The 57,426-nt window shown below is 77.7% G+C and carries 46 protein-coding genes (1 of these 46 only partly in view); 25 read left to right on the top strand and 21 right to left on the bottom strand.

Going from position 1 to position 57,426, the window contains the following annotated elements; translation table 11 throughout:
* The 3 genes in view from EJA20_RS05995 to EJA20_RS05985 are tightly spaced (each overlapping or abutting the next) and all read left to right on the top strand, a layout consistent with a single transcriptional unit that may run on beyond the window.
* Positions 1 to 547, top strand: partial view of an RND family efflux transporter gene (locus tag EJA20_RS05995; protein WP_205687388.1) — the end only. 1,154 nt of this gene lie to the left of the window's left edge; the window shows 547 of its 1,701 coding nt (coding positions 1,155-1,701); its start codon lies beyond the left edge, outside the window; it ends in the stop codon at positions 545 to 547.
* On the top strand, positions 544 to 1,353 hold the full coding sequence (locus tag EJA20_RS05990; protein WP_129337252.1) for an ABC transporter ATP-binding protein: 810 nt from the start codon (positions 544 to 546) through the stop codon (positions 1,351 to 1,353). The genes EJA20_RS05995 and EJA20_RS05990 overlap by 4 nt, the downstream gene beginning before the upstream one ends.
* Positions 1,350 to 2,726, top strand: a complete 1,377-nt coding sequence (locus EJA20_RS05985; protein WP_240675107.1) for an ABC transporter permease — start codon at positions 1,350 to 1,352, stop codon at positions 2,724 to 2,726. Before EJA20_RS05990 ends, EJA20_RS05985 begins: the two co-directional genes overlap by 4 nt.
* Here the strand turns inward: EJA20_RS05985 and EJA20_RS05980 are convergent.
* The 8 genes from EJA20_RS05980 to EJA20_RS18615 form a co-directional block, all read right to left on the bottom strand.
* The gene (locus EJA20_RS05980; RefSeq protein WP_129337251.1) at positions 2,723 to 3,394 is read right to left on the bottom strand and encodes a DNA-3-methyladenine glycosylase I; all 672 of its coding nucleotides are present in this window, start codon (positions 3,392 to 3,394) and stop codon (positions 2,723 to 2,725) included. The two genes, EJA20_RS05985 and EJA20_RS05980, sit on opposite strands and share 4 nt — an antisense overlap.
* A 124-nt stretch (positions 3,395 to 3,518) precedes the next feature.
* On the bottom strand, positions 3,519 to 5,669 hold the full coding sequence (locus EJA20_RS05975) for a hypothetical protein (protein ID WP_240675105.1): 2,151 nt from the start codon (positions 5,667 to 5,669) through the stop codon (positions 3,519 to 3,521).
* Between the two features lie 61 nt (positions 5,670 to 5,730).
* Positions 5,731 to 6,744, bottom strand: coding sequence for a glycoside hydrolase family 130 protein (locus EJA20_RS05970; RefSeq protein WP_129337268.1), 1,014 nt, complete (start codon positions 6,742 to 6,744; stop codon positions 5,731 to 5,733).
* A gap of 93 nt (positions 6,745 to 6,837) precedes the next feature.
* Entirely contained in the window at positions 6,838 to 7,683 is an 846-nt protein-coding gene (locus EJA20_RS05965) for a carbohydrate ABC transporter permease (protein WP_129337250.1), read from the bottom strand.
* Positions 7,683 to 8,690 (bottom strand): carbohydrate ABC transporter permease, encoded by a 1,008-nt coding sequence (locus EJA20_RS05960; RefSeq protein WP_129337249.1) that lies wholly within the window; start codon positions 8,688 to 8,690, stop codon positions 7,683 to 7,685. The genes EJA20_RS05965 and EJA20_RS05960 overlap by 1 nt, the downstream gene beginning before the upstream one ends.
* A gap of 6 nt (positions 8,691 to 8,696) precedes the next feature.
* Positions 8,697 to 9,992 (bottom strand): extracellular solute-binding protein, encoded by a 1,296-nt coding sequence (locus EJA20_RS05955; protein ID WP_205687387.1) that lies wholly within the window; start codon positions 9,990 to 9,992, stop codon positions 8,697 to 8,699.
* Positions 9,993 to 10,344: 352 nt separating this feature from the next.
* On the bottom strand, positions 10,345 to 11,361 hold the full coding sequence (locus tag EJA20_RS05950; RefSeq protein WP_129337248.1) for a LacI family DNA-binding transcriptional regulator: 1,017 nt from the start codon (positions 11,359 to 11,361) through the stop codon (positions 10,345 to 10,347).
* 139 nt (positions 11,362 to 11,500) lie between these two features.
* Positions 11,501 to 12,232, bottom strand: a complete 732-nt coding sequence (locus EJA20_RS18615) for an AfsR/SARP family transcriptional regulator (RefSeq protein WP_164983850.1) — start codon at positions 12,230 to 12,232, stop codon at positions 11,501 to 11,503.
* A 94-nt stretch (positions 12,233 to 12,326) separates the two neighbouring features.
* Here EJA20_RS18615 and EJA20_RS18610 point away from each other — a divergent pair, with 94 nt between their 5' ends.
* From EJA20_RS18610 to EJA20_RS05905, 9 genes are all read left to right on the top strand, one after another.
* Positions 12,327 to 12,599 (top strand): hypothetical protein, encoded by a 273-nt coding sequence (locus tag EJA20_RS18610; protein ID WP_164983849.1) that lies wholly within the window; start codon positions 12,327 to 12,329, stop codon positions 12,597 to 12,599.
* Between the two features lie 144 nt (positions 12,600 to 12,743).
* Positions 12,744 to 15,161, top strand: coding sequence for a hypothetical protein (locus EJA20_RS05940; protein WP_164983848.1), 2,418 nt, complete (start codon positions 12,744 to 12,746; stop codon positions 15,159 to 15,161).
* On the top strand, positions 15,154 to 16,422 hold the full coding sequence (locus EJA20_RS05935) for a hypothetical protein (RefSeq protein ID WP_129337245.1): 1,269 nt from the start codon (positions 15,154 to 15,156) through the stop codon (positions 16,420 to 16,422). The genes EJA20_RS05940 and EJA20_RS05935 overlap by 8 nt, the downstream gene beginning before the upstream one ends.
* A gap of 26 nt (positions 16,423 to 16,448) precedes the next feature.
* Entirely contained in the window at positions 16,449 to 17,141 is a 693-nt protein-coding gene (locus EJA20_RS05930; RefSeq protein WP_129337244.1) for a hypothetical protein, read from the top strand.
* Positions 17,142 to 17,156: 15 nt separating this feature from the next.
* A complete protein-coding gene (locus EJA20_RS05925) occupies positions 17,157 to 18,458 on the top strand; it encodes a hypothetical protein (RefSeq protein WP_129337243.1) in 1,302 nt (433 codons plus the stop codon).
* A 7-nt stretch (positions 18,459 to 18,465) separates the two neighbouring features.
* Positions 18,466 to 20,301: a hypothetical protein gene (locus EJA20_RS05920; RefSeq protein ID WP_129337242.1), complete on the top strand. Its 1,836-nt coding sequence runs from the start codon at positions 18,466 to 18,468 to the stop codon at positions 20,299 to 20,301.
* A 77-nt stretch (positions 20,302 to 20,378) separates the two neighbouring features.
* On the top strand, positions 20,379 to 21,488 hold the full coding sequence (locus tag EJA20_RS05915; protein ID WP_129337241.1) for an S-(hydroxymethyl)mycothiol dehydrogenase: 1,110 nt from the start codon (positions 20,379 to 20,381) through the stop codon (positions 21,486 to 21,488).
* Positions 21,485 to 22,111: an MBL fold metallo-hydrolase gene (locus EJA20_RS05910; RefSeq protein ID WP_129337240.1), complete on the top strand. Its 627-nt coding sequence runs from the start codon at positions 21,485 to 21,487 to the stop codon at positions 22,109 to 22,111. Before EJA20_RS05915 ends, EJA20_RS05910 begins: the two co-directional genes overlap by 4 nt.
* Before the next feature lie 47 nt (positions 22,112 to 22,158).
* Positions 22,159 to 22,719 (top strand): YqgE/AlgH family protein, encoded by a 561-nt coding sequence (locus tag EJA20_RS05905; RefSeq protein WP_129337239.1) that lies wholly within the window; start codon positions 22,159 to 22,161, stop codon positions 22,717 to 22,719.
* A gap of 54 nt (positions 22,720 to 22,773) precedes the next feature.
* Here the strand turns inward: EJA20_RS05905 and EJA20_RS05900 are convergent, their stop codons facing one another.
* A complete protein-coding gene (locus tag EJA20_RS05900; RefSeq protein ID WP_129337238.1) occupies positions 22,774 to 27,588 on the bottom strand; it encodes a DUF3418 domain-containing protein in 4,815 nt (1,604 codons plus the stop codon).
* 194 nt (positions 27,589 to 27,782) lie between these two features.
* On the opposite strand from EJA20_RS05900, the gene EJA20_RS05895 reads away from it, so the two are divergent.
* Positions 27,783 to 29,768 carry a GGDEF domain-containing protein gene (locus tag EJA20_RS05895; protein WP_129337237.1) on the top strand — a complete coding sequence of 662 codons (1,986 nt, stop codon included), beginning with the start codon at positions 27,783 to 27,785 and terminating at the stop codon, positions 29,766 to 29,768.
* A 19-nt stretch (positions 29,769 to 29,787) separates the two neighbouring features.
* On the opposite strand, the gene EJA20_RS05890 is transcribed toward EJA20_RS05895, so the two are convergent.
* Both EJA20_RS05890 and EJA20_RS05885 read right to left on the bottom strand, forming a co-directional pair.
* Positions 29,788 to 30,360 (bottom strand): hypothetical protein, encoded by a 573-nt coding sequence (locus tag EJA20_RS05890; protein WP_129337236.1) that lies wholly within the window; start codon positions 30,358 to 30,360, stop codon positions 29,788 to 29,790.
* Positions 30,361 to 30,384: 24 nt separating this feature from the next.
* Positions 30,385 to 31,533, bottom strand: a complete 1,149-nt coding sequence (locus tag EJA20_RS05885) for a zinc-dependent alcohol dehydrogenase (RefSeq protein WP_129337235.1) — start codon at positions 31,531 to 31,533, stop codon at positions 30,385 to 30,387.
* Positions 31,534 to 31,739: 206 nt separating this feature from the next.
* On the opposite strand from EJA20_RS05885, the gene nhaA reads away from it, so the two are divergent.
* On the top strand, positions 31,740 to 33,011 hold the full coding sequence (gene nhaA, locus EJA20_RS05880) for a Na+/H+ antiporter NhaA (protein WP_205687386.1): 1,272 nt from the start codon (positions 31,740 to 31,742) through the stop codon (positions 33,009 to 33,011).
* Between the two features lie 116 nt (positions 33,012 to 33,127).
* Entirely contained in the window at positions 33,128 to 34,060 is a 933-nt protein-coding gene (locus EJA20_RS05875; RefSeq protein ID WP_129337233.1) for a GGDEF domain-containing protein, read from the top strand.
* A 27-nt stretch (positions 34,061 to 34,087) separates the two neighbouring features.
* On the opposite strand, the gene pucL is transcribed toward EJA20_RS05875, so the two are convergent.
* Positions 34,088 to 35,008 carry a factor-independent urate hydroxylase gene (gene pucL, locus EJA20_RS05870; RefSeq protein ID WP_129337232.1) on the bottom strand — a complete coding sequence of 307 codons (921 nt, stop codon included), beginning with the start codon at positions 35,006 to 35,008 and terminating at the stop codon, positions 34,088 to 34,090.
* Between the two features lie 296 nt (positions 35,009 to 35,304).
* Between pucL and EJA20_RS05865 the strand changes: the two genes are divergently transcribed.
* The 3 genes from EJA20_RS05865 (at position 35,305) to EJA20_RS05855 (ending at position 37,485) form a co-directional block, all read left to right on the top strand.
* Positions 35,305 to 36,198, top strand: a complete 894-nt coding sequence (locus EJA20_RS05865) for an SDR family oxidoreductase (RefSeq protein WP_129337231.1) — start codon at positions 35,305 to 35,307, stop codon at positions 36,196 to 36,198.
* A complete protein-coding gene (locus tag EJA20_RS05860; protein ID WP_205687385.1) occupies positions 36,195 to 36,698 on the top strand; it encodes an aminoacyl-tRNA deacylase in 504 nt (167 codons plus the stop codon). Before EJA20_RS05865 ends, EJA20_RS05860 begins: the two co-directional genes overlap by 4 nt.
* A gap of 442 nt (positions 36,699 to 37,140) precedes the next feature.
* Positions 37,141 to 37,485 carry an STAS domain-containing protein gene (locus tag EJA20_RS05855; protein WP_129337230.1) on the top strand — a complete coding sequence of 115 codons (345 nt, stop codon included), beginning with the start codon at positions 37,141 to 37,143 and terminating at the stop codon, positions 37,483 to 37,485.
* A gap of 75 nt (positions 37,486 to 37,560) precedes the next feature.
* Here the strand turns inward: EJA20_RS05855 and EJA20_RS05850 are convergent, their stop codons facing one another.
* Entirely contained in the window at positions 37,561 to 38,766 is a 1,206-nt protein-coding gene (locus EJA20_RS05850) for a cobalamin-independent methionine synthase II family protein (protein ID WP_129337229.1), read from the bottom strand.
* An 80-nt stretch (positions 38,767 to 38,846) separates the two neighbouring features.
* Here EJA20_RS05850 and EJA20_RS05845 point away from each other — a divergent pair, with 80 nt between their 5' ends.
* Complete coding sequence (locus tag EJA20_RS05845; protein WP_129337228.1) at positions 38,847 to 40,022, top strand: exonuclease SbcCD subunit D; 1,176 nt, start codon at positions 38,847 to 38,849, stop codon at positions 40,020 to 40,022.
* A complete protein-coding gene (locus tag EJA20_RS05840) occupies positions 40,022 to 43,189 on the top strand; it encodes an AAA family ATPase (RefSeq protein WP_129337227.1) in 3,168 nt (1,055 codons plus the stop codon). Before EJA20_RS05845 ends, EJA20_RS05840 begins: the two co-directional genes overlap by 1 nt.
* A gap of 26 nt (positions 43,190 to 43,215) precedes the next feature.
* Here EJA20_RS05840 and EJA20_RS19395 read toward each other — a convergent pair whose 3' ends face one another.
* Complete coding sequence (locus tag EJA20_RS19395) at positions 43,216 to 43,722, bottom strand: hypothetical protein (RefSeq protein WP_420836405.1); 507 nt, start codon at positions 43,720 to 43,722, stop codon at positions 43,216 to 43,218.
* Positions 43,723 to 43,864: 142 nt separating this feature from the next.
* Here EJA20_RS19395 and EJA20_RS05830 point away from each other — a divergent pair, with 142 nt between their 5' ends.
* Positions 43,865 to 44,659, top strand: a complete 795-nt coding sequence (locus EJA20_RS05830; RefSeq protein WP_164983847.1) for an LmeA family phospholipid-binding protein — start codon at positions 43,865 to 43,867, stop codon at positions 44,657 to 44,659.
* Between the two features lie 112 nt (positions 44,660 to 44,771).
* Positions 44,772 to 45,509: a M50 family metallopeptidase gene (locus EJA20_RS05825; RefSeq protein ID WP_240675101.1), complete on the top strand. Its 738-nt coding sequence runs from the start codon at positions 44,772 to 44,774 to the stop codon at positions 45,507 to 45,509.
* 31 nt (positions 45,510 to 45,540) lie between these two features.
* Here the strand turns inward: EJA20_RS05825 and EJA20_RS05820 are convergent, their stop codons facing one another.
* The 3 genes from EJA20_RS05820 to EJA20_RS05810 all read right to left on the bottom strand — a co-directional run bounded on the left by EJA20_RS05820 (position 45,541) and on the right by EJA20_RS05810 (position 48,372).
* On the bottom strand, positions 45,541 to 46,233 hold the full coding sequence (locus EJA20_RS05820; RefSeq protein ID WP_338068801.1) for an HNH endonuclease family protein: 693 nt from the start codon (positions 46,231 to 46,233) through the stop codon (positions 45,541 to 45,543).
* A 277-nt stretch (positions 46,234 to 46,510) separates the two neighbouring features.
* Entirely contained in the window at positions 46,511 to 47,410 is a 900-nt protein-coding gene (locus tag EJA20_RS05815) for a hypothetical protein (protein ID WP_129337224.1), read from the bottom strand.
* A gap of 77 nt (positions 47,411 to 47,487) precedes the next feature.
* Complete coding sequence (locus EJA20_RS05810; protein ID WP_129337223.1) at positions 47,488 to 48,372, bottom strand: ParA family protein; 885 nt, start codon at positions 48,370 to 48,372, stop codon at positions 47,488 to 47,490.
* 225 nt (positions 48,373 to 48,597) lie between these two features.
* On the opposite strand from EJA20_RS05810, the gene EJA20_RS05805 reads away from it, so the two are divergent.
* From EJA20_RS05805 to EJA20_RS05795, 3 genes are all read left to right on the top strand, one after another.
* The gene (locus EJA20_RS05805; RefSeq protein ID WP_129337222.1) at positions 48,598 to 52,149 is read left to right on the top strand and encodes a DUF4011 domain-containing protein; all 3,552 of its coding nucleotides are present in this window, start codon (positions 48,598 to 48,600) and stop codon (positions 52,147 to 52,149) included.
* 18 nt (positions 52,150 to 52,167) lie between these two features.
* A complete protein-coding gene (locus tag EJA20_RS05800) occupies positions 52,168 to 53,058 on the top strand; it encodes an SDR family oxidoreductase (RefSeq protein WP_129337221.1) in 891 nt (296 codons plus the stop codon).
* Positions 53,059 to 53,214: 156 nt separating this feature from the next.
* The gene (locus EJA20_RS05795; protein WP_129337220.1) at positions 53,215 to 53,997 is read left to right on the top strand and encodes a PAS domain S-box protein; all 783 of its coding nucleotides are present in this window, start codon (positions 53,215 to 53,217) and stop codon (positions 53,995 to 53,997) included.
* 66 nt (positions 53,998 to 54,063) lie between these two features.
* Here the strand turns inward: EJA20_RS05795 and EJA20_RS05790 are convergent, their stop codons facing one another.
* The 4 genes from EJA20_RS05790 to EJA20_RS05775 all read right to left on the bottom strand — a co-directional run.
* Positions 54,064 to 54,684 (bottom strand): L-threonylcarbamoyladenylate synthase, encoded by a 621-nt coding sequence (locus EJA20_RS05790; RefSeq protein ID WP_129337219.1) that lies wholly within the window; start codon positions 54,682 to 54,684, stop codon positions 54,064 to 54,066.
* 164 nt (positions 54,685 to 54,848) lie between these two features.
* Positions 54,849 to 55,832: an FKBP-type peptidyl-prolyl cis-trans isomerase gene (locus tag EJA20_RS05785; protein WP_129337218.1), complete on the bottom strand. Its 984-nt coding sequence runs from the start codon at positions 55,830 to 55,832 to the stop codon at positions 54,849 to 54,851.
* Between the two features lie 84 nt (positions 55,833 to 55,916).
* Complete coding sequence (locus EJA20_RS05780; RefSeq protein ID WP_240675099.1) at positions 55,917 to 57,167, bottom strand: geranylgeranyl reductase family protein; 1,251 nt, start codon at positions 57,165 to 57,167, stop codon at positions 55,917 to 55,919.
* Positions 57,164 to 57,426 (bottom strand): SpoIIE family protein phosphatase (locus EJA20_RS05775; RefSeq protein WP_164983846.1); only part of this gene is annotated, 263 nt, incomplete at its 5' end. The genes EJA20_RS05780 and EJA20_RS05775, both read right to left, overlap by 4 nt.

The raw sequence follows: 57,426 nt of genomic DNA, 5'->3' as shown, positions 1-57,426 counted from the left end.
GGTCGAGGAGGCGGACCTCATGCCCGCCGGCACCACGGGCACGGTCGCCGTCGACGGCACGGACGTGCCGGTGACCGTCGCGGAGATCACCGCCGCCGCCGCACCGGAGCCCGCCGAGGGCGGCGACGGGGCCGAGGGTGAGGGGGACCCCGGCACCGGCGCGGTCGACACGGGTGAGCGGACGGTCGTCCTCACCTTCGGCGAGCTCACGCCGGAGCAGGCGTCCGCGCTCCAGGGCCAGAACGTGCGCGTGACGATCCCGGTGAGCTCGACCGAGGGGGAGGTGCTGGCCGTGCCGCTGGCCGCGCTCACCGCCGGGCCCGGCGGCGAGAGCCGGGTGGAGCTCGCGGGGGAGGACGGGACCGGCCGGCTCGTCGAGGTCGAGACCGGCCTCGCGGCGGACGGCTACGTGGAGCTCGCCTCCTCGGCGGAGCCGCTGGCCGCCGGCGACCTCGTGGTCGTCGGGGTGCAGGCGGGCGACGACCGGGCGGGACCCGGCGAGGACCGGGACGCCGACGACGAGGGCACGACCGCGGACGCGGGATGAGCGTCGCCGACCTGCTGTCCGACGACGCGGGCACGCCCTCCGGGCGGTGGCGACCCCGGCGGGGGGCGCGGCGGGGCGCCGTGGCGGACCCCGCGCCCGGTGCGGGCACCCCGGCGGCACCCGGTCCGGACACGTCTCCGGTCCTCGAGCTGCGGGGCGTCGCCCGCTGGTTCCCGGGCGCCGAACCGGTGCACGCCCTCCACGCGGCCGACCTCAGCGTCGCCGCGGGGGACTACCTGTCGATCGTCGGCCCCTCGGGCTCGGGCAAGTCCACGCTCCTGAACCTCCTCGGCCTGCTCGACCGGCCCTCCGCGGGGGAGTACCTGCTCGACGGGACGCCGACGGCGCGCGCCCCCGAGGCGGTGCGGACCGCGCTGCGGGCCGGGCGCATCGGGTTCGTGTTCCAGGCCTTCCACCTCCTGCCCCACCGGACGGTGCTGGAGAACGTGCTGCTGGCGACCCTGTACTCGGGCGTCCCGCGCCGGGAGCGGCGCCGGCGGGCGACGGAGGCCCTCGAGCGCGTCGGGCTGGGGCACCGGACCGGGTTCCTGCCGCCCCTGCTGTCCGGCGGCGAGCGGCAGCGCGTGGCGGTGGCCCGGGCCGTCGTCACGGTGCCGGGCGTGCTGCTCGCCGACGAGCCCACGGGCAACCTCGACTCCGCCAGCACGGGGCACGTCCTCGACCTCTTCGACGAGCTGCACCGCGACGGGCTGACGCTGCTCGTCATCACCCACGACGCCGACGTCGCGGCGCGTGCGGGGCGCCGCGTGCGCATCGCCGACGGCCACCTCGAGGAGATCGCGTGACCACGGCGACGGGCGACCCGGCGACGGGGACGACGGCGGGCGGCCCGACGGCGGCGACCGACGGCGCCGCGACCGGTGCGACCGGGACGGCGGGGGACGCACCGTCCGGCCCGGTGACCGGCGGTCACCCCGGGAGACGGCCGCGGGTGCCGCGCGGCGACCGCTTCGGCCCGCGCGACGTCGTCGGGGAGGCGCTGGCCGGGACGGGCGCGCGCCCGGGTCGCCTCCTGCTCACCGTGCTCGGGACCGTGCTCGGCATCGCCTCCGTGGTCGTCACCCTCGGCCTGGCGCAGACCGCGGCGAACCGCATCAACGAGCAGTTCGACGCGGTGGCGGCGACCCAGGCGGTGGCCCGGCCGGAGCAGCGGACGACGTGGTCGGGCACCCAGCGGGCCGTGGGCACCCTGCCCTGGGACGCCGCCGAGCGTGCGGAGCGCATCGCCGGCGTGCGGGCGGCCGCGACGGTCTCGGACGTCGACCTGCGGGGCGCGACCGTGTCCGCCGTGCCCGTGAACGACCCGGCGGCACCGCCGCAGACCGGCCCGGCGGTCGTGGCCACGTCGCCGGGGCTCCTCGCGGCCGTCCGCGGGGAGCTGTCCCAGGGGCGGTTCTTCGACGCCGGCAACGACCGGCGCGGCGACCGCGTCGTCGTCCTCGGCGCGACCGCGGCGGAGCGCCTCGGCATCAGCCGCGTCGACCGGCAGCCCGCGGTGTTCCTGGGCGAGCGGGCGTACCAGGTCATCGGCATCCTCGGGGACGCCCAGCGCCGCTCGGACCTCCTGGGCTCGGTGCTCGTGCCGGAGGGGACCGCCCGGGCGGACCTCGGGCTCGTCGCCCCGGGGGAGGTGCAGATGCTCCTCGCGGTCGGGGCGGGGCCCGTGCTGGCCGAGCAGCTGCCGACGGCCCTCGACCCGGGGGCGCCGGAGACCATCGACGTCCAGGCCCCTGCCCGCCCGGCCGGGGTGCAGCAGGACGTGCAGGCGGACGTCAACGTCGTGTTCCTGGCCCTCGGCGCCGTGGCGCTGCTCATCGGCGGCGTCGGCATCGCGAACGTCACCCTGCTGTCCGTCATGGAGCGCACGGGCGAGATCGGGCTGCGGCGTGCGCTCGGGGCCCGCCGGCGCGACGTGGCGGCGCAGTTCGTCCTGGAGTCGGCGGTGGTGGGGGCGCTCGGCGGCGTCATCGGGGCCGCGCTCGGCGTGGCCGTGGTCACCGGGGTGTCGGCGGTGCAGGACTGGACGCCGATCCTCGAGATGCGGCTCGTGGCCGCGGCGGCCGTGGCGGGCACGCTCGTCGGGCTGCTCGCCGGCCTCTACCCGGCGCTGCGGGCGGCCCGCGTGGAACCCGTGGCGGCGCTGCGCGGGGGTCTCTAGCCCCTGCCCGCGAGCACGACGGGGCAGCCGGCGAGGTGGTCGTCGACGACGCCGCACGCCTGCATCGCCGCGTAGGCGGTCGTCGGGCCGACGAACCGGAAGCCCAGCCGCTTGAGCGCCTTCGCCAGCGCCACGGACTCCGGGGTGCTCCCGGGCACCTCCGCGAACGTCGCGGCGCGGGGCCGGGGTCCGGCGGGCGCGTGCGACCACAGCACCTCGTCGAGCGTCCGGCCCGCGGCGTGCAGCTCGACGAGGGCGCGCGCGTTCGCGATCGTCGCCGAGATCTTCGCGCGGTTGCGCACGATGCCGGCGTCGGCCATGAGGCGCTCGACGTCGTGCTCGTCGTACCCCGCCACGGTGACCGGGTCGAACCCCGCGAAGGCCTCCCGGAACGCCGGGCGCTTGCGGAGCACGGTGATCCACGCGAGGCCGGACTGGAAGCCCTCGAGGGCGAGCCGCTCGAGCAGGGCCGTGTCGTCGTGGACCGGGACGCCCCACTCCTCGTCGTGGTAGCGCTCGTAGAGCGGGTCGCCGTCGCCGAAGCAGCGCCGGCCGGCGGCGGGGCGTCCGGGGTCGGCGTCGCCGGCCGGTCCGGTGGTCGGCGCGGGTGCGGCGGCGGCCGTCAGCCCGGGGTCGGACGGGGCCGCGGCGGTCGGGGTCGTCGTCATGGCGCGATCCTGCCCGGTCCCCCCGACGGGCGGGGACCGGGCAGTGCGCCTCGGGGGGAGGGACGCCCCGCCGCGGGCTGGGGGCGGCCCGGGGGGCCGTCGGCGCGACGGTCCGCCTGCCTCGTCAGCGCAGGACGACCGCGAAGCCCCCCGGCGGCAGGACGACGGTCGCGGCCCCGTCGAGGACCCGGGCCCGGACGAGCCGGCCGTCGGCGTCGTGGACCGTGACGGTCGACGCCCTGCCGGCCGTGCCGACCGCGACGGGCTTCGGCACGGGCGCCGTGGAGGCGAGGAGCTCGCCGGACGCGCCGTCCGCACCGGACAGCGCCAGCCGCTGCACCCGCGGCCGCACGAGCAGCGCGTCCACGGTCGTCGTCCCGCCGGCGCCGGTCAGGGCCCCGGTGACCGTGACGTCCGTCGCGCCGACCCCGAGGAGCCGGGGCAGCGGCACGGGCAGGAGCGCGCCGGGCGCCGCGGTGATGCCCTGCTCCCCGACGGCGGGCGCCAGGGTGCCGAGCGTCCGCGCACCCGACGTCCACGTCGAGGTGGCGACGGTCTCCCCGACGAGGAGCACGGGCTCCACGGTGCGCGGCCCGCGCCCGGCCGGGACGCGGACCGAGGCGCTCTGCCCCGGCGCGACGACGAGCCCCGCGCCGCCGCTCCAGCGCGACTCGCCGGTCCAGCCGTCGGCCGGCGTGAGGACGGTGCCCGTGCCGGTGGCGGTCTCGGCCTCCACGACGACGAGCCCGTCCCGGTCGGCCACCGACGTCAGCGACGTGGCGAGGGCGGCCACGTCGGGCGCGTCGTCGAGGGCCAGCATGGTGAGCAGCCCGTGGATCGTGCTCTCCGCCCCGGAGTTGGGGTTGGCGCGGCCGTCGGGCTCGACTCCGTCGAAGGTCACGCCCGTGGCGGGGTCGTAGGTGGGAGCGCCGGACCGGTTCGTCCCGAAGAACCACGAGGCCGTCATGCCCGCCAGGGCGCGCAGGCCCGCGGAGCCGGTGGCGTCGGCGACCGCGAGCAGCGACTGCACGCGCGAGTCCGCGCCGTAGGCGATCTGCACCGTCTCGACGGGGGCGGGCAGCCACCCGTTGTCGGGGCCGCCGGCCGCCAGCAGGGTCGTCGTGAAGGAGACGGAGTCGTCGACGGCCGGCGCGAGCAGGTCGTCCCGGTCGAGGACCTGCGACGCCGCGGCCAGGGCGGCCGGCATCTGCGAGGCCCACGCGTGCCACAGGGAGCGCGACTGCGCCCACGGCAGGACCGCGCCGTAGGGCCAGGTGCGGGCGTCCCCGGCGCCCAGGGCGGCGACGCCCTCGGCCAGCTGCGCCAGCGCGTCGCGCGCCCCCGCGTCCTCCGGCCCGACGGACGGCAGCGCGTCCACGTAGGCGGCCAGGCCCAGGACGGCCTCCGCGGAGGCGTCCGCGCCGTCGACGACGAGCCACGCCGGCACGCGCACGCCGTCGGCGACGGCGTACTGCCCGTAGCGGGACAGGGAGTCGCGCTCGAGCGCCGCCACGCCGAGGCGCAGGCGGTCGGCGAGGAAGGCGGCGAAGGCAGGGTCGGCGTCGCGGAAGGCGGCGTACCCCTCGCCGAGGGCCCAGAGCGTCCGGGCGGTCCAGTAGCTGTTGGCGCTGTCGGAGGGGTCGGGCAGCTCGACGGGCTCGGGGCTGGGGTTCAGCGTCCCGTCGGGCTGCATCCACAGGACGACGTCGCCGGCGTCCGGCCCCGTCGCCGTCTGGAGGTAGGCGGCCGAGCGCAGCAGCTCGTAGGCGCTCGTCCGGCTGCTCCTCTCGCCGGTCTGCACCCAGTGCCGGACGTACACGACGGCGGCGCGCGTGACGTCGTCGGCGTTGTAGGCGCCCTGGCCCCAGTAGCCCGTCTCCGGGTCGAGGGGCCCGCCGCCCACGCGCTGGAACGCGCCCCCGGGGCGCGCGTCGGCGTACGTCCACGGGAACGTCAGCGCGGGCTCCTCGTCGAGCCGGTACGTCGTGTGCCCGGGCGTCGGCGGCGGCGTCGCGGTGTCGAGGAGGTCGTCGAGGTGGTCGAGGTTGGCGAGGGGGCCGTCGGGGGGCGTCACGGCGAGCGGCGCGGTGACGGGGGCATGGACGGCGGGTCCGGCGGCGGGTCCGGCGGCGGGTCCGGCGGCCGTGGCGGCCGTGGGCACGAGCGTGAGCGCCAGGGCGGTGGCCGCGGCGATCGCCAGGGCGCCGGCCCGGGTGCGTGGGGGGGTGCGTGCGGGGGTGTGTGCGGGGGTGCGGACGGGTGCGCGTGCGGTCATCGTCGACCGCCTCCTTCGGGAGGGGGTGGGGGAGCGGGAGAGGGCGGTGGGGGCGCGGGTGTCAGACCCGGTCGAGGCGGGCGACCCCGATCCGGGAGTCGGCCATGCCGTAGAAGACGTAGGGCACGCCCTCGACCTCCTCGATCGCGGTGGGGAAGACGACGTTCGGCACCATCCCCACCCGCTCGGCGGAGGTCTCGGCGACGAGGAGCGGCTCGGACGTCCGGGCCACCACGCGGGACGGGTCGTCCGCGTCGAGCACGAGCGCGCCGGCGGCGTAGTGCACGTCCTGCTGCTGCGCGAACGCGTCGTCGATGGTCCCCGTGACGCCGTGGTGGAGGACGAGCCAGCCCTCGGGGACGCGGCGCGGCGGCGGCCCCGCGCCGATCTTCAGCTCCTCGAAGGGGAAGGCCGGGCCCGCCACGAACCGGTGCTGCCCCCACCGGGCGAGGGCCCGCAGGTCCCGGCGCACCGCCTCGAGCGGCACCCAGGAGATCCAGACGGACTGGCGCCCGTCGGTGACGCCCGCCGGCAGCGGGCTGCCCTCGCCGGGCACCGTGGCGCCGATGTGCCACATGGGCCGGTGGAGCACGGCGAGCGACTCCCGGCCGTCGGGGGCGACGAGCGGCTCGGGGAAGACCACCGTGTCCTTGTTGTGGAAGAGGCCGAGGTCGGTGTCGAGCGCGTCGTCGTACTCGAAGGTGACGGGGCCCAGGCGCCGCCAGGTGCGCAGGTCCTCGCTCACCGCGACCGCCGTGCGGGGCCCCAGCGGGCCGAAGGCGACGTAGGTCATGACGTGCAGGCCGAGGGCGGCGACCCAGGTGAGGCGCGGGTCCTCCACGCCGGCGTGCGTGGCGCCGCGCTCCCACCCGCGGTCGGGCGCGAGGACGACGCCCTGCCGCTCGACGCCGACGGGCACGCCGTCCTCGACGAGCACGCGGGCGAGGCCGATGCGGGAGACGTTGCCCGCGGCGACGAGCCGGGGCAGCAGGTAGAGCTCGCCGTCGGGCCCGCGCCCGGAGCCCGGGTTGAGGACGCCCTCCGCCTCGAACGGGTCGTCGGGGTCGGGGCTCATGACGGTCCCGAGGCGCGTGAGGCGGTAGGGGACGGTGGCGCTCGCGGGCGGGGGCGCGTGGGCGGAGGAGGGGGGGACGGACGAGGTCACGGGTCAGCCCTTCACGCCGGACCCGAGGTCCGTCGAGATGAAGTACCGCTGGAAGACGACGAAGAGCACGACGACGGGCGCGGCGAGCACGACGGCCCCGGCGAGGATCGCGCCGAACGGGTTGGCGGCCGTCGCGGCGACGTTGGAGATGTAGTTGGCCAGGGACACCGCGAGGGGCTGCAGCGCGGCGTCCTTCGTGATGAGGAAGGGCCAGAGGAACTCGTTCCAGGGACCGATGAACGTCAGCAGGCCCGCCGTGACGAGCGCCGGGCGCACGAGCGGCAGCGCCACCCGCAGGAGCAGCCGGATCTCGCCGGCCCCGTCGATGCGCGCCGCCTCGAAGAGCTCCTTCGGCACCTGGAGGAAGTACTGCCGGAAGATGAGCACGGCCGTGGAGTTGATGGCGAACGGCAGGATCATCCCCAGGTGGCTGTCCGCCAGCCCGTAGTCGCGCGCGATGAGCACGTAGAGCGGGATGAGCAGGAGCTGGAAGGGCACCACCTGGACGAGCAGCGCCAGGGCGAACGTCGTCCCCCGGCCGCGCCACTCCAGCACGGCGAGGGCGTACCCGACGAGGACCCCGAGCACGAGGGTGCCCAGGAGCACCCCCCCGGTGAAGAGGCCGGAGTTCACGAGGCCCGTGAGGAGCCCGATGCGGCTGTCGATGGCCGTGTAGTTGGCCGTGGTGAGGTTCGCCGGGTCGGGGAACGCCCCGGCGAGGGTCGGGTCGGGCGTGCGCTGGAGGGACCCGATGACCATGTAGGCGAAGGGGAAGAGGAAGGCGAGCGCGCCGAGCGCGAGCACGACGCCGCGCAGCACCGTGGGCCCCCGGCCGAGCGTGCGGTCCATCAGCGGTCCCCTCCCGCGAAGCGGTTCTGCAGGCCGGCGAGCACGAGGACGGCGAGCACGAGCACCACGCCGATGGCCGCGGCCTCGTCGGGGTACCCCTGCTCGATCCCGCGCTGGTACATGAGGAGCACCGGCGACGTGGAGGCGCCGTTGGGCCCGCCGCCCCCGGTGAGCAGGTACGGCTCCGTGAAGAGGTTGGCGCCGGTGACCGTCGAGACGAGGAGCACGAGCAGCGTCGCCGGCCGCACCCCGGGCACGGTGACGGTCCAGAAGGTGCGCAGCCGGCTCGCGCCGTCGGTGGCGGCGGCCTCGTAGAGCTCCTTCGGCACGTTCTGCAGCGCGGCCAGGTACAGCAGGATGTAGAAGCCCAGCTGCTTCCAGGTGACGAAGAGGGCGATCGAGGGCATCGCCCACGTCTCGTTGATGAGCCACGACGGGTCCGGCGCCAGAGGCCCGAGCAGCCGGTTCACCAGGCCGCCGGAGCTGAAGAGGAACAGCCAGACCCCGACGACCGCGACGCTCGCCGCGACGTAGGGGAGGTAGAAGGCCACGCGCAGGAAGCCGCGGAAACGGACCACCCGGTTCAGCGCCGTCGCGAGCACGAGGCTGAGGACCACCGTGAGCGGCACGTTGATGAGCAGGAAGACGCCGACGTTGAGGAACGACCGGCGTACGTCGGCGTCGGTGAGCACCGCGACGAAGTTGTCCAGCCCGACGAAGGGCCGCTCGACCGCGACGCCCGGCGCCGTGAAGAAGAAGTCGTGGAACGCGATGTACAGCGCGTAGCCGAGCGGGTAGGCGAGCACCAGGACGACGAAGACGAGGTACGGCGCCGAGAGCAGCAGCCCGAACGGGTTCCGACCCAGGATGCCGCCCGACGACCGGCGCCGGGGTCCGCCGGACGCGCCGCGCCGGGCGCCCCGCCGCGCGGGGGCAGGCGCTCCCGGCGCCCCGACGGCGGTGCTGCCGCCGGCGGGGCGGGCGGGGAGGGTGGAGGCGTCGCTCATGGCTCCTCAGCCCTGGGCGGCGAGCTCGTCGACCTCGGCGGCGGCCGCGTCGAGCGCCTCGCGGACGTCGGAGCGGCCGAAGATGACGCTCTCGGACCACGCGTCGCGGATGGTCTGCAGCATCGCCACGGTGTTGGGGCCGGCCGGCACCTCGACGGTGCGGCTCGCCTGGTCGCCGAACCTCTCGTAGGCGGGGTTGGCGGCGAAGTACTCCGCGTAGGTCGTCGACAGGTCGGCCCGGATCGGCATCTGGCCCGTCGTCTCCAGCAGCGCCGCGTCCTGCTCCTCGCCGGTGGCGAACTTCAGGACCTCCCAGGCCGTGCCCTGGTTCTCGCACGCGGTGTACAGGCCGATGTTCTTCGCGTCGGAGAACGTCCAGGTCTCCTCCGGCGCCGTCCCGTCCTGCGTCGGCACGGGGACGGCACCCCAGTTGACGCCCTCGTACACCTTGACGGCCCAGGGCCCGACGATGGACATCGCCGACACCCCGTCGGCGAAGACGTCGCCCTGGTACTGCTCCTGGCTGCTGAGCCCCTCGTCGTACAGCGTCCGCCACAGCTCGGCGACGGCGTAGCCCGCGTCGGAGTCGAAGGCCGCCTCGCCGTCCTCGACGAACCCCTGGCCGCCGGACTGCGCCGCGAACATGGGCAGGAAGTCGAACTGGCTCTGGAAGAACTCGCTCGTGGGCGCCGGGCTGATGGCGAACTGCGCCGCACCGGACTCCACGAGCGTCCGCGACGCGGCGAGGAACTCGTCGTAGGTGGACAGCGCGGGGGCCTCCGGGTCGAGGCCCGCCTGCGTGAAGAGGTCCTTGTTGTAGAAGACGACGACGGGGTTCGACTTCCAGGGCATCTGGAAGTACGCGCCCTCGGCGTCCTGGTACTGCGCCGCGACGTCCCCGCTGCGCTCCTCGATGTACGAGGCGCCGTCCTCGAACCCGGACAGGTCGACGAGGCCGCCCTGCTTCTGGAACTGGCCCACGGCGCTCGGCGCGGTGTTGAGGACGAGGCAGGGGGCGTTGCCCGCGGTGATCGCGGCGCTGATGACCTCCTCCGACGAGGAGCCCGCGGGGATCTCCTGGCCCGTCACCTCCTCCTCGGGGTGCTCGGCGTTCCAGGCCTCGACCATGGCCTCGCCCCAGGCCACCTCCTGCTCGTTGTTCGAGTACCAGATGGTGATGGGGCCGGTGGCGGTGCGGGCGTCGTCGCCGCCGCCGCCTCCCGCGTCCCCGCCGCCGGAGCAGGCGGCGAGGCCGAGGGCGGTGACGGCGGCGGCGCCGATGGCAGCGGTGCGACGGTGCACGGTGTCCTCCTGAGGACGACCCGGCGGTGCCGGGCGAGGTGGTCGGGCGGTGCGGTGGGGCGGCGCGCCGACGCGGACGGGCCGGCCCCGCCCGGAGGGCCTGCCGGGCGCGGCCGTGCTGCAGGTGCGGGCGCTACGGACCGTGCTGCGCTGCGGGCGTACGGGCGCTGCGGCGCGGGCCGGCGCGTGCAGCCCGTCGTCGGGTCGTCTCCGTCCGGCGCGCCGCGTCGGTGCCGGCGCCGGGACAAAAACGTTTCGGTGCTCGACCGTAGCACGGGCGTACCGGCTGGCAACCCCCCTGCGGCACGCCGGTCCGCGACCGGTCCCCGGTGGCGGAGCCGGCTGGGTCGGCTCAGCCCGGTGCGGGGCCCGTCGAGCCGCGCACGAGCAGGTGCGCGGGGGCGACACGGACGTCCTCGCCGGCCGTCCCCTCCACCGCCGCCAGCAGCAGCCGGGCGGCGGCGGCCCCGATGACGTGCGGCGTCGTCGTGAGGGTCGTCAGGCCGGGGCGGACGTACGCGCCGAGCTCGATCCCGTCGAAGCCGGCGACGGAGAGGTCCTCCGGGACGCGCCGGCCGCGCCGGTCCGCCTCGGCGACGAACCCGATCGCCGCGAGGTCGTTGGCGCAGAAGACCGCCGTGGGCGGGTCGGGCCGTCCCAGCAGCACGGCGGCCGCGCGGGCCCCGCCCCCGTAGGTGAAGTCGGCCTCGACGACGACCCCCGGGTCCTGCCCCGCGGCGCGGAGGGCGGCCCGCCAGACCGCGGCCCGGTGCACCGCGTGCACCATCCGCGCCGGTCCCGCCACGTGCGCGAACCGCCGGTGCCCGAGCCCGACGAGGTGCGCGACCAGCTCCGCGACGCCCCCGGCGTCGTCCTGCCGCACCGCCGGCAGCGCGCAGCCGGGCTCGGGGTTCACCGCGACCGCGGGGAGGCCGAGCCCCTGCACCAGCGGCAGGCGCGGGTCGTCGACGACGAGCTCGTCGAGCACGACGCCGTCGACTCGGCGGTCCCCGGCGAGGCGGCGGTAGCGGTCGAGCGTGTCGCCGCGCGAGGCGCCGATCTGGAGGATGAGCGCGTACCCGGCCGGGTCCAGGACCTGCTCGAGACCCCCGATGAAGCCGCCGAAGAACGGGTCGGACCCCAGCACCGCCGGGTCGCGGTGCACGACGAGGCCGACCGCGAACGCGCGCCGGGCGCTCAGCGAGCGGCCGCGCAGGGAGGGCACGAAGCCGAGGTCGTCGGCCGTGCGGCGGATGCGGGCGCGCGTCCTCTCCGACACCCCGGGCCGACCGTTGAGGGCGCTGGAGACCGAGGAGATCGACACCCCGGCCGCGGCGGCCACGTCGACGATGGTCACGCGCTGCGTCATCGTCCCTCCTCGCCCGCCGGACCTCCGATGCTAGGCGTGCGTGCGCCGGGCCCCGCGTCCGACCCCGTGCCGCTGCCGCCGTCGCTGCCGCCGTCGCTGCCGCCGTCGCTGCTGCCCCGACGGTGCCGGCACGTCCTCCTCAGCCGTGCGCGTGCGCACGCCCCACCAGGGCGTGGAGGTCCGGGCTCGCGGCGATGCCCAGCTCGGCGTCGAGCTGGCGGTTGTAGATGGTGAGCTGGCGGACGGCCTCGCTGACGTTGCCCTCACCGAGGTAGGCGCTGATGAGGGCGCGCTGGGCGGACTCGCGCAGCGGTTCGGCGCGGACGGCGGCGAAGGCCGCCGTGATCGCCTCGGGGTACCGGCCCAGCCGGCACAGGGAGCCGCTGAGCGTCTCGAGGGCGTGCATGCGCACCTGCCGCTGCCGTTCCCGGTCGATGACCAGCCACTCCTCGTCCCACGTGGGCAGGAGGTCGTCCTCGAGCACGGTCACGGCGCGCGCGTCGGGCTCCGTGACGTCCCCCCGCATGAGCTCGTGCGCGTACGTCCGCGCGTCGCGCAGGTCCACGTGCAGGTCCGCGTCGAGGGCCACCTCGCGCCGGTCGCACGTCAGGAGGCCGCCGTCCACCGCCCGCACCTGCCACACGGCGTTGCGCAGGTTGGCCTGGGCCCGCTGCTCGGGGACGTCGTGCCAGAGCGTGCCGGCGAGCGCCGACCTGCTCTGCGCCGCGAGGCGGACGGCGAGCAGCGCGAGCAGCCTCTGCGCCTGCACCGGCAGCGATCGGGGCCGGCCCGCGACCACGAGCCGGAACTCGCCGAGGAGGCAGAGCCGGGGCTGGGCTCGTGTGCTCTCCATGAGGCCTCCAGGCGTCACGGTCGAACGGTGCACGCAGCGCGACGGTGGTCGAGGCAGGTGCGGGACGCTCGCCGGGACGCGACCCGGACGGCGCCTCGCCAGCATAGGGCTCGTGCCGCAGCCCCCGCAGTGGTCCGTCGTCGTGGTGCGGGCGTGGGTCGGGACCGAGGGCCTGCGGATCCGGATGCTCGCGACGGACAGCGCCGGTGGGGAGGCGGAGGCCGTGGTGGCGACCTCGCAGGCCGCCACCGACGTGCTGGGGACGTGGCTCGGGGACCTCACGTCCGGGAGGCACCCCACGCCGCGACCGTCCCGGCCGCCGGGCCGACGGCGTCGCCCGGGCGCCGACGACGACCACCGGGACGGTTCCGTGACGTCCGCGTGACGCGGGTCGGACGCGCGTCGGACGCGGGGCCGGACGCGGGCCGGACGCGGGCCGGACGCGGGCCGGACGCGGGCCGGACGCGGGCCGGACGCTCGCGGGGACGCGTGCTGCCTACCGTCGGGGACCAGGAGAGCAGGGGGATCCATGAGCGCGCACGCGACGACCACCGACGGCCTGGCCGGCACCGCCTGGACTCCGGCGCAGGCCCCGTACACGACCAGCCCGTTCACCGCCGCGAGCGTCCTCGGTGCCGCGGTGCCGGTCGGGGAGCTCGAGCTCGGGTCCGCGCGCGGGCTGGTGACGCCCTTCGCGCACGGGCTGGCGTCCCTGGACGAGGTGGCGCTGGAGGACGAGGCGTTCGAGGCGCTCATGGCGGAGATGGAGGACGAGGGCTTCGCGGAGGCCCTCGACGCCGTCGCCGACGAGGTCGCCGGGCGGCACCTCGCCGGCTCCGACGGGCTCGGGAGCCAGGCGGAGGCGCTCGCGGCGGCCGACGCGGACGCCGAGCAGTGGATGGAGGTGCTCGCGTCCCGGGCGGACCGGCTGCTGGGCGCGCTCGAGGCGCACTTCGGCGAGCGGCCCGTGGAGGGCGTCACGGACGGGGAGATCGACGCGGTGACCGGGTCCGCCGGGCTCGAGGACGAGGCGGCGGGTCCCCTCGACGCCCAGGAGCTCTTCCTCGCGAAGCTCGTGAGCAAGGTGAAGAAGGTCGTCAAGGGCGCCGCGAAGGTCGTCGGCAAGCTCCTGCCGATCGGCAAGCTGCTCGGGGTCCTCAAGAAGGTCGTGCGCCCCCTGCTGCGACGGGTGCTCCAGAAGGCCATCGGGAAGCTGCCGCCGGACCTGCAGCCGGTCGCCCGCCGGCTGGCCGCCCGCTTCGCCGGCCGGTCGCCCGGCGCGGGGTCCTCGACGGGCGCCGCGGCGCCGGTGCCTGCTCCCGCGGGCCCGGCGGCGCCGCCCCCCGGGGCTGCGGTGCCCGGGGACGACGGGGGGGCGGACGCCGGCCCGCCGGTCCCCGCCGATGCCGCGGGGACGGCACCGGCGGCGGAGGAGGAGGGGGCGTGGAGCTCGCGCCGGCTGGCCGGCAGGCTCGACGCGACGATGGCCGAGGCGGTCCTGGCACCGGACGACGCCGCGGTGTCCGAGCTGCTCGCCGAGCTCGAGCAGGAGACCGCTGCCGTCGCCACGTCGGCCGGGGAGGACCCGGTCGCCGCACTGGACAGCGCGCGGCGTCGGCTCGTCGACCAGCTGCTGGAGGCCGAGGCCGGGACGCCCCCGGTCGAGCAGATGGAGCAGTTCGTCCCGGCCGTGATGGCGGTCATGAAGTTCGTCAAGCTCGGCGTCAAGGTCGTGGGCCGCAAGCGCGTGGTCGAGTTCCTGGCGAAGCTGCTGGCGACGCTCGTCAAGGACATGGTCGGTCCGCAGGGCGCGCTCCAGCTGTCCCGGCACGTGGCCGACGTGGGGCTGCGTCTCGTCGGGCTCGAGGCCGAACGGGCGGCCGGCGGCACCCTCGGCGCGCAGGCCCTGGTCGCCACCGTCGAGGACACGGTCCGGGAGGTGATGGCGATGCCGGCGCGGTCGCTGGAGGACGAGCTCCTGCTCGAGACCGCCGTGCAGGAGGCCTTCACGGCCGCCGCCCTGCGGCACGTCCCTCCGCAGCTCCTGCGGCCCGACCTCGTCGAGTCCCAACCCGAGGGGGACCGCGGCATCTGGGTGCTGCAGCCGCGGACCGGGGCCGCCCGGTACCGCTACAAGAAGTACACGGTGGTCCAGCCGGTGGTGCTGACCCCGGGCGTGGCGCGCGCGATCACCTTCGCCGACGGCGGGACGCTCGAGGAGCGCCTGCTCGACGCCGGCGCACGCAGCTGGCCCGTGCAGGCCGAGGCGCACTTCTACGAGCTGCTCCCCGGCGCGCAGCTCGGGCACCTGGCCGCGTTCGAGCTGGAGGGCGAGGGCATCGGCCCGTCGGAGGGGGCGCTGGAGTTCGAGAGCCTCTCCGCCGCCCGGCCGCTGCCGTTCCGGCACCCCTCGCCCGGCGGCGGCGCCGGGCCCCGGGGCCCGTCCGCGGGTGCGCGCGTCGTCCGGCTCAAGGTCCGCGGGCTCCGTCCGCGCCCGCAGCGCCGCTTCACGGTCCGCCTGGACCTGTCGGGCCCCCGACCGGTCCTCGACGTGCACCTGCGGATCGGCGAGCGGGTCGCGCACGAGATCGTCGGGCACCTGGAGAAGCGCCGGCTGCCCCAGGTCGTCACGACCGTCCGGGGGCTCGTCGGCCCTCCCGCCCGGCAGGCGCTCGCCGAGACGCTGACGCGGGTCCTCGGCCGGCACGGCGTGACCCTTCCCGAGGGTGGCGCGGCGCGCCTCGCGGACGCCCTGTGCGAGAGCCTGCTCCGCACGGTCGCGCAGCAGCTGCACCAGTCGGCCGCGGCCTTGACCACGGCCGCCCAGCACCCGGACCGCGGCGTCACCCTGACGTTCGCCTTCACGTTCGAGGGCAGGCAGGCCCTCGGCCGGGCGCCGTCGGACGACCCGACGCTCGCGATCCGCAGCGGGGCGCGCGGTGACTGAGGCGGCCGTGGGCCGGACGCGTCTGGAGATCACCCACTGGCGCCTGGCGGCGGAGGCCCTGCTCGACCTGGACGAGTTCGCCGCCCCCGAGGCCTGGGCCGGTCTCGAGGCCTACCTCCAGCGCGGCATCCGCGAACGTCTCACCGCGGTGGCGTCGTCCGTGGCGCACGAGGCGGGAGCCCTGGAGCGACGGGCCGCGGACGGTCAGGACCCCGACGGCCTGCGGGCCGGCGTGCTGGCCCTGCGCCGCCGCTACCTGCAGGTCGAGACCATCATGGACTTCTACGGCGACGCGATCGGCTCACGGACCAGCCCGTCGCTCCGCGCCCTCCTGCGGGGTCTCGACGTCCTGGCGGGCGACTCGATGGCCACCGCCCTGGCACCCCTGGGCATCGCGGCCCCGCCCGCGCTCGTGTACGTCGACAAGGGCCTCGGCGCGGCCATCCTCCGGGCGGGCATCCGGCTGTGGGACGAGGCGCACCCGTCCCCGGCCGCGGCGATCAAGCTCACGCGCCACAACCTCTCCTACCCGACGGCCCTGCTGCACGAGACGGGCCACCAGGTCGGCCACCTGACGGGCTGGAACACGGAGCTGGCCGAGGGGCTGCACGCCGTCCTCGCGCCCCGGTCGGCGGAGGCGGCGGAGCTGTGGGGCTCGTGGGCAGGCGAGATCGCCGCCGACGTCCACGCCTTCGCGCAGGCGGGCTGGGCGCCGGTGTCCGCGCTCGCGAACGTGGTCGACGGCCCGACGCCCGAGGTGTTCCGCATCCGCCTCGGCGACCCGCACCCGTTCGCCTGGCTGCGCGTCATGTTCAACGTCGCCCTGTGCCGCAGCTGGTACGGCCACGGGCCGTGGGACGCCGTCGGGGAGGCGTGGTGGCACCGGCACCCACCGGGGTCGGCGCCCACGCACGCCCGGGAGGTGGCGAGGGTGAGCGTCGAGGCCATGGGTGAGCTCGTCGACGTGTGCACCCGCCGGCCGTCCCGGGCCTTCCGCGGCGCGCCCCTGTCGCGCGTCCTCGACCCGCGCGCCGTGTCCCCGCAGGCCCTCCGGGACCTGGAGCGTCGTGCGGGGGACACCCTGCTCACCTCGGAGTACCTGCGCCGCCGGCACGCGGTGGCGATCCTGTCGGTCCTGTCCACCCGCGCCGTCCTGGACCCGGGGCGCGCGGCCGAGCACCGCCGGGCGCTCGCGGCCTGGCTCCGCACCCTGGGCGCGGATGCCGCGCCACTCCAGCTCGTGCCGCCCCGCGTCGCATGAGCGAGCACCCGCCCCGAGGAGGACCGATGAGCACGCCCACGCAGGCCCAGCTGCTCGAGCAGCTGGTGAGCCTCACCGACGCCGTCAGGAGGCTCGCGGAGCACACCGCCCCGGAGCCGGTCGTCACCGGTGCGGCCGAGGCCGACCGCGTCCGCGCACGGGTGGCTTTCAGCTACCGGGCGCTCGGCACGCTGACCGGTCGTGTCAGCACGACGGGCACGGCGTTCGACGTCCCGGTCGTCGGCGCGTTCCGGCGACGCGGCTTCGTCCTGCTGACCCGGCTCGTCCCCGGGGCGGAGGTCGCCGAGCTCAGGGCCGGTGCGCGGAGCGAGGTGCTGCGGATCCACCCCCTGCGCAACCGGGACGACGACATCGACCGGCTCGTGGACCTCGTGGACCTCGTCGCGCTGCGCGCGGACCCGGACGGCCCCCCGGACGGGCCCCCGACCGGCCCCCCGACCGGCCGACCGGCGGTGGACGTCGCCCCCGGCAGCACGCCGGGCGTCGACGCCCTCCCCGTGGACCGCCCGGGCGGCTCCGACGACCCGAGCCGGGCACGCCCCCGGTTCGGACGGGTCGGGGTCGTGCTCCCGGAGGCCTTCTCCGACTCCGACCCCATCGGCTCCGTCGTCGTCATGCGGTCGAGGCGCGGGCCCCTGCTCGCGTTCGGGCCCCGTCTGGCCGCCCTCCCGGCGGTCCCCACCCACCGACCCGTGTGAGAGCAGGACGTCGCCATGTTCCTCAGCCTCGCCAAGCTGTTCGCCGACGCCGGCGGCACCCGCGACCAGGTCCTCCTCGTCCACCCCCTCCAGCTCAGCCGCTGGCTGGACGAGGCCTGGGGCGCCGCCGCCCTCGTCCCGGAGCTGCCCGTCGGCTTCCCCTCGACGAACGCACCGTTCCTCGGCGACGCGGCGATCGTCGGGGCCCTCGGCCTCCCGGCGCAGCCGCCGCCGCCGTTCCTGCTGCAGCCGTCCGGCATCGTCCCGCCGGATGCCGGGTCGTGGGCGTCGGTGACCGGTCCGCCCGACCCCGGGGTCGGGCTCTTCTGGCACCACCTGGTGTACGCGTACCTCGTCGAGTGCACCGGCGTCGTCGCCGTCTTCACCGAGGTGGTGCGCCGGCTGACCGCCGGGGAGACGCTGGGGACGCTCGGCGTCGACAGCGCGCGGTGGCTGCGGACCACGGAGGAGCTGTTCCTGCGCGACCCGCCGCTGTTCTCCGTCGCGGGCGTGCGGAGCGAGGTCCGTCCCGACCCCCGGGTCAACCGGCGCAACGCCTACTGGCGGATGTTCGGCATGGACCTCCCCCACCCCCTCCCGGCAGCCGGCGGCGGTGACCCGGCGCAGCAGGACTGGAAGGCGCACACCGGGCTCGGGGTGAACACCGACTTCCGGGCGAAGTGGTCGGAGCTCCTGCGGCAGGTGTGGCTGGGCCAGGAGAACTTCGGCAACACCTCCGGCGCCAACCCGACGGACCCCTCCTACGTCGCGTTCCTGTGCACCGCGCTGAAGGACAGCATGAACAACCGCCGCCGGGGCGGGCAGCTGGCCCGCGAGGAGTTCGTGCACGTCACGGCCCTCAGCTGGTTCCAGCTCACGCTCGAGGCCGACACGCCGATCGTCGTGGACCTCCAGGCCCGCGCCTCCAGCCCGGCGGACCGGCTGGCGATGGTCGCGCAGCGGGTGGGGATGGCCCCGGCCCCGCGCTCCCGGGAGCTCCTGGAGCTGGCGGAGCCGGTCTCGAGCGTGCTGCGGGCGATCGAGCTCGGCCTGTTCGACGACCCCGTCGCGGCCGGCACGCTCTTCGACCGCAGCACCACGCTCGGCGTGGAGATGGGCGACCTGATCAACCTCTGGCAGTCGGCCACCGGGGAACGCGTCAAGGACCGGCCCGGCGCGGGGACCGTGCCGATCAGCGCCGCGCAGCCGCCGAGCGCGGCGCAGCCCCTGCGGATCCCGGCCCCGGCCCCTGCGCCCCCACCGGCAGCACGGCCGGCCCTGGTGACGGCGGCCGCGTCCAACGGTCTCGCGCGGTGACCGGGCGATGACCAGCGTGTGGAGCGAGCACGAGGCGTCACCGTGGCCCGTGTCCCTCGAGTTCGAGGCCCCGGGGCCGGGGCAGGCCCTGGAGTCGCCGTTCGCCGGGGCCGCCGCGACGCCGGCTCCGGCGGACGGGGCGTCGTCGGGCGCGGGGTCGGGCGGGCCCCGCGGGGCGGCGGTGCCGGCCCTGGCGCACGAGGCGCCGGACCCGTCGCGCGGCGAGCGGCCGGGGACGGCCGGTCGTGCCCCCGACGGAGCCCTGTGGGTCCCGGGGGCGGAGCGCGTGCGCAACCCCCGGTCGGCCGGCGGCACCTACCTGGACTCGCCGTGGCGCTTCGTGTTCCACACCGTCGAGGGGGAGCCGTCCGTGGACGGCTTCCGCCGGCTGGCGGCGCACCACCCCAACCCCCCGCACCTGTGGGCGATGCCGTCCGCCGACCTGCTGCTGCAGACCGTCCCGCTCGACCGGTCGGCCTACGCCCTGGCGAGGCCCGGCACGACCCCCACGAACCGGTTCCACGCCGTCCAGGTGGAGGTCTGGGGCTTCGCGGCCAGGATGGGCGGCACGCCGCCGGAGGTCCTCGCGTGGCTGGCCGACCGGCTGCTGGCGCCGGTCGCCCGCCTGGTCCCGCTCGACCTGACCCACGTCTCGCCCGTCGCGCCGGGTGAGGCGTGCTACGGGACGGCCTCCCGCTGCCGGATGTCGGTGCCCGAGTGGCGCGCGTTCGACGGCGTCACCGGCCACCACCGGGTGCCCGACAACACGCACTGGGACCCGGGAGCGCTCGACCTGCCGGCGATCGCCGCGAGGGCGAGGTCCACGCTCGAGAGGGGCCCGGGTGGCCCGCCCGGCCGCTCCGACGCACCGGCCGGGGGCACCCAGGAGCTGCTGGCGGACCACGACGGGCCCGGGTTCGCGTCGGAGGCCTGGGCCGAGGACGAGGCGTCGGACGGCGTGCCCGGTGGCGCGGGGTGGTCCGAGGCGTCGCCGTCGGCGGAGTGGCAGGAGACGGAGGTCTGGCTCCCCGCACCGCCCGGTCTGTCCGTGGGGACGGCGGCGGACCTCGCGGCGCTGCGGGCGGCGGTGCAGGGCGGGCAGCGCGACGAGACCGTGCTCACCGACCTCGTCCTCTTCCGACGGCACCCGGAGCGCGGCGGGCGACCGCTGTCCGTGACCGAACCGGACTTCGCCCGGCTGAGCCAGGAGTGGTTGCAGATCCGGGACGTCCTGGTGCGACCCCTCCTGGGCGGCTCGGCCCCGCCCGCCACGGGTGCGCCGGCGACCCCGCCGGCCACCCCGCCGGGCACCGCACCGGCCCCCGGTGCGCCGGCGACCGGCACCCCGTCGGGATCGGCGCTCCGGTGGGCCACCAACGCGAACAGCGCGGCCGTCCCCGCCTACGCCCAGCGCGTGCTGACGGAGATCGTCCGGGCCGCCGGCCTGTCCCAGGTCCTGGTGTCCAGCACGCAGCGGACCCCCGCCGACCAGGCCCGCGTGATGTTCAACAACATCCGCCAGCTCGGTGTGCAGAGCCAGCTCGACCTGTACGGCTCCGCCGGCGACAAGGTGATCGGGGTGTACGTCGCGTCGACGGCCGCGCGGCGCACCGATGCGCAGATCATGGCCGACATGGAGCGCAAGGTCGTCGAGCTCGGCCCGCCGAACGTCTCCCGGCACACGGCCGACCCGGACGTGCTCGCCGTCATCGACATCGCTCCCAGCTCCGTGACCGACAAGGCGGCGTTCGAGCGGGCGGTCAAGGCCGACGCCCGGGTGAGCCTGTTCCTCCAGCCGCCCACGGACCCGGCGTACCACGTGGAGATCCCCGTCGTCCGGTGAGGCGCGGCGCGCTGCAGTGACTACCGTGGCGGCGTCGCGGGCCGTCGTCCGCGGCCTGCCGACCGTCAGGAGGACCTGTGCCGCACACCGTCCGCGGAGTCGTCGCGCTCGCAGAGGGGGCGCCCGTCGAGACCGTCGACGTCGTGGTCCCCGACCCCGGCCCCGGCGAGGCCGTCGTCGACGTCCGCGCGTGCGGGGTCTGCCACACGGACCTGCACTACCGCGAGGGCGGGATCAGCGACGACTACCCGTTCCTGCTCGGCCACGAGGCCGCCGGCGTGGTCTCCGCGGTGGGCGAGGGCGTCACGCACGTCGCGGTCGGGGACACGGTCGTCCTCAACTGGCGCGCGGTGTGCGGGCGCTGCCGGGCCTGCCGGCGCGGCGAGCCGCAGTACTGCTTCGACACGCACAACGCCGCGCAGCGCATGACGCTGACGGACGGGACCCCGCTGAGCCCCGCGCTGGGCATCGGGGCGTTCGCGGAGAAGACCCTCGTCCACGCGCTCCAGTGCACGAAGGTCGACCCGGGCGTCGACCCGGCCGTCGCCGGCCTCCTGGGCTGCGGCGTCATGGCCGGCATCGGCGCGGCGGTGAACACGGCACCCGTGCGGCGCGGCCAGACGGTCGCCGTCATCGGCTGCGGTGGCGTCGGCTGCGCCGCGGTCGCCGGGGCGGTGCTCGCCGGTGCGCGGCGGGTCGTCGCGGTCGACCTCGACGAGCGGAAGCTGACCTGGGCGCGCGAGCTCGGCGCCACGCACACCGTGCACTCGGCCGGCATGGACGAGGGCGAGGTCGTCGCGGCGGTCCAGGCGCTGACGGACGGGTTCGGCGCGGACGTCGTCATCGACGCCGTGGGCCGGCCCGAGACGTGGCGGCAGGCGTTCTACGCGCGCGACCTCGCGGGCACCGTGGTCCTCGTCGGGGTGCCGACGCCGCAGATGACGCTCGAGGTGCCGCTGCTCGACGTGTTCGGCCGCGGCGGCGCCCTGAAGTCCTCCTGGTACGGCGACTGCCTGCCCGAGCGGGACTTCCCGGCGCTGCTCGAGCTCTTCGCGCACGGGCGGCTGCCGCTCGACGCGTTCGTCTCCGAGCGCATCGGGCTCGGGGACGTCGAGGCCGCGTTCGCGACCATGGGCCGCGGCGAGGTGCTGCGCTCCGTGGTCGTGCTCGAGGGGGCGGGGGCATGAGCACGCGCCTGGACCACCTCACGACCTCGGGGACGTTCAGCCTCGACGGCGAGACCTTCGACGTCGAGAACAACGTGTGGGTCCTCGGCGACGACGACGAGTGCGTCGTGGTCGACGCGCCCCACGACGTGGAGGCGATCGCCGCCGCCGTCGGCGACCGCGACGTGCTGGCGGTCGTGTGCACCCACGCCCACGACGACCACGTCCGCATGGCGCCCGAGCTGGCGGACCGGTTCGACGCGCCCGTCCTGCTGCACCCCGCCGACCGGCCGGTGTGGGAGCTCACGCACGGGGGCGTCCCGACGGAGGACCTCGTCGACGGCGAGGTGCTGCAGGTCGGCGACGTCGAGGTGCACGTCCTCCACACGCCCGGCCACACGCCGGGCGCGGTCTGCCTCTACGTGCCCGAGCTCGAGACCGTCCTCACGGGCGACACGCTCTTCGCCGGCGGCCCCGGCGCCACCGGCCGGTCGTTCTCGGACTTCCCGACGATCGTCGCGTCCATCCGGGACCGCCTGCTCACGCTGCCGCCGGCCACCCGCGTCCTCACGGGGCACGGTGCGTCGACGACCATCGGCGACGAGGCCCCCCACCTGCAGGAGTGGATCGACCGGGGGCACTGACCACCGCCGGGGGGCGGCCCGTGCGGGACCGGGGTGATGATGGGGCGGTGGACGAGGTCACGGAGAGCTGGGCCGGGCGGCTGCTCGTGGCCACCCCGCGCCTGGAGGACCCGCCGTTCCGGCGGGCCGTCGTCCTCGTGCTCGACCACGGCCCCGACGGCGCGTTCGGGGTCGTCGTGAACCACCCGCTCGAGGTCGACGTCTCCACGGTCCTGCCCGGCTGGCAGAGGTTCGCCACCGCGCCCGGCCGCCTCTTCCAGGGCGGCCCGGTCGGCCTCGACAGCGCCATCGGCGTCGCGGCGGTGCCCGCGGGCCGGGCGGCGCCGGACGGGGTCGACCGGATCGCCGGCGCCTTCGGGCTCGTCGACCTCGACGCGGAGCCGGCGTCGCTCGCCCTGCCGGGCCTGCGCATCTTCGCCGGCTACGCGGGGTGGGGCCCGGGGCAGCTCGACGGGGAGGTGGAGCTGGGCGCGTGGTGGGTGCTCGACGCGCTGCCCGACGACCCCTTCACCCCCGCGCCGGACGACCTGTGGTCCCGCGTCGTGCGCCGGCAGGGCGGCGACCTCGCGCTGCGCCACCTCTGGCCCGAGGACCCGGAGCTGAACTGACGGCGGGGCCGGGTCCCTCATCCCGGCGAGGCCCGGGCGGCGGTGCGGACGCGGTCAGCGCAGCGCGGCGAGGGCCTTGCGGATGCGGGTGGCGGACACCGGCACGGGCGTGCCCAGGGACTGCGCGAAGAGGCTCACGCGCAGCTCCTCGAGCTGCCAGCGGACCGCGTCCAGGGCGGCGTCGCGCTCGGCGTCGGGGGCGGCGGCCCGCGCCCGGGCGACGGCCTCCCGCCACAGGCCCTCGACCTCGTGCACCTGCCAGGCGAGGTCGGCGTCGCGGCGCGGGTCGGACGCGGCCTTCTCCAGGCGGTGGCGGGCGGCGCGGAGGTAGCGGCCGAGCTGGGGGAGGCGGTCGGCACCGGTGGCGAGCACGACGCCGGGGGGGACGAGCCGGGCCGTCTGCTCCCGCACGTCCTGGGCGGTGGCGAGCAGCGCCAGGCTCGTCGTCGCGCGGACGGCCGCCTCCGTCTCCCGCCAGGCGGTGAGCACGCCGACGAGGTCGCCGACCAGCCGGTGCACGTCGCCCTCGAGGTGCGCCCGGACGTGCGCCCGCAGCGACGCGTACGCCTCGGCGCTGCGGACGCGCTCGGGGTGCGGCCCGCCCGCGGTGGCGGTGAGGTGCTGCGCGACGAGCCGGTCGACCGCCGCGAGCTGCACGTCCTCGACGAGCGCCGCGGTGCTCGGGTAGGGCGTGGCGGCGAGCGCGAGGGCCTGCTGGCCCGTCCACCGGCTCGTGACGCGGGCGGTGGCCAGCCCGACGTCGACCAGGAGCAGGCGGCGCAGCCCGGCGCGCGCGGCGGCGGGGACCGCGGCGGCGTCGGCGAGGGTGCGCAGCGCGACCGTGGTGCCCCCGCCCCCCGCCGCCCCCGTGCGCGGCGCGGGCTCCTCGACGAGGGTCGGGTACGCGCGCACGGGCACGCCGCCGACCGACGTCGTGAGGACCTCGGGCAGCGTGCCGCCCGGCAGCTCCGGCCACGTCGTCAGCCCCGTGCGCTCCAGGTCGGGCGCCGGCGCCGCGGCGGCGGCGGGTGCCGAGGGCACCGGTGCGGCGCCGGGCGCGCCGGGCGCACCCGGCGCGCCCGGTGCAGCCACCCCTGGGCCCTCCCCGGCCGTCGGCCCGGCCGCACCGGCACGGTCGCGCCCGCGGTCCCGGCCACGACCGCGGCCACGTCCGTCGCGCGCCCCGTCGGGCCCGCCCGCCGGTGCCGCGGGTCCACCGCCCGCCGTGCCCATGGCCTCCGCCATCGCCGCCTGGACCGCGGTTCGGACCGCGGTCGAGACCGCGTCCTGCGCGCGGCCGGCCAGCCGCCGCTGGAGGAGCAGCAGGTCGCGGCTCTCGTCGAGCACGCCGCCGCGGTCGCCGACGACGCGGAACGTCATGCGCAGGTGCGCCGGCAGCCGCTCGGGGTCGATCGCGTCGGGCGGCACCTCCACGTCCCGCACCGCCCGCACCGCCTGCGCGAAGGCCTGGGCGAAGGAGGGCGCCGCGTCGGCCGCGCGCACCGTGTCCTCCCACGAGGCCAGGTGCTCGCCCATCCACGCGTCCACCTGCCGCGCCACGTCGGGCGCCGGCACGAGCTGGACGCGCACGGGCTTGGGCAGGGCGCGGATCGTCGCGGTGAGGAGCTCGGCGCGCACGCCCGGCACGAGCCAGTCGAACCCCTCGGGCCGTACGCGCGAGAGCGTGACGAGGGGGACGTGCACCGTGATGCCGTCGGCCTCCGTGCCGGGCTCGAACTGGTACGTCAGCGGCAGCAGCAGGTCGCCCTGCGGCCAGCGGGAGGGGAATGCGGCCTCGTCGATGCCGTGCGCCTCGGGGGCGACGAGGAGGTCGCGCGTGAACGTCAGCCGGTCGGGGTCCTGGCGCCGGGCGCCCTTCCACCAGCGGTCGAAGTGCGCCGCCGAGACCACGTCCTCGGGCACGCGCTCGTCGTAGAAGTCGAAGAGCACGTCGTCGTCGACGACGAGGTCGCGGCGGCGGGCGCGGGCCTCGAGCGCCTGCGCCTCGGCCAGGAGGCGGCGGTTCTCGTGGAAGAAGGCGTGCGGGGTCGTCCACTCGCCCTGCACGAGGGCGTGCCGCAGGAACATCTCGCGCGCCAGCGGCCGGTCGACGTGGCCGAGCAGGATCCGCCGCTGCGCGACGATCGGCACCCCGTACAGCAGCACCTTCTCGTCCAGGGTCGCGGCGCCCTGCCGGGTGGACCACGCCGGCTCGGAGTACGTGCGCTTCACCAGGTGCGCGGCGAGCTCCTCCGCCCACTCCGGCTGCACCCGGGCCACGTCGCGGGCCCACAACCGGGACGTCTCGACGAGCTCGGCCGCCATGACCCACGCCGGGGGGCGCCGGGCCAGGCCCGACCCGGGGAAGATCGCGAACCGCGCGCCGCGGGCGCCGAGGTACTCGTTGCGGCCGCGGCGGTCGGGCCGGGCGGGCGTGCGCTCGTCGCGGCCCCGGCCGCGGCCGCCGGTGGCGGCGACGTCGGTGGCCTCCTGCATGCCGAGCTGGGACAGCAGCCCGGACAGCACGGACTGGTGGATCCGGTCCGCGTCCCAGCCCCAGCGCGTCTGCTCCGTGGCCTCGACGGGCTCCTCGTCGGCGTCGGCGGCCGCCGGGGCGTCGGGTGCCGCCGCCGTCCCGTCGGCCGGGTCCGACGGCGCCGGTGCGGCGGTCCCCCGCCCCGGGCGACCGGGTCGCGCGGCCAGGGCGTCGTCGCCGGTGCCCACGACGGGCCGGTCGGTCGGGCGGGGCGCGCCCTTCGCGTCGATGCCGAGGGGCTCGGCGAGGTCGCGCAGCTGCGTCACCACGTCCTGCCACTCGCGCAGCCGCAGGTAGTTGAGGAACTCCGAGCGCACCTGCCGCCGGAACGCCGACCCCGACAGCGCCCGGCGCTGCTCGCGCAGCCACGTCCACAGGTTGAGGTAGGTGAGCAGGTCCGACGAGGGGTCGGCGAACCGCCGGTGCAGCGCGTCGGCCTGCTCGCGCTGCTCGGCGGGGCGCTCGCGCGGGTCCTGGATCGACAGGGCGGCGGCGATGACGGCGACCTCGCGCCCGACCCCGCGCCGCCCGGCCTCGACGAGCATCCGGGCCAGCCGCGGGTCGATGGGCAGCTGGGCCAGCGCGCGGCCGGTGTCGGTCAGCGACAGGCGCCCCTCGACGTCCAGGAGCGCGCCGAGCTCGGTGAGCAGCGCGACGCCGTCGCGGACGGCCCGCACGTCCGGCGGGTCGACGAAGGGGAAGTCGACGACCTCGTCGGGCGAGGCGACGACCCCCACCGCGATCATCTGGAGGATCACGGAGGCCAGCGACGTGCGCAGGATCTCCGGCTCCGTGTACTCGGGCCGGGACCGGAAGTCCTCCTCCGAGTACAGCCGGATCGCGACGCCGGGTGAGAGTCGCCCCGAGCGGCCCGAGCGCTGGTTCGCCGAGGCCTGGCTGATGGGCTCGATCGGCAGGCGCTGCACCTTCGTCGCCTTGGAGTACCGCGAGATGCGCGCGGTCCCGGGGTCGACGACGTACCGGATGCCCGGGACGGTCAGCGACGTCTCCGCGACGTTCGTCGCCAGGACGATGCGGCGGGCGGCGTGCGCCTCGAAGACCCGGTGCTGCTCCGCGGCGGACAGCCGGGAGTACAGCGGCAGCAGCTCGACGGCCTGCGGGTGGCGGGGGTCGCTCACGCGCGGGCCGAAGGCGCCGCGCAGCCCGTCCTCCGCGTCGCGGATCTCCCGCTCGCCGGACAGGAACACGAGGACGTCCCCGGGGCCCTCCGCGACGAGCTCCTCGACCGCCTCGACGATCCCCGTGACGAGGTCCTTGTCGGCGCCGCGCGGGGCGGCCCCGCGGCCCGGGCCCGCCCCGGCGGAGGCCCGTGCCCGGGACCCGGCCCGCGCGGGGGCGGCCGCAGCGGCACCCCGGCGCCCGGGGCCCCGCGTCGCGTCGCGGGCGCCCGCGTCGTCGGCCTCGTCGAGGTCGGCCCTGTCGTCGCCGATGCCCAGCTCCTCGGCCTCCCGGTCGGGGGACAGCGGGCGGTACCGGATCTCGACGGGGTACGTGCGGCCCGTGACCTCGACGACCGGCGCCGGCAGGCCCTCGGGGTGCTCGGGCGTGGGCGGGGAGGCGAAGTGCCGGGCGAAGCGCGCCGAGTCGATCGTCGCCGAGGTGATGACGAGCTTGAGGTCGGGGCGGCGCGGCAGCAGCCGGGTGAGGTAGCCGAGGATGAAGTCGATGTTGAGGGAGCGCTCGTGCGCCTCGTCGACGATGAGGGTGTCGTACTGGCGCAGCAGCGGGTCGCGCTGGATCTGCGCGAGCAGGATGCCGTCCGTCATGACCTTGACGAGCGTGTCCTCGCTGGACTCGTCCGTGAACCGCACCTGGTAGCCGACGACGCCGCCGATCGACCCGCCGAGCTCCTCCGCGATCCGCTCGGCCACGGAGCGGGCGGCGATCCGGCGGGGCTGGGTGTGGCCGATCTGGCCCGCGCGCCCCCGCCCCAGCTCGAGCGCGATCTTCGGCAGCTGCGTCGTCTTGCCCGAGCCCGTCTCGCCCGCGACGACGACGACCTGGTGGTCGCGGATCGCCGCCGCGATGTCCTCGCGCCGGGCGCTGACGGGCAGCTCCTCGGGGTAGGTGATCGTCCCGAGGTCGACCGCGGCCCGGTGGGCGGCCGCCCGCTCGAGCCGGGCGAGGAGGCGCGCCTCGTCCTCCGGGCCCGTGCCGGACCCCCGGCGCCCGCCGCGGGTGCCGCCGCCGCGGGCGCCCGCCCCACCCCCGGCACCGGCACCGCGCGCACCGCCGCCACCGCCCCGGCGGCCGCGACGGGACCCCGGGTCGGGCGAGGGGCCGGACGGGCCGGCGGCGAGGGACGTGCTCACGACCGCCCATCCTCCCAGGCCGGTGCAACTGCGCACGGCCGGCCTGCGCCGAGGGGGTGACGTGCGCCCGGTCCCCTCGTGGAGGGGACCGGGACGAACGATGGGACGGGCGAGGGGCGCGACCGCGGTCCTGACGGGGGCCACCACCGGGCGGCCACCCTCCGGCCCGTGCCGGCACGACCAGGAGGACGCCCATGCCCGCGCGACGCGGACCCCGCGGGGTCCTCACCCCGGCCCTGCGCAGCGCCGGGTTCGCCGCGGCGTACCTCGTCGCGCTCCTGCTGGGCCGGGCCACCGCCGGGGACGCGAGCCACCTCTCGCTCGTCTACCCGGCGGCGGGTGTCGCCGCCGTGTGGTTCCTCGCGCAGCGCCGGCAGCCGACGGCCGTCCTCGACCACGTGCTGCTCGTCGGCCTCACCCTGGCGGTGAACCTGCACGACGGTCTCCCGGTGGCGACGTCGGTCGGCGTCTCGCTCGCCCGGGTGGCGCAGGTGCACGTCTTCGGCCGCCTCCTGCGCCGCTGGTGGCCGTCGGGCTGGGGGCAGGCGCGCGCCCTGCCCGTGCTCGCCCTCTCCCGCGACGTCTGGCCCCTGGTGGGGGCGTCGGTCGTGTCGGGGCTCGCCGCCGCGGTCTTCTCCTTCACCGGTGCCGCGCTCGGCGGCGGCGCCGCCACCCCGCTCGTCGCCGTGCTGCTCGTGGTCCGCGCCTCCGTGAGCGTCCTCCTGCTCGGCACCCTCGTCCTGCGGCTGACCCCGCTGCTGCTGCCGGGCGACGGCGAGGCCCGGGTGCCCCTCCGCGAGCGCCTCGACGTGCCGCACGGCACCCTGCGGCAGCTCGAGCTGGCGCTGGCCGTCGTGCTGTCGGCCGTCGTCTGCGGGGTCGTGTTCAGCGTGCTCGAGCTGCCCCTCGCGTTCTGCCTCTTCGCCGTCACCCTGTGGATCGCCCTGCGGTTCTCCACGACGATCACCGTGCTGCACGACTTCGTCGTGAGCGTCGTCGTCGCCGTGGTCACCGTCGCCGGGCACGGCGCCTTCGCCGCCATCGAGAGCCGCGCCGAGGAGGTGCTCGTCGCGCAGGCGTTCGTCGCCCTGCTCTCGGTGGTCGGCCTCGCGCTGAGCACCGGACGGGACGACCGCGCCGCGCTCGCGGCGGAGCTGCGGGGCCGCGCCCTCGAGGCCGAGGCGACGACCCGCCGCGTCCAGCGCCTCGCCGACGCCTCCACGGAGATCGCGGCGGCCGCCGACCCCCGCGCGGCCCTCTGCCACGCGGTCGCGGGCGTCACGGGCGCCGCCTCCGCCTTCCTCATGGAGCCTGACGGGCACGGCCTCCTCGTCTCGACGGGCGCGCACGGCTGGGACCGGCCCGTGCGGCTGAGCATGGCCGACGAGAGCATCACCCTCGACGTGTACTGCTCGGGCGTCCCGGACTTCGTCCCCGACGCCGGCCGGGACGCCCGCGTGGCGCCGACCGTCCGCGAGACCGTCGGTGCCGCGTCGCTGGCCTGGCAGCCCGTGCGCGCCCGCGGCGGCGTGACGGTGGCGGTCCTCGTCGTCGTCCTCGCCGACCGGCGCACGGGGCTCGACGAGCGGGACGCGGCGATGCTGCAGACCCTCGCCGGGGAGGCGTCGCACCTCATCGAGCGCGCCGACCTGCTGGCCCGGCTCGAGGTGGCGGCCGAGCGCGACCCCCTCACGGGCCTGCCGAACCGGCGGCGGTGGGACGCGACCGCCAGCGGCGAGATCGCGCGCGCCCAGCGCCACGGGACCCCGCTGACCTTCGCGATGATCGACCTCGACCACTTCAAGCACTACAACGACGCCCACGGGCACCTCGCGGGCGACGACCTCCTGACGGAGTTCGCCCGTCGCGTCGGGCTGGTCCTGCGGGAGATGGACACGGTCGCGCGGTGGGGCGGCGAGGAGTTCGCGCTGGCCCTGCCCGGGTGCACGGCGTCCGACGCCGCCGAGCTGGCGCGCCGCATCCAGGCGGTCGTGCCGGCGGGGCAGACGTGCACGATCGGGGTCGCGCAGTGGGAGCCCGGCCTCACCTCCGACGACGTGGTGGCCCGCGCGGACGGCGCGCTCTACCGCGGCAAGCGGGGCGGGCGCGACCTCGTCGCCGTCCACGGTCGTGCGCTGCCCGGCGTCATCCCGTCCCCGAGCGGCGCCGCCGGGCTCTGACCGGCTCCGTGGCCGGGGGTCAGCGGCGGGTCCGCCGGACGACGGCGCGGACGCCGAGCACGGCCGCGCCGACGGCGAGGACCCAGGGCCCGCCGACGACGACGGGGTCCAGGGGCGTGTGGGACAGGTCGGCCCGGTGCTCGCCGAGCCGGCTGCGGACGGGGTGCGCGCCGCGCTCGCCGAGCACGCCGCTCTCGGTGACCGGGTCGTCGGGGTGCGCGGTGGCGAGCGAGCGCAGGTGGGCGCCGGCCGACTCGATGCGGTCCCCGGCGAGCAGCAGGAGCCAGTGGGCGGCCCGCGCCTCGGAGTAGCGGGCGTACGCGAGCCGCTTCACGGCGCCCGAGAGGCCGTGGAGCGGCTGCGCCGTGCCGAACACGGGCGTGAGGCGCAGGTGCTCCACCGAGCGCTCCCGGGGCCGGAGCTCGGGCTGCTGCTCCGGGAGGGGCTCCGCGGCGATGACGGCCTCGTCGGGGACCTCGCGCGGGAAGGCGGGGCGGTCGCGCGGGTCGAGGTCGACCCCCCAGCCGGGGATTCGGGCGCGCAGCTGCTCCGTGGTCTCGGGCAGGGGCGGCTTGCGGGCGGTGTACGGCACGGCGGGCCTCCTCGGGCTCTCGGGTCAGTCCTGGCCGGGCACGACGGCGGCCTTGATGCAGCCGTCGAGCTTGCTGGAGAACACGTGGTAGGCCTCGGCGATGTCGTCGAGCGGGAACGTGTGCGTGAGCAGGTCGCTCGGCGTGAGCAGCCCGGCGCGCACGTGCTCGAGCAGCCGCGGCCACTGCCGCTTCACCGGCGTCTGGTTCATCCGCAGGGTGAGGCCCTTGTTCATCGCGTCGCCGAACTTCACCGCGCTGAACATGGGGCCGTAGGCGCCCATGACCGAGACCGTCCCGCCCTTGCGCACGGCGTCGATGGCCCAGTTCAGCGCGATCGGGGAACCGCCCTGGAGCTTGAGCTTGGCGCTCGTGACGTGCTGGAGGAGGTTGCCGTCGGCCTCCGCGCCCACGCAGTCGATGACCGCGTCCGCCCCGAGGCCGCCCGTCATGCGCTTGAGGTGCAGCACGACGTCGTCGACCTGCGAGAAGTTCACCGTCTCCGCGTAGGCCCACGTCCGGGCCTTCTCGAGGCGGAAGTCGAGGTGGTCGACGACGATGACGCGCCCCGCGCCCATGAACCAGGCCGAGCGGGCGGCCGTCAGCCCGACCGGGCCGGCACCGAGCACGACGACGACGTCGCCCTCCACCACGTCGGCGAGCTGCGCGCCGAAGTAGCCGGTGGACACCGCGTCGGTGAGGGGCACCGCGTCCGCGTCGGACAGCCAGTCCGGGATCACCGACGGGCCCACGTCGGCGAAGGGCACGCGGACGTACTGCGCCTGCCCGCCGTCGTAGCCGCCGGTCGTGTGCGAGTAGCCGTAGATGCCGCCGACCGCCGTGGCGTTGGGGTTGACGTTGTGGCAGTTGGAGTACAGGCCCCGCGCGCAGAAGAAGCAGGTGCCGCAGTAGACGTTGAACGGCACCATGACGCGGTCGCCGACCTTCAGGTTCTCGACGGCCGAGCCGACCTCGTCGACGACGCCCACGAACTCGTGCCCGAACGTGTGCCCGATGCGCGTGTCCGGCATCATGCCGTGGTAGAGGTGCAGGTCGGAGCCGCAGATGGTGGCCAGCGTGACCCGCACGACCGCGTCCTGCGGGTGCTCGATGCGCGGCCGGTCCTTCTCCTCCACGCGGAGCTTGTACGGGCCTCGGTAGACCATGGCCTTCACGTGGGCGCTCCCGTCGTCGGGCCGCCTCCCCGTGGCTGGAGGTCCTGCGGCGCACCGCCAGGCTCGCACGGCTGCCCCGGCGCGCAACCCGCGCCGGGGCGCCCGCCCGGGCATACTGGTCACCAGGTGCGCCGGGAAGTCTGGTCGGCAGTCCCCTCGGCGACCCCGCCGGGACCGTGGACGCCCGCCCGACCCCGAGGAGCCCCGTGACCGCGCACGCCCCCGCCCCGTCCCGCAACCCCGTCGCCCGCTTCGGCGCCTGGGCGGCCCAGGAGACGACGGGCGGCCTCCTCCTCATCGGGGCGGCGGTCCTCGCCCTCGTGTGGGCGAACTCCCCCGCGCGGGACGGGTACGCGGCGCTGGCCGGGACCCGGCTGGGACCGGAGGCGCTCCACCTGGACCTCACCCTGTCGACGTGGGCCGCCGACGGGCTGCTCGCGATCTTCTTCCTCGTGGTGGGCCTGGAGCTCAAGCAGGAGATCGTCGCCGGAAGCCTGCGCAACCCCCGCCAGGCCGGGGTGCCGGTCCTGGCGGCGGTGGGCGGCATGGCGGTCCCGGCGCTGCTCTACCTGGTCCTCGTGCAGGTGCTGGGCGACCCGGCCGCCGCGCACGGCTGGGCGATCCCCGCCGCCACGGACATCGCCTTCGCGCTCGCCGTGCTGGCCATCTTCGGCCGCGGGCTGCCGGCCGCGCTGCGCACCTTCCTCCTCACGCTGGCGGTCGTCGACGACCTCCTGGCGATCGTCGTCATCGCCGCGTTCTACTCCAGCGGCCTCGTCTGGGGCGCGCTGGCCGGGTCCGCCGCGCTCGTCGCGGTGATCGGGGTCCTCGTGCGCCGGCGCCGCCCGCCGCTGTGGCTCGTCGCGCCGCTCGCCGTCGTGGCCTGGGTCCTCATGCACGAGTCCGGGGTGCACGCGACGATCGCGGGCGTGCTCGTCGGGCTCGTCGTGCCCGCCCGGCCCGTGCACGGCGAGGCGCTCTCGCGGACGGAGCGGTGGGGCCACGCGTGGAGCCCGGTGTCCGCCGGCTTCGCGCTCCCGGTGTTCGCCTTCTTCTCCGCCGGCGTGAACCTCGTCGACGGCGAGGGCGTCGCGCAGGTGCTCGGCCAGCCCGTCGTGGCGGCGGTGCTCGTCGGGCTCGTCGTCGGCAAGGTCGTGGGCGTCCTCGGCACGACGGCGCTGGTGACGCGGCTGACGCCGCTCCGGCTGGCGGACGCGATCGGCCTGCGGGACCTGCTGCCCGTCGGCCTCCTGGCCGGCATCGGCTTCACGGTCTCGCTCCTCGTCGCCGAGCTGTCCTTCCCCGACTCCGAGCACACGGACGGCGCGAAGATCGCCATCCTGCTCGCCTCCCTCCTGGCGGCCGTCCTCGGTGCGCTCACGCTGCGCTGGGACGCCCGCCGGGCGCGCGACGCGGACATGAACCGCGACGGGGTGCCGGACGTGGACGTCGCGCGGATCGGGGACGTCCGGCCCTGACGGCGGGCCCCCGGACGTGCCGGTGCGGGGGCGGCGGGGTGGTGCCGCCACCCGTCCGGACGAGCGCCGGGGCCCGGCCGGTCCGCCGGGGACGGCGGTGCGCCACGATGGGGTCCATGACGGGAGGGCCGGCGGGCGCGGGCGGGGCGGCCGAGGCCTCCCTGCTGCGCGTGCGCCTGTCCGCCGTCCTGGACACCACGCTGGACCCCCTCATCCTCGTGCGGCCGGTCCGCGAGGGCGACAGGGTCGTCGACTTCGTCATCGACGACCTCAACGGCACGCACGCGCGCGCCGGCGGCGACCCGCGGGCCCAGCGGATGCGCCTGCCCGAGCGGTCGCCCGAGCTGTTCGCCCTGTACCGGCGCGTGCTCGCCACGGGCACGACGCAGGAGGCGCGGCGGGTGCGCATCGAGGGCCACCCCGAGGACCCCACGTCGGCGAGCGGCTGGGCCGACGTCCGCGCGACCGCGGTCGCCGGTGACGTCGTGGTCTCCTGGCGCAACGTCGACGCCGACGTCCTGGCGGAGCGGGCGCTGCGGGAGCAGGCCATGCAGGACCCGCTGACCGGGCTGCCGAACCGGCGCGCGCTCGTGGGGCTGCTCGCCGCCGCCTGCGCCGCCCACGTGCCGTTCGGCGTCCTCTTCGTCGACGTCGACCGGTTCAAGGAGCTCAACGACCGGTACGGCCACGCGACGGGCGACGCCGTCCTCGCCGCCACGGGTGAGCGGCTGCGGTCCGCCCTGCGGGGCGACGACGTGGTCGGGCGGCTCGCGGGGGACGAGTTCGTCGTCGTCGCCCCCCGGGCCGGCACCCGGGAGGACGTCGGTGCGCTCGCGGCCCGGGTCGTGGACGCACCCGCGCCCACGGGCGCCGGCGCCCCGGCCCCGTCCGTGAGCGTGGGCGCGCTCCTCGTCGACGACCCCTCGGCCGACGTCGACGGGGTGCTGCGCGCGGCCGACGCCCTCATGTACGCGGCGAAGCGCGAGGGCGGCGGCCGGGTGCGGGTCGGGGGCTACCCCCGGGGTGCGGGCGGCACGCACGACGCGTGACGGCGGGGGTCCGGCGGGGCCTGCGGTCTAGACGAAGCCCGGCAGCGACTGCCAGGCCCCCGGTGCCGGCTGGACCCCGTCGCGCACGACGGTCCCCTCGATGAGGCCGTAGGGGCGGTCCGCGGCGTGGAAGACCTCGTTCGGGTTCTCGAGCCCGAACGGTGCGAGGTCCACGAGGAAGTGGTGCTTGTTCGGCATGGAGAACCGCACCTCGGCGGCCGCGGGCAGGGCCTCGAGGACCGCCCGGCCCATGGCGAAGAGCGTCTGCTGCAGCGCGAGCGAGTGCACCTGCGCGAAGGCCTCGAGCAGGGCGGCCTCCGCGGTGGCGAACGCCACGTCGTAGTCCGTGCCCGCCTCGACCGCCTCGGGCAGGTACCGCCAGCGCGCGGTCACGGACGTGGCGAGGATGCGGTCGTCCGTCTCGGCGAGCGTCGTGTAGCGGTCGCGGGGGAAGCCGGAGAACGCGCTGCCCGTGCTCTTGAGCACGACGAGGTCCGTCACGCCGGCCAGGACGTGCGTCGCGGCGCCGTCGATCTGCACGACGGCGGTGCGGGTGCCGCGCCCGGCGCGCACGAACGCGTGGTCGTGCTCCGCGCCCCCGGCCACGATGCGCTCCCACGTGTGCCGCTGCGCGTGCCAGATCCCGCCCTCGACGGCGTCCTGCGTCGCGACGAAGTGCCGCCCCAGCCGCAGCAGGAAGTCCTCGGGCGCCCCGACGCCGTGCTGCTGGGCGAACGCGTAGACGGTGTTCTTCTGCGTGTCCGTGGCCAGGACCGCGCTGTTGTCGCCCGTGTAGTAGGACTCCTCCAGCGCCGCGCCGCGCAGCTGGCTCGAGACGGTCAGGTCCTCGACCGTGTGCCGCGGGGTGTCGCGGGTGACCCGGACGAGGCGCACCTCGGCCTTGCCGTACTGGTGGGCGCCGAGGCTGAACCCGTCGGGCTTCGGCATGCGGGCGTCCTCCGGCTGGGGTGCGGGTGATGGGGTGCGGGTGCTGCGGGGGGACCGCCGCCCCGTGACGCTAGGTCGTCCCGGGCCCCGGGGCGATGTCCCGCAGGTAACAGCCGCGTTACCGCCGCGCCGTGCGGTCCCCGGGCCGCCGTGCGGCGCGGCGGGCCCCGCGCCAGACTCGGCAGCACGACGGCACGGGCCCACCTGGACGCGGGCCACGGCGCACGGGCGCAGGACGCCGCGGACGACGAGCCGCGGGGGTGCGCGGGCGGCCCGTCGAGGCGAGAGGGGTCACGATGACGCAGGCCACGGCTCAGGGCAGGGACCAGGGGACGGACCAGGGCGGGGGGACGGCCGGCGCGCCGACGCCGGACCCGCGGGAGGTGCCGGAGGTCCACGACCCCGAGCGCGTGCTGGTCGTCGGAGGCGACTCCGGGATCGGGCGGGCGGTGGCCGTCGCGCTGGCGGCGCCGGGGCGGCACGTGGCGCTCACCTACAGCTCCGACGAGGCCGGCGGGCGGGCGACGGGCGAGGAGGTGGAGGCCGCGGGCGCCACGGCGCACGTGCGGCACCTCGACCTCGCCACGCCGACGGACGGGGCGGCCGTGGTGGAGGAGCTGGCGGACGCGATGGGCGGGATCGACGCGCTCGTCCTGTGCTCGGGCACGGGCTCCTCGCAGCTCGTGCTCGACCTGCCCTTCGAGCAGTGGCGCGAGGTGCTGACGATCGACCTCGACGGCTTCTTCTGCTGCCTCCAGGCCGCCGCCCGCCGGATGGTGGCGTCGGGGCGCGGCGGGCGCGTCGTCGCGATCACGAGCGTGCACGAGCACGCCCCCCGCGTCGGCGCCGCGGCCTACTGCGCGGCGAAGGGCGGCCTCGGGCTCCTCGTGCGCACGGCCGCCCTCGAGCTGGCCGAGCACGGGATCACCGTGAACGCGGTCGCCCCCGGGGAGATCGCCACGCCGATGACGGGGCAGACCGACGACGCGCCCACGCGCGACGCCCGGCGCCCCGGGATCCCCGTCGCCCGGCCGGGGGACGCGCGGGAGGTCGCCGCGGTCGTCGAGCTCCTCTGCTCGGCCCGGGCCGCCTACGTGACCGGGGCCTCCTGGGTGGTCGACGGCGGCATGCTCAACATGGGGCCCATGGCCGGCTCCCACCTGACGCAGGACGACTGGCGGCGCCCGTGAGCCCCGACCGGTCGGGGTCCGAGGGTGAGCGCCGCGCCCTGGCCGCCCTCGAGGCCGCCGGCGTGCCCTTCGCCGTGACGCGGCACGGGCGCGTGGCGTCCCTGGCCGAGGCGGCCGCCGCGCGCGGCGTGGCCCCGCGCGACCTCGTGAAGACGCTCGTGGTCCGGCGCGGCGACGACGACTTCCTCCTCGTGCTCGTGCCGGGGGACCGGACGATCTCCTGGCCGAAGCTGCGCTCCCTGCTCGGCGTGAGCCGGCTGTCCATGCCCGACGCCGAGACGGCGAAGGACGTCACGGGGTACGAGCGCGGCACCATCACGCCGTTCGGCTCGACGACCGCCTGGCCCGTGGTGGCCGACAGCCGCGTCCGGGGGCGCACCGTGTCGCTGGGGGCGGGCGCGCACGGCGTCGGCGCGACGATCGCCGGCGACGACCTCGTGACGGTCCTGCACGCGACCGTCGCGGACGTCACGGAACCCGAGGGCGACGACGGCCCCTGAGGCGGGCCGGGCCGCTGCGCCGCGCACCTCGCTGAGGTGGTCCTGAGCCCGCCGGGGCCGCTCGCGGCGACCGTGTCGGTGCCCCGACGTAGCGTCGGCCCGGTGACGTCACGGGGCCCGGCCGACCGCCTGACCTGCCGATGTCTTCTCATCACCCGGTAGGGTGATGCACCGCGCGCAGCGCTCCCACCCGTGGGAACGTGGTGCGCCCCTCACCCGTTGGACCGGACGACGCTCGGGAGCACGGCGGCCGGCACGACGCGGACGCACCGGAGCGCCCGCGGCACGGGACCCCCGAGGACTCCTCGCGCCGTCCGGCGCGCCACGGCGTCGCGCCGGTCCCCGTCGCGACGCCCGCAGGACACCAGACGACGCAGCACGCACCACGACAGACCCACGCCGACCGTGCCCCCACGGCGGACGGGGCGGAGGAGCACCACCCATGACCCAGCTCGTCACCGGCGCCGCGGCCGGCAGCATCGTCGTCGAGGCGGAGGGCGGCACCACCGTCGTCCGGCTCGTCGGCGAGATCGACGGAGCCCTGCGCGACCAGGCCAGCCACGGCATGGGCCTGGCGCTCTTCGCCGACCAGCGCGTCGTCATCGACGCGACGGCCACGACCTTCATCGACTCCTCGGGGCTGGCGTTCGTGCTCCAGCTGCACCTGGCCGCCCAGGAGGCCGGCATGGAGCTGCGGCTGCGGGACCCGCGCCGCGTCCTGCGCGACGTGCTCGACACCGTCGGGCTGGCCGAGCACATCCCCGACGAGGAGCCCGCCGCCGGCTGAGGGCCGGCGGGGCGGGGCGCTCGGCCGGCCCCGCCGCACCGGCGCCCGGTCGGGCCGGTCAGCCCCGTCAGCCCGTCAGCCCCAGAGGCGCCGGGTGGCCAGCTCCGCCCCGGCGACGAGGGCCTCGAGCTTCGCCCAGGCGATCTGGGCGTGGACCCGGCCGCCCAGCCCGCAGTCCGTGGACGCGACGACGCGCTCCCGGCCCACGCGGGCGGCGAAGCGCTCGATGCGCTCCGCGACGAGCTCGGGGTGCTCGACGACGTTGGTCGCGTGCGAGACGACGCCCGGCAGGATCAGGGCGTCGTCGGGCAGCGTCACGTGGTCCCACACGCGGAACTCGTGCTCGTGGCGCACGTTGGCGGCCTCGAACGAGAAGGCGCCCGCGTGGACCTGCAGCATCGTGGCGACGATGTCCGCCATCGGCAGGTCCGTCGTGTGCGGGCCGTGCCAGGAGCCCCAGCACAGGTGGAAGCGGATGCGGTCCTTGGGCAGGCCGCGCAGGGCGTGGTTGAGGGCCTCGACCCGCCGCTCCGCGAACGCCACGTAGTCCGCCACCGACGGCTCGGGTTCGACCTGGTCCCAGCTCTCGGCGATCGAGGGGTCGTCGATCTGCAGGACGAGGCCCGCGTCGAGCACGGCCACGTACTCCTCCCGCAGGACGTCGGCCCAGGCCATGAGGAACGCCTCGTCGTCGCCGTAGTGCTCGTCGGCGATGCGGGCGGCGGAGCCGGGGGCGAGGGCGGTCACGAACCCCTCCGGCGCGCCCGTGGCGTCCAGCGCGCCTCGCAGGTTCGCGACGTCGGCGGCGATGGACTCCTGGCCCGTGTACGTCAGGGGGCCGGTGCACTTCGGGAAGACCGGGGGCTCGCCGTGGAAGATGCCCGAGGTCGGGTCGCCGTACGCCTCGGCGAAGCGCTGCTGGTCCCGACGGTGGGAGAAGCCGGTGAGCCGCACGTGGCCGGGGGCGGAGCGGACGTCCGCGGTGGCCCACGCGGCGCGCTCGTCGAGCCTGAGGCCACCCGTGCGCTGGAAGGAGTAGGACCACCAGGCGCCGAAGTCCATGGGGGAGCTCATGGCCTTGCCGTACTCGCCGTCCCCCGGCACGGAGATCCCCAGGGCCCGCTGACGCGCGACGAGGGAGCGCACCTGCTCGCGCAGCAGGTCCCCGAAGTCCTCGGCGGGCTCCCCGGCGGCCCGGGCGCGGTTCGCGGCGATGAGCTCCGGGGTGCGGGGCAGGGACCCGGCGTGCGTGGTGAGGATGCCGTCGGCGCTCGTGAGCATGGCGGGACTGTAGGTCGGGTCCCCACCACGCCGAGGGGGCGTCCACGGACGTGTCGGTGGCCCCGTCTACCGTCGCGGCCATGCGGATCCTGCACACCTCCGACTGGCACCTGGGGCGCACGCTGCACGGCGTCGACCTGCTGGGGCACCAGGCGGAGTTCGCCGACCACCTGGTCGGGACGGTGCGCGACGAGCGCCCCGCGGCCGTGGTCGTGGCGGGGGACGTGTACGACCGCGCGATCCCGCCCGTGGAGGCCGTCGCGCTCCTGTCGGACACCCTTTCGCGGCTCGCGGAGCACACGGTCGTCGTCGTGACGTCGGGCAACCACGACTCCGCGACGCGCCTGGGCTTCGGCGGCGCCCTCATGCGGGAGCGCGTGCGGCTGCGCACGGCCGTGGCGGACCTGCACCGGCCCGTCGTGCTGCCGGGGGACGACGAGGACGTGCTCGTCTACGGCCTGCCGTACCTCGACCCGGACACCGTGCGCGGCACGCTGGCCGAGGACCCGTCGCGGCCGCTCGCCCGGTCGCACGCGGCCGTCCTCGGCGCGGCCGTCCGGCGGGTGCTCGCCGACGCGGCCGCCCGCCGGGACGCGGCGGGCGGCCGGCCGCAGCGCGTCGTCGTCGCGGGCCACGCCTTCGTCGTCGGCGGCGAGGCGAGCGGCTCGGAGCGGGACATCCGCGTCGGCGGCGTGGACGCGGTGCCGGCCGGCGCGTTCGCCGGGGTGGACTACGTCGCCCTCGGGCACCTGCACGGCCCGCAGGTGGTCCCGGGGCCGGAGGGGACGGTGCTGCGCTACAGCGGGTCGCCGCTCGCGTTCTCCTTCGGCGAGCGGCACCACCGCAAGTCGAGCGTGCTCGTCGACCTGTCGGGCCCCGCGGCCCGGGCGGAGCTCGTCGACGCCCCCGTGCCGCGTCGGCTGGCGGACGTCACCGGTCCGCTCGTGGACGTCCTCGGCGCGGGCGGCGCGGACCACCGGGACGCGTGGGTGCGCGTGACGGTGACGGACGCGCTGCGCCCGCCGGACCTGTACGCGCGGGTCCGCAGCGCGTTCCCGCACGCGCTCGTGGTCCAGCACCGCCCCGCGGAGCGCGTCGAGCACGCCCGCCCCGTGCTCGTCACCGCGGCGCGTGACCCCTGGCGGGTGTCCGCCGACTTCGTCGAGCACGTCACGGGCCGCGCGCCGGACGAGGCGGAGCTCGCGGTGCTGCGTCGCGCGTACGAGGACGTCGTCGCGGCGGAGCGGAGCGCCTGATGCACCTGCGCTCCCTCACGCTCCAGGCCGTCGGCCCCTTCGTGGGCCGCCACACGGTCGACCTCGCCGCGCTCGGCGCCTCGGGCCTGTTCCTCCTCGAGGGCCCCACGGGCTCGGGCAAGTCCACGCTGATCGACGCGGTCGTGTTCGCGCTGTACGGCAAGGTCGCCTCCGACGCGACGAGCGACGAGCGCCTGCGCTGCACGCGGGCGGCGGACGACGTGGAGAGCGTCGTCGACCTCGTCTTCGAGTGCGCCTCGGGGGTCTACCGGGTCCGGCGCACGCCGTCCTACGTGCGCGCCAAGAAGCGGGGCACCGGCGTGGCGCGGCAGCAGGCGTCCGTGCGGCTGTGGCGCCTGCCCGCCGACGCGGCCGACGGTCCGCCGGCGGACGTGCTCGACCCGGCCGCCGCCCCGCCGGGGGAGCTGCTGTCCGCCCGGCTGGACGAGGCCGGCCACGAGCTGCAGCGCGTCGTGGGCCTCGACCGCGCGCAGTTCGTCCAGACGATGGTGCTGCCGCAGGGGGAGTTCGCGCGGTTCCTGCGGGCCGACCCCGAGGAGCGCCGCGTCCTGCTGCAGCGGATCTTCGGCACGGAGGTCTACGAGCAGATCGCGGAGCGCCTCGCGGCGATGCGGCGCGAGGGCGAGCGGTCGCTGGAGGCGGCGCGGGCCGGGGTGGCGTCCGCGGTCGCGCGGACGGTCGGCGCGGCGCGTCTCGACGAGGACGAGCGGGCGGGCCTGGAGGCGTCGCTCGCGGCCCCCGACCTGGCCGACGCGCTGGCCGCCGAGGTCGGCCGCCTGACCCTCGCCGCCGAGGGGTCGGCCGCGGCCGCCGCCGGTGCGGCGTCGGCGGCGGTCGGCGCCCGGACGGCCGTGGAGGCGGCCCTCCGGTCGGCGGAGACGGCGCACCGGCTGTGGCGACGGCTGGCCGAGCTCCGCGTGCTCGACGCGCGGCTGCGGGCCGAGGCCGGCGTGGCGGCGGAGCAGGAGGCCTCCCTGGAGCGTGCCCGGGCGGCCGGGACGGTGCGCCCCGCGCTCGCCGCGGCGGACGCGGCGCGGGTGGCGGCGGACGCCACCGGGAAGGCCCTGCGCGCCACCCTCGACCTCGTGCCGGCCGGCCTGGCCGGGCTGCTGCCGCCGGGGACGGTGCTCGAGCCGGACGGCGTGCCTGCGGCGGGCGGCACCGACGGTGGGGACCCGGGCGTCGACGCCCTCGTGGAGGGCGGGCTGCGCGCGGCGCTCGTGGTGCTGGAGCGGGACGCCCGGGCCGCGCTGGCACGCCTGGACCGGCCGCGCCGCCTGGAGGCCGAGCTCGAGGGTCGTCGCCGCGAGGTGCGGGACGCCCGGGACGGGCTCGACGACCTGCGGGCCGCGGTGGCGCGGCTGGGCGTCGAGCTCGACGCCCGTCCTGCCGCCCGGGCGCTGCTGGACGGACGGCGTGCCGCCGTGGGGGACGCGTCGGGCGCCCTGGTCCGCTCCGAGGCGGCCGTGCGCGAGGCCGAGGCGCTCGCCCGGACCGTCCTGCGGCTGGAGGAGGCGCAGGGCCTGCTCGAGGACGCCCGGCAGGGGGCGACGGAGGTCGCCCGGGCCGCCCGCGCGGCCGTCGACGCCGAGCGGGACGCCCGGGCGCGCCGCATCGCCGGGATGGCGGGGGAGATCGCCGGGGACCTCGTCGCGGGGGAGCCGTGCGCCGTGTGCGGCTCGCCGGAGCACCCCGCCCCGGCTCCCCTGGCCGCCGACCACGTGACCGCCGCCGACGTCGACCGGCGGGCCCGGGAGCGCGAGGCCGCGGAGGCCCGGCTGGAAGCGGCCCGTGCCCGGGTCACGGAGGCCGAGGCCCGGGCCGGCGCGCTCCGGGACGCGCTCGGGGGCCTCACGCCCGACGCCGTGCTGACCCGGCTCGCGTCGGCGGCCGCCGCGCGCACGGCCGCCGACAGGGCCGTCCGGGAGCACGACGCCCTGGTCGTGGCCCTCACCGAGCACGACGCCGCGACGCAGGCGCTGCGGGCGGAGCGCGCGGCCCTCGCGGAGCGGCTCGCGGGCGCCGAGAGCACCGTCGTCGCGCTCGCCCAGGCGCTCGACGAGGCGGAGGCCGAGGTCGTCGCGGCCCGGGACGGCCACCCCACCGTGCACGCGCGGCACTCGGCGACCGCTGCCGTCGTGTCGGCGGGCGAGGACCTGCTGCGCGCCCTCGACGAGCACGCGCTCGCCCTGCGGCAGCGGGCCGACCGGGAGCGCGAGAGGGCCGCGGCGCTCCTCGCCGGAGGCTTCGTGGACGCGACCGGGGCTCCGGACCCGGCGGCCTGCCGGGCGGCCCTCCTCGAGCGGGGCGAGCAGCGACGCCTGGAGCAGGCGGTCCGGGAGCACGCGGACGCGGTGGCCGCGTGCGCCGGCGGGCTCGACGACCCCGAGCTCGCGGTCGTCGCCGCCCTGCACGAGGACGACCTGCCCGACCCCGTGGCGCTGCGCGCGGAGCTGGCGGAGCGGTCGGGGGAGGCCGAGGTCGCCACGCGCGCGTGGCACGCGGCGCGCGACCGCGCCGACGCGCTGGCCACCCGTGGCGCGGAGGCCGTCGCGGCGGCGCGCGCGGTGGACGCCTCGGTCCGCGCCGCGGCCCCGGTCCACCGGCTCGCGGGCCTGACCTCCGGCACGGGCCCGGACAACCCGCGCGCCCTCTCCCTGGCGACCTTCGTCCTGGCCCGGCGCTTCGAGGACGTGGTCGAGGCCGCGAACGAGCGGCTGACCGTGATGTCCGACGGGCGCTACCAGCTCGAGCGGTCGGAGGACCGCGAGGACGTGCGCTCCCGGCGGACGGGTCTGGCCATGCGCGTGCTCGACCACCGTGCGGGGGCGGCTCGTGACCCCCGCACCCTGTCCGGCGGCGAGACGTTCTACGTGTCCCTGTGCCTCGCGCTCGGCCTCGCGGACGTCGTCGCGGCCGAGGCGGGCGGCATCGAGCTGGGCACGCTGTTCGTGGACGAGGGCTTCGGCTCGCTCGACCCGGAGACGCTCGAGCTCGTGCTCGCCGAGCTCGGCCGGCTCCGGGCCGGGGGGCGCACGGTCGGGATCGTCTCCCACGTGGAGGCCCTCAAGCAGGCCGTCGCCGACCGCGTCGAGGTACGTCCGCGCGGGGACGGTACGAGCACGCTCGCGGTGCGCGCCGGATGACCGGCCGCACGGGGATCAGGCCCGGGTCACCAGGTCCAGCCGCGGGCGGTCAGCTCGACCTCCTCGCGGAACCGCTCGACCTCGTCGAGCGGCCCCTCCCGGTCCACGCGGATCCCGGCGAGGCCGCACGCCTCGGCCAGCAGCGCGTCGTACGCGAGCTGGCAGGCGAGGAGCCGGGTCGTCCGCGCGTACGCGTGCGGGTCCTCCTCGAGCTCGCGCACGTTGGAGAGCACCGCGCTCAGGCGGGCCTGCACCTGCAGGGCCTCGAACGGGTCGAGCGGGGTCGGTTCGACCCCGCCCTTCGCGCGGCCGTTGACGGGGCCCTGGACCAGGGCGCCGCGGTTGGTCCCGCGCGCGGGGAGGGCCGGTGCGAGCGGCGCACGACCGGGCCGGGGGGCCGGGACGTAGCCGAGATCGGCACCGGGAACGGGGCGACGGGCGGTCGCGTCCGCCGGTGTGGGGACGAGCATCCACACCAGCCAGAGCGCGGCCGACGTCACCATGGTCACGACTAGCAGCAGCACCCACGTCATCGTGTGTCCTTCGTCAGCTGGGACCGCCAGTGTAGGCGACGTCACACGGGGCGGCGACCACAAGCGGACAGCGCCGGGCCGCACCGGGCCCCGGGGCGCGCGCCTGTCGACGCCCGGCAGCCGCGTCGGGGAGGATCCACGCATGTCCCACAGGCCCGAAGAGTCGCTGCTGCCCGCCGCGGCCGAACCGGACGCGCCATCCACAGGGGGCGGCCGCCGCCGCCGTCGGGGCTGCCTGCCCGCCCTGGTGGCGCTCGTCCTCCTCCTCGTCCTCCTCGCGGTGGGCGCCCTCCTGGCCGACCGCTGGGCGCGGGGCCGGGTCGAGGACCGGGTCGTCGCGCAGGTCGACGACGCGATCGCCGGCGAGGGCACGGCGGCGACGGTCGAGGGGTTCCCGGTGCTGACCCAGATCGCCGGCCGGAGCCTGGACCGCGTGCGCGTCACGGCCGACGCGGCGCTCGTCGCGGGCGTGCGCGCCGAGGACGTGCGGGTCGACGCCCGGGACGTCGGCCTGGGGGAGGACGCCACCGTGCGGGCGGCGACCCTGCAGGCGTCCCTGCCGGAGGCCTCGGTGCAGGCCCTGGTCGACCGGCACCTGGCCGGGCGTGCCGAGCAGGACGTCGTCGTGCAGGTCCGGGACGGCGTGCTGACCGCGCGCACGGAGGTCGTGGGCGTGGACGTGGGGGTCGACCTGGCGCCGACGGTCGTCGACGGGACGCTGGTCGTCGACGTGACGACCGCGCGGGTCGCCGGGACGGCGGTGGCCGTCGAGGAGCTCCCCGGGAGCCTGGCGGAGCGCCTCCAGGACCTCGCCGTGCCGGTCGAGGGGCTCCCTGCCGGCCTGGAGCTGACGGGCGCCCGCGTCGTCGGCAGCACGATCCTCGTCGAGGCGGTCGGCACGGACGTCCGGCTCGAGGACGCCGGCGCGCTCCCGTGACGGGTCCTGCCCGGACGGGTGCGGCGTGACGGGCTCTGACCCGACGGGTGCGGCGTGACGGGCCCTGACCCGACGGGTGCGGCGTGACGGGCCCTGACCCGACGGGCGCGGCGTGACGGGGGTGCCCGGGCCGGCCGCGGACGCCCTGGCGGCCCTCACCGCCGTGGCGGCGCCCCTGCCCCGCCCGCACCTGCTGCTGACGGCGCTGCTCGTCGCCGCCGTCCTCGTGCTGCCCCGGGCGTGGCACGTGGCGCGCCACGGGCTGACGATCGTGCACGAGGCCGCGCACGGCGTGGTCGCGGTCCTCGTCGGCCGTCGGCTCGCGGGGATCCGGGTGCACTCCGACACCTCGGGCCTGACGGTCTCGCGCGGGCGGCCCCGGGGGCCGGGCATGGTCGCGACCCTGCTCGCGGGCTACCCCGGGCCGGCCGTCGTCGGCCTCGGTGCGGCGGCGCTGCTCGCCCAGGGCCGGGCCGTCGCGGTGCTGTGGGGGCTGCTCCTCGTCGTGGCCCTCGTCCTGGTGCAGATCCGGAACCTCTACGGGCTGTGGGCCGTGCTCGCGAGCGGTGCGGTGCTCGCGGCCGTCACGGTGGCGGCGCCCGAGGGGGTGCGCGTCCTGGCCGCCCACGCCGTGACCCTCCTCCTGCTGGCGGGGGCGCCCCGCGCGGTGCTGGAGCTGGCGCGCGAGCGCCGCCGGGTGCGGCGGTCCGGGCGTCGCGACGTGTCGGACGCCGGCCAGCTGGCGACCCTCACGCACGTGCCCGGGGCCGTGTGGGTGCTCGTGCTCCTCGCGGTGTGCCTGGCGGCGCTGGCCGTCGGCGCCCGGTGGCTGTGGTTCGCGGCGGCGTGAGGGTCGCATGGGCACCGCACCGGCGGGGTCCTCACCCCTCCGGTGCCCCCACGACCACGCACCGGTCGAGCCACCGGGCGAGCGCGTCGCGCTCCGCGGCGGTGACGGCGAGCCCGTAGGCGGCCTTCACGCGGACCTGCCGGGCGACGTAGGCGCAGCGGTAGCCCGTGCGCGGGGGCAGCCAGGTGGCGGCGTCGCCCGCTCCCTTGCGCTGGTTGGCGTCCCCGTCGACGGCGAGCAGGTTCGCGGGGTCGTTCGCGAAGCGCTCGCGCCGCTCCTCGCTCCAGCCCTGCGCCCCCTTCTGCCACGCGTCGGCGAGCGCGACGACGTGGTCGACCTGCACCTCCGCCGAGTCGGGCCCGCGCCGGAAGGCGATGCTCTCCCCGGTGTAGGGGTCGAGGAGCGTGCCGGACAGCACGGTGCACCCGTCGGCGGGGTCGATGCGCGGCGCCCGCAGGTCACGGGCGAGGACGTCGTCCCTCGTGCCGCACCCGTTGCCGTCCACGTCCGCCCAGGGGGTGCCGAAGGCCGAGCGGTCGTACCCGGTGAGCGGTGCCCGGCCCTGCACGACGAGCGCGGCCAGGTCGGCGCGGGCGCGTGCCAGGTCCGCCGCGGTGACCGGGTGGTCGGCGGCCTCCCGGGCCGAGCTCCACGTGGGCAGCCCGGTGCCCGCGGCCACGGCGAGCGCGAGCACGACCAGGAGCAGCCCGGTCCAGCGGCGCACCGGCCGTCGTCGCGCCCGTCCCATCGGTCCTCCGTCCTCGCCCGTGCCGTGCCGTGCCGCGCCGTGCCGTCGGACCGCCCGCCCGGGCCGTTCGGGCCCGGCGCGCCGGGTGCGGGGGCCGGGCAGGACGGTGCCACGCACCGCCGACACCGGGAGGGAGGACGCACGGCGTACCGGCAGGGGTGGGTCAGGGACGGGGCTGGGGGCGGCTCGGTCGGCACCGTCGGCGCCCGGTCGGCGCCCGGTCGGCGCCCGGTCGGCGCCCGGTCGGCGCCCGTCAGCGGGTCGGGGCGACGACCGTCGTGACGGTGCCGGCGGGCGGGGCCGCGGGCACGGGGTCCGTGGCGGCCCCGGCCAGGCCGGCGCCGACGAGGACGGCGGTGACGAGCGCGAGCGCGGCGGCGGCCATCCGGGTGCCCAGGCGCCCGTCGCCCGGCACCACGCGCGCGGGGCGGTCCTCGCGCCGGTCGCGGGGGCGACGACCCCGCCGGCCGGCGCGGCCCTCGTCGCCGGGGCGGGGGGTGGGGACGCGGGCCGGCTCGACGCCGAGCGGCAGGCGCAGGGCCGGCGTCCCGTCGTCGGGGGCACCGGGCCCGGGCAGCGCCGCGGCGTGGTCGACGCGGTCGGCGGGGGGCAGGCGGAGGGAGGGGGCGGCGGGTCCGGGGTGCCGGTGGGGGCGCAGGCCGCGCGGGAGGTCGGCGGTGGAGAGCAGGGAGCCTTGCGGGCGGGCGACGAGGGCGTGGACCAGCCCGTCCGTGACCGCGGCGGACTCCTCGGGCGTCAGGCGGGCGGGCAGGGACTGCAGGATGCCCGGCAGTGCCGCGGTGCCGACGACGGCGACGCCCCGCGCCCCGCCGACGAGGGGGTAGACCTCGTGGGGCGAGCGGGCGTCGGGCACGCACACCACGGCCGCGACCGCCCAGCGCTGACCCGGGGGCAGGAGCGACGTGACGACGCCGCCCGCGAGCCCGACGGCCCGGCGGGCCCGCTCCGTGCGCCGCTCGAGGCGGGCACCGCGCCCGGTGACGGAGGCCACGACGACGACGCCGCCCGGGCCGACGACGATGCACTCGGCGCCCGCGCCCGGCAGCTCGGCGACGCGCGGCCCGTGCAGCACCGTCCAGCCCTCCAGGCGCCGGGCGACCGGCCGTGCCGCGGGGCGTTCGTCCATGCTCATGGTCCCTCCCTTCCCCCCGGCCTATCGGCAGGGGGAGAGGGGCGCGCGAGGACGGGGGGCCGCGCGAACGGGTGAGATCAGCGGCGGCCGCGGCGGCCCCTCGCGGCGTCCTTGCCGTCCTTGCCCGTGTCCTTCGCGTCCTTCGCGTCCTTCGCGTCCTTCGTCGCCCGGCCCGCACCTGCGCGGTCCTTCCCCTTCCCCCCGCCGGCCGGGGCAGCCGGCGCGGGGTGCAGGACGGCGGTGACGGCCGCCCACAGGTCGGCGTAGGCGAGGGCGGCGGGCGTCCGGGGTGCGAACGCGGCCAGGGGCGCCCGCAGCTCCCCCATCCGCTCGACGGCGACCGCCGCCGGGACGACGACGTCGAGGACCTCGGGCCGCGTGCGGGGCAGGTCCGCCACCGCCGCCCGGTGCGTCGCCTTGCGCCGGTCGACCATGGACAGGAAGGCCCGCACCGGCACGTCGCGCCCCTCCTCGGCGACGAGCTCGAGGACCTGGTCGAGGGACCGCAGGGCCAGCGGCGCGGGGGGCAGCGGCACGAGCACGAGGTCGGCGGCCCGCAGCACGTTGCGCGCGAGCAGCGACGCGCCCGGCGGGCAGTCGAGGACCGCGACCCCGTACCGGTCGCGCAGCGGGTCGAGGGTCGCGGTCACCCGCCGCTCGGACCGCTTGGCGGCGTCCAGGACGAGCTCGAGGTCGCGCAGGGACCGGTCGGCGGGCAGCACGTCGAGCCGTTCCCACGCCGTCTGGCGGAGCGCGGCCGCCGCGGTGCTGCGCCCCTGGACGAGCGCCTCCGCACCCCCGCGCAGCTTCGGCTTGACCTCGAGGAGGTGCGTGGCCGCGCCCTGGGGGTCCAGGTCCCACAGCAGCGTCTCGCCCGCGGCGGCGGCCGCGTGCGCGAGGTTGACGGCGGCGGTCGTCTTGCCGACGCCGCCCTTGACGGACCAGAGGGCGACGACGTCCATGTCGGCGCACGCTAGCGGCCACGGCGGCCCGGCGGGGGCGGCGCGCCCGCCGCGCGGTGCCACGTGCTTGACGGGCCCGGGCAGGCATGCGGAAGGCCTCGACGCGCGCCGACGAGGCGCACCGGCCGCACGGACCGGGCGCCGGTGCTCAGGTCCGGGGCGCGCCCGCCGATGGGTCCCGGGGGAGCCGCCCGGGTGCCGCGGCCCCCGGACGGAGGTCGACGGGTGGCGGGCGAGCGGCCGCGGGGGGACGACGCGCGCGCGGCGTGGGTCGCCGAGCTCCTGCGCGTCCCCGGCCGACACCCCCTGCGCGACCTCGGGGCGGTGCCGACCGTGGGCCTCGACGTCCGCGCCGGCTGGCCGGACCTCCTCGCGCGCGTCGCCGACGGGTCGCCCGTGCGCCTGCTCGGTCGCGTCGACGCGGGTCCTGCCCCTCTGTCCCCGTCGGCGGAGACGGACGGCGCGCTGCGCCCCCGCACCGGCACCCCCGCAGAGGACGCGGAGGTGCCGGCCCGGCTCGACGCCCTGGCCCGGGGCGCCCGCTCCGCCGACCGTCGCCTCGGCGGCCCCGACCTCGTCCTCGCCCTCGGCACCCTGACCGACTGCGGCGGCGCGCCGGCCTGGTCGGCGGCCGGCGGCGGCTCGCGCGTCGGGCGCGCGCCCGTCGTGCTCGTCCCCGTCCGGCTGCACCGGGACCCCGGCGCGGCGGACGAGGTCTGGGAGGTCCGTCCCGACGAGGGGCGGCCCGTGCGCGTCAACGGCGCGGCAGGCCGGGCGCTGGCGGAGGACCACCCCGCCCTGGCGGCCCTGCTCACGGGCACGCCCGTGGTCCCGGTCGACCGGGTCGCGGACTTGCTCGACCGGGTGGCGGCGGCCCTCGCCGGTAGCGGCACCCTCCCCGACCGCACCGGGCGCACCGACGGCACCGAGGGCACCGACGACCTCGACGACACCGCCGGCACGGCGCGGGCGACGGCCGAGCCCGCGCCCCCGCTCGAGCTGCTGCCGACCGCGGACCTCGTGCTGCTGCCCCTCGCGGTGCTCGACGCGGCGACGGCCGTGCGGTCCGCCGACGTGCTGCCCGAGCCGTCCGACCCCGACGGCGGCCCGCGGCGCGGGCTCCCGGTGGTCGAGGTGCTCCGCACGCCGGCGGGGCCGGGCGGCACCGGCGCGGTCGCGGACCTGCTCGTCGAGGCGCTCGCGGTCGGCGGGACGGTGACCGCCGTCGCGACCGGCGACGAGGAGGTCGGCGCGCTCGCGTCCCGGCTCGACGCGGCCGCGCTGCGCCCGTTCGCCCTCGACCTCACCGGCCGGGGGGCGTCCGCAGCGGGCCTGCGGGCGCAGCTCCGCGCCGCCGGGGCACCACCGGCGCACCTCCTCGAGGGCGCCGCCGGGGCCGCGGGGGAGCACGCCGCCCTCGTCGCCCGGCTCGCGGCCTCCGACGCGCTGGCCCGCACCCCCGGGCCCGCCGGCACCAGCGCCCGGGACGCGTCCGGGGCGGTGCTCGAGCTCGAGGCGGTCCTGCCGCCCGAGGCCGTGGCCGCCGCGCAGTCCCTCGCGCTGCCCGACGACGTCGCGACCCGGGCCGACCGCCCCGCCGCCCTGCTCGCCGCGGCCGCCGCGCTGGCGGAGGCGCTGGGCACGGAGGGCGACGAGAGGGCGTGGCGGCCGGAGCGCCTCGACCGGTGGACGCCCGCGGTCGCCGACGCGGTCGTGGCCGCCGTCGCGCGCCTCCGGGCGGCGGAGGGCGCGCTCGTCGAACCGGCCCTGCGGTCCCTCGCCGCCCGGGCGGCGTCCGCGGAGGAGCTGCACGCGCTCGCCGGCTGGGTCGGCTGCGGCGTCACCGCCGTGCCCGTGCCCGTGGCGGAGGCCGGACGGGTGTGCGACCCGGCGTGGCAGGAGGGCGCGGCACGGCTGCGGACCGAGCTCGCCGACCTCCGGGCCGCGCACGCGGCGGCGCTCGGCCCGTTCGTGCCGGGCGTCCTCGACCTCGACCTGGGCTCCCTGCTCGAGGAGCTCGACGAGGGGCCGGCGCCCGGGTGGCTCGCGCGCGCCACGGGCCGCGGTCCCGGGCGTGCGCGCCGGTCGGTGGCGACTGCGGGGCGCCTGGCGCCGTACCTCCGGCCCGGCGTGCGCCTCGACCCGCGGGACGTCGGTGCCGTCGTGGCCGCCCTCGTCGCGGCCCGCGAGGCCGCGCGCCCCGTCCGGGCGCGGGCGGCCACGCTCATCGGGGCCGCGCCGGCCCCGACCTGGAACGCGCTCGACGACGCCCAGGCGGACGCCCTGCTGCGCCGGCTGCGCGCCTGGGAGGCGGCGGCCGCCGTCGCGGGCACCGCGGGAGCCGACGAGGCCGACCTCGGCGCGGTCCTGCGGGCCGCCGGCCCCGGGGTCGGGCCGAGCGGGCCGGGCAGGGCCGCCGCCACCGCCGCGGCCGCGGTCCGGGACCTCGCCGTCGCCGTCGAGGACGTCCTCGACGCCCTCGGGATCCCGGCGGCGGAGCAGGCGATCTGGCTGCGGGGTCGTCCCGTGCTCGACGCGGCCGTCGAGGACGGACCGGCGATGGCGGCGGACGCCGTCGCCGGGCTGCCCGGGCTCCGCCGCCGCGTGGGGCTGCGCCTCGCGGTGGCGGCGGTGCGGGACGCGGGGGCGCCCGGCCTCGTCGCCCTCGCGCTGCGGGAGCCGGCGGGCGGCCGGCGCACCGGCCCGACGACCGGCCCGACGACCGGCCCGACGACCGGCCCGACGACCGGCCCGGCCGATGACGCCGACCGCGGCGTGCGCCCCGAGCACCTGCGCGACGTGGTGCGCCTGGCGGTGCTGCGCCGGGTGCTCGACGAGCGCCGCACGGCGCTGGCGGCGGCCCCCGCCCGCCTCGGCACGGCGGGCGCCGGGGTCCTCGTCGACCGCCTGGCCGCGCTCGACGAGGCGCAGCGCACCGCCGCCCGCGCCACCGTCCCGCACCGGCTGCTCGGCCGCGTGCCGGGCGGGCCGGACGAGCGCGCGGAGCTGGCGGCGGACCTCGTCGGGGACCTCGACCGGGGCGGGCTGCGCGGCCTGCTCGCGGCACGGGGCACCGAGGTCGCGGGCCTCCTGCCGGCCGTGCTGAGCCCGCTGGACCTCCTGGCCCCGGCGCTGCCGGCCGTGCCGGAGGGGGGCCTGCTCGTCGTCGACGACGCGGGCCGGGTGCCCGCCTCCGCCGTGGCGAGAGCCGCCGGGCGGGCGCGGCGGGTCGTCCTCGTCGAGCGCCGCGGTGGCGCGGAGGCCCTCCCGGGCTCGGCCCTGGACGTCTTCGGCCCCGGAGCCGGGTCCGTCGAGCCCGACGCCGGACGGCGCCGGCCGGAGCTGCGGAGGCTGCCCGCCGGGCCGGCGTGGGAGCGGCACCGGGCGGCGGTGGTCGCCGCGCTGGAGGCGGCCGGTCTCGCCGTCGCCGACGGCACGGGCCCCGACGGGGCGGTCGCGGACCTGGCGGTGTCCGTGGCCCCGGGGCGTCCTGCCCTCGCCGTCCTGCTCGAACGGCCCGACGGGCCGCGCGCCGACGTGGACCTGGCGGCCTGGCTGCTGCGGGAGGCGGCCCGGGACGCGCCGGCCGTGCGCCGCGCCGCCTGGTGCGGGGTGCGCACCCTGCACCTCGCCGACTGGCTCGTCGACCCGGCGGCCGTCGTCGCGGACCTGGCGGCCGCCGCGGGAGGCACGGCGGGCACGGAGGGCACGGGAGGCACGGCGGGCACGGGGGCCGCGGGCGGCGCGATCACCCTCCCGAGTGGCGCCGGTCGGTGACGTGCGGACCATGGAGACATGGCTGACACCACCGCACCCGACCCCCGCGACGCGCACCCCGGCACCGAGGCGCAGCAGCCCGACGACCTCGCCCCGCCCGGCCTCACGGGCGAGATGAGCACGGAGCCCGACCACGGCGAGGAGAGCTACGTCGGCCACGACCGGCTCACCGGCCGCAAGGCGCTCATCACGGGCGGCGACTCCGGCATCGGCCGGGCGGTCGCGATCGCGTTCGCCCGCGAGGGCGCCGACGTCGCCATCTCCTACCTGCCCGAGGAGGAGGAGGACGCGAAGGTCACCGCGTCGTGGGTCGAGAAGGCGGGCCGGCGCGCCGTGCTCCTGCCCGGCGACATCCGCGACGAGGCCTTCTGCACCCGGCTCGTGCAGGACGCCGTCTCCGGCCTGGGCGGGCTCGACCTCCTCGTGAACAACGCCGCGTACCAGATGGCGCAGCCGGGGGGCCTGGAGGACATCACCACGGAGCAGCTCGACCGGGTCTTCAGGACGAACCTGTACGCGATGTTCTGGATCACCAAGGCGGCGCTGGAGCACCTCGGCGAGGGCTCGACGATCGTCAACACGAGCTCCGTGCAGGCCTTCCAGCCGAGCCCGCCCCTGCTCGACTACGCCACGACGAAGGCGGGCATCCTCAACTTCACGAAGGGCCTGGCCCAGTCGCTGGCGGAGCGCGGCATCCGCGTCAACGCGGTCTGCCCCGGGCCCGTCTGGACCCCCCTCATCCCCGCCACGATGCCCGGGGAGAAGGTCGACGAGTTCGGCGGCGACACGCCCCTGGGCCGCGCGGGCCAGCCCGCCGAGATGGCGCCGGCCTACGTCTACCTCGCCTCGCCGGACTCGAGCTACGTCACGGGTGACCGCATCCTCGCCACGGGCGGCAAGATCGTCTGAGCCCGCCGGCGGCGCGGCGTGCGCGGGCTCGCGCCCGCCGGCGCCGCGCCGCCCGGTCCACAAGTGACGCCCACCTGCGCCGACGCCCGCTGCGCCGACCGGGCGAGACGTCGCCGGGCACCTCCCCGCCCGGGCCCCCGGGCCGATGGGACGGGCATGAGCCCGACACGACCCGGCAGGAGCGGTGCCGTCGTGCACCCCGCGGCCGGTCGTGGGGCGGCCGAGGCGCCCCGGCGCGACGTCCCGGTGGTCCGGGCGGTGGCCGGCGGCGCCGTGCCGGCCGAGGTCGCCGCGGCGGTCGTCGCCACCACCCCGACCTTCGTGTGCGTCATCGGGGCCGGAGGCGCCCTGACGCACCTCAACCCGGCGCTCGAGGCCGCCACGGGCTGGACGACCGCCGAGGTCGCCGGACGTCCGTTCTGGGAGGTGCTCCCCGTCGCGCACGAGGTCGCGCCCGCCCGCGACTGCGTCGAGCGCGCGCTCGCCCACGGCGAGGCCGACGCGCAGGAGGGCGACTGGGTCGACCGGCACGGCGGCACCCGGCGGATGTCGATGCAGCTCAGCGTGCTGCGCGACGAGCACGACGCCGTCACGGCCCTCGTCAGCGTGGGCTTCGACGTCACGGCGCAGCGCCAGGCGGAGGCCCGCCTGCGCGCCCGCGCCCGGACGGACGAGCTCACGGGCCTGGCGAACCGCAGCGGTCTGGCGAAGGCGCTGCGGGGCGTGCTGGAGGACCCGACCTCACCTGGCTGCGGCGTGCTCTTCGCCGCCCCCTTCACGACGGTGCACGGCCTCGTGCGTCTCGGCATCAGCGTGGGCACCGCCCTCGGGGGGCCCGGCGCGACCCCGCAGTCGCTGCTCGCCGCCGCGGACCGGCACATGTACGGCGTGAAGAGCCGGCGCCGTGCGCGCCGGACGAGGAGGGCCCCGGTCGGCTGACGGCCGACCGGCCGGGGCGCGTCGCGCCCGCCGGGTCCCTCCCGCCGGTCCCTCCGGTCGGGTCCCTCAGGCGAAGCGGTCGGGGTCGCCCGCGCCCACGCGGACCACCTCGGGCGCCCCGTCGGTGAGGTCGACGACCGTGGTCGGGGTCGTCCCGCAGTCACCCGCGTCGACGACCGCGTCCAGCACCGCGTCGAGCTCCTCCTTGATCTGCCACCCCTCCGTCAGCGGCCACTCCGCCCCGGGCATGAGGAGCGAGGAGGACAGCAGCGGCTCCCCGAGCTCGCGCAGGATCGCGGCGACGACGGGGTGCTTCGGGATGCGCACGCCCACGGACCGCTTCTTCGGGTGCGCCAGCCGGCGCGGCACCTCCGGCGTCGCGGGGAGGATGAAGGTGTACGGCCCGGGCGTCGCGGCGCGGATGGCGCGGAAGGCGCTGTTGGGCAGGTCGACGAGCTGCCCGAGCTGCGCGAAGTCCGCGCACACGAGCGTGAAGTGGTGCTTGTCGTCGAGGCCGCGGATGCGCCGGATGCGCTCGGCCCCGGCGTGGTCGTCCATCCGGCACCCCAGCGCGTAGAGGCTGTCCGTGGGGTAGGCGACGACCGCGTCGTCGCGCAGCATCGCGACGACCTGCTGGATCGCGCGCGGCTGGGGGTCCTGGGGGTGCACGTCGAAGTAGCGCGCCATGGGGCCACGGTAGGCACGCGGGGCGCCGCACGCCCCCGGACGACGCGGGGCGGCCCGGCACGACGACGCCCGCGCCCCCTCGGGTGGGTGTGGGGGGACGCGGGCGGGTCGGGGTCGGTGCGGCGGCGCGGGCCCGGGTCGGACCCGGCCCCGGGCGGGGGTCGTCAGGCCGCGGGCGACGCCCAGAGGATGTCGACGACGAACACGAGCGTCGACCCCGGGGGGATGGTCCCCTTGTCCTCGTCGCCGTAGCCGAGCGCCGGCGGGACGACGAGCAGGACCTGGCTGCCGACGGTCTTGCCGGCGAGGCCTTGCGACCAGCCCTCGATGACGCCGCCGGTGAGGTTGGCCGAGAAGGGCGCGCCGCGCTCCCAGGAGGAGTCGAAGGGGGTGCCGTCCCACAGGGCGCCGCTGTACTGCACGACGACCGTGCCGCCCTCGGGCACGACCGCGCCCGTGCCCGTGACGAGGTCCTGCGACACGAGCTCGGTGGGCGTGTCGCCGGCGCCCGCGGCGATCGTCGGGGTGCCGTCCTCCGCCAGCGTGACGGCCGGCAGGCCCTCGACGGGCGGCACCGCGGTGCCCGAGGCCCGGGTCGGCAGGTCCTCGGAGCCGGCCACGTCGACGACGACGACGCTCGTCGCGGTGCCCTGGTTCGCGCCGTAGAGCAGCCGCGAGCCGACCGGCGCCCCGACGAGCTTCTCGACGAGGCTCGTCGGCAGGGAGGAGCCGTCGAGCACGAGCGACTCGGCGCGGCCCTGCTCGTAGGTGGAGCCCTGCTGCGTGCCGTCCTCGCCGGAGAACCACGTCGAGTGGATGGAGATGACCTGGCCCTCGGCCAGGGCCGCGCCCGTGCCCTCGGCGAGCAGGAGGGCGGCGTCGCCCCCGATCGCGAAGGGCGTCTCGGGCAGCGTGATCGTCGGCGCGGCGCCGGCGTCCCCGGCGACCGTCACGCCCTCGAGCGCGGCGAGGTCGGCGGCGGGGTCGGCCGAGGGGGCCGGCTCGCCGGAGGCCGAGGCCGTCGCCGCGGGCGAGGCGCCTCCGTCCGCGTCCGAGGCGGCGGAGCAGCCGGCGAGCGCCGCCAGGCCGCCGAGGGTGAGCGCGGCGCCGGCGGCGACGAGCTTGCGGACGGTGCTGCTACGGCGCACGGGAGGGTCCTCCGGAGGGGGTGGGGTGCCGCCCACGGGCGGCCGGTCCGCCCTCGACGGTACGCGACGTGCCTGGGAGCACCCTCAGCGCGCCCGGCCCCCGACCGGCCCGGCCGTCCCGTGGACGGCGCCCTCCGGCACCCGGCCGCGCCCCCGGGCCCGGTCCCCGGCCAGCGCCGCCAGCACGCCCCCGAGGACCCGCGGCCCGGGCACGCCGGGGCCCAGGGCCGTCTCGACGAGGGCGTCGAAGACGCGGGGGTCGCGCCGCGCCGCGCGCACCGCCGCCGGGAGCACCCCGGGCACGTCGACGAGGCGCGCCAGCCCCGCGGTCGTCGCGGAGTGCCGCCCGAGCAGCCGCCGCAGGGCCCGGCCGTACGTCGCCCCGGGGTCGGGCGGAGGGGCTGCGGCCACCCGGCCGGCGAGGGCGCCGCTGGCGACGGCGTAGTAGATCCCCTCGCCGCTCAGCGGGTTCACCAGGGCGGCGGCGTCGCCGGCGAGGAGCACCCGTCCGCGGGGGTGCGGCAGGCGTGCGGGGGTCAGGGGCAGGTGCGCGGCCCGCCACCCCGTCGCGCCGTCGGCGGCCCCCGGCAGCAGCGCGTCGAGCCGCTCGAGCAGGTGCGCCCGGGTGGGCACGGGGCCGCCCCGGGGGTCGAGCGTCTCGCCGTAGCCGACGTTGGCCAGGCCGTCGCCGCGGTCGAAGGCCCACGCGTACCCCAGGCCCCGGCCGCCGCCGAAGCGGATCACCTGCCGCCCGCGGTCCTCGCGTCGGGTGGGCGCGTACCCCCGCAGGGCCAGCGCGGTGCGGCCCGACGGCCCGCCGCCGACCGCCCGCCGCACCGCCGAGTGCACCCCGTCGGCGGCGACCACGACCCGGGCCCGCACGACGCCGTCGAGCACGACGCCGTCGGGCGTCGTCGCCACCGTCCGGACACGGTGCCGCCGCAGCGTCGCGCCCGCGGCCACCGCCGCCGCGACGAGCCGGGCGTCGAGGGCCGCGCGGGGCACCACGAGGGCAGGGCGGGCCATCGTGCCCGTGACGGCGACCGGGCCGGCGTCCAGGTGCAGGTCCGGCACGGGGACGCGGTCGTCGAGCAGGCCGGTCACGCCGAGGCCGGCGAGCACGTCGAGGGTGTGCGGCGCGACCCCGTCGCCGCACGCCTTGTCCCGCGGGAAGTCGTACCGGTCGAGCAGCAGCACCCGTGCACCCGGGCGCTCCCGGAGCGCCGCGAGCGCGGCGGTCGCCCCCGCCGGCCCCGCCCCGACGACGACGACGTCCCACTCCTCCCCCACGGACCGGTCCGGGGCCGCGCCCGGCGGCTCGGCGTCGGCCCTCACGGGTGCGACGGGAGGTCGTGGCCGGTCGCGTTCATCTCCCGTTCCCCGCCCCCGGACCACTGCGCGACGAGGAGCGTCGCGTCGTCCTGCAGACGCCCGTGCTGGTGGTCGAGCACGCCGTGGACGACCTGGCGCAGGGTCTCGGGCGCCGGCTCGCGGGACGCCGCGGACCGCTCGAGGGTGTCCGTGAGGCGCTCGAGGCCGAAGAACCGGCCGTCCTCGTCCCGCGCCTCGGTGATCCCGTCGGTGTGGAGGACGA

It is taken from the genome of Cellulomonas endophytica (genome assembly GCF_004123805.1).
GTDB lineage: Bacteria > Actinomycetota > Actinomycetes > Actinomycetales > Cellulomonadaceae > Cellulomonas > Cellulomonas endophytica.
Note: the sequence above shows the minus strand (reverse complement) of the source record. Positions and strands in the feature narration are given on the sequence as shown.

Bases quoted from the DNA above. Each gene is read 5' to 3' on its own strand.
- EJA20_RS05990 (WP_129337252.1), top strand. From the start codon at position 544: ATGAGCGTCGCCGACCTGCTGTCCGACGACGCGGGCACGCCCTCCGGG.
- EJA20_RS05980 (WP_129337251.1), bottom strand. From the start codon at position 3,394: ATGACGACGACCCCGACCGCCGCGGCCCCGTCCGACCCCGGGCTGACG.
- EJA20_RS05975 (WP_240675105.1), bottom strand. From the start codon at position 5,669: ATGACCGCACGCGCACCCGTCCGCACCCCCGCACACACCCCCGCACGC.
- EJA20_RS05970 (WP_129337268.1), bottom strand. From the start codon at position 6,744: ATGAGCCCCGACCCCGACGACCCGTTCGAGGCGGAGGGCGTCCTCAAC.
- EJA20_RS05965 (WP_129337250.1), bottom strand. From the start codon at position 7,683: ATGGACCGCACGCTCGGCCGGGGGCCCACGGTGCTGCGCGGCGTCGTG.
- EJA20_RS05960 (WP_129337249.1), bottom strand. From the start codon at position 8,690: ATGAGCGACGCCTCCACCCTCCCCGCCCGCCCCGCCGGCGGCAGCACC.
- EJA20_RS05950 (WP_129337248.1), bottom strand. From the start codon at position 11,361: ATGACGCAGCGCGTGACCATCGTCGACGTGGCCGCCGCGGCCGGGGTG.
- EJA20_RS05940 (WP_164983848.1), top strand. From the start codon at position 12,744: ATGAGCGCGCACGCGACGACCACCGACGGCCTGGCCGGCACCGCCTGG.
- EJA20_RS05930 (WP_129337244.1), top strand. From the start codon at position 16,449: ATGAGCACGCCCACGCAGGCCCAGCTGCTCGAGCAGCTGGTGAGCCTC.
- EJA20_RS05925 (WP_129337243.1), top strand. From the start codon at position 17,157: ATGTTCCTCAGCCTCGCCAAGCTGTTCGCCGACGCCGGCGGCACCCGC.
- EJA20_RS05920 (WP_129337242.1), top strand. From the start codon at position 18,466: ATGACCAGCGTGTGGAGCGAGCACGAGGCGTCACCGTGGCCCGTGTCC.
- EJA20_RS05910 (WP_129337240.1), top strand. From the start codon at position 21,485: ATGAGCACGCGCCTGGACCACCTCACGACCTCGGGGACGTTCAGCCTC.
- EJA20_RS05895 (WP_129337237.1), top strand. From the start codon at position 27,783: ATGCCCGCGCGACGCGGACCCCGCGGGGTCCTCACCCCGGCCCTGCGC.
- EJA20_RS05875 (WP_129337233.1), top strand. From the start codon at position 33,128: ATGACGGGAGGGCCGGCGGGCGCGGGCGGGGCGGCCGAGGCCTCCCTG.
- pucL (WP_129337232.1), bottom strand. From the start codon at position 35,008: ATGCCGAAGCCCGACGGGTTCAGCCTCGGCGCCCACCAGTACGGCAAG.
- EJA20_RS05865 (WP_129337231.1), top strand. From the start codon at position 35,305: ATGACGCAGGCCACGGCTCAGGGCAGGGACCAGGGGACGGACCAGGGC.
- EJA20_RS05855 (WP_129337230.1), top strand. From the start codon at position 37,141: ATGACCCAGCTCGTCACCGGCGCCGCGGCCGGCAGCATCGTCGTCGAG.
- EJA20_RS05850 (WP_129337229.1), bottom strand. From the start codon at position 38,766: ATGCTCACGAGCGCCGACGGCATCCTCACCACGCACGCCGGGTCCCTG.
- EJA20_RS05845 (WP_129337228.1), top strand. From the start codon at position 38,847: ATGCGGATCCTGCACACCTCCGACTGGCACCTGGGGCGCACGCTGCAC.
- EJA20_RS05840 (WP_129337227.1), top strand. From the start codon at position 40,022: ATGCACCTGCGCTCCCTCACGCTCCAGGCCGTCGGCCCCTTCGTGGGC.
- EJA20_RS19395 (WP_420836405.1), bottom strand. From the start codon at position 43,722: ATGACGTGGGTGCTGCTGCTAGTCGTGACCATGGTGACGTCGGCCGCG.
- EJA20_RS05830 (WP_164983847.1), top strand. From the start codon at position 43,865: ATGTCCCACAGGCCCGAAGAGTCGCTGCTGCCCGCCGCGGCCGAACCG.
- EJA20_RS05815 (WP_129337224.1), bottom strand. From the start codon at position 47,410: ATGAGCATGGACGAACGCCCCGCGGCACGGCCGGTCGCCCGGCGCCTG.
- EJA20_RS05810 (WP_129337223.1), bottom strand. From the start codon at position 48,372: ATGGACGTCGTCGCCCTCTGGTCCGTCAAGGGCGGCGTCGGCAAGACG.
- EJA20_RS05800 (WP_129337221.1), top strand. From the start codon at position 52,168: ATGGCTGACACCACCGCACCCGACCCCCGCGACGCGCACCCCGGCACC.
- EJA20_RS05795 (WP_129337220.1), top strand. From the start codon at position 53,215: ATGAGCCCGACACGACCCGGCAGGAGCGGTGCCGTCGTGCACCCCGCG.
- EJA20_RS05790 (WP_129337219.1), bottom strand. From the start codon at position 54,684: ATGGCGCGCTACTTCGACGTGCACCCCCAGGACCCCCAGCCGCGCGCG.